The following is a 57,671-nucleotide window of genomic DNA, read 5'->3' as shown; positions in this document are numbered from 1 at the left end:
CCTGTCCGGCGCCCTGTCCGAGGATGAATTCAAGCCGCTACGCCTGATGAACGGCCTGTATCTGCAACTGCACGCCTACATGCTGCGGATCGCGATCCCGTACGGGATGCTGGATTCCCGCCAGATGCGCGAACTGGCCCATATCGCGCGGACCTATGACCGCGATTACGGCCATTTCACCACGCGGCAGAACCTGCAGTTCAACTGGATCAGGCTGGAAGACACGCCCGATATCCTGGGTCGGCTGGCCGGGGTGGACATGCATGCCATCCAGACCAGCGGCAACTGCATCCGCAACGTGACCTGCGACCAGTTCGCCGGTGCCGCCGTGGACGAACTGGTCGACCCGCGCGTGCATGCCGAAATCCTGCGCCAGTGGTCGACGCTGCATCCCGAATTCTCGTTCCTGCCGCGCAAGTTCAAGATCGCGATCAGCGGCAGCCCGAACGACCGCGTGGCCGCCCGCTTCCACGATATCGGGCTGGTGGCCAAGCCGGGGCCGGACGGGCGGACGGTGTTCGACGTCTTCGTCGGCGGCGGGATGGGCCGGACGCCGATCATCGGCGTGCATCTGCGCGACGACCTGCCCGAGGAAGACCTGCTGGCCTATCTGGAAGCGATCATCCGCGTCTATAACGAGTACGGCCGCCGCGACAACATCTACAAGGCACGCATCAAGATCCTGGTCCAGGCGCTGGGGGTCGAGGGCTATCGCGCCCGGGTGGACGCCGAATTCGCCGCCATGGACCGCGCGCGCTATCGCCTGCCGCCCGAAACGGTGGCCGCCATCCGCGCGCGCTTCGGCACGCCCGACCTGGATGCGCCCGCCGACGCGGCCGGGCATCTGGACCGCGCCCGGCGCGCCGATCCGGCCTTCGACCGCTGGGTCCGCACCAACACCCACCCCCACCGCACGGCGGGATATATCTCGGCCGTCATCTCGCTGAAGCCCGATGGCGGCATTCCGGGCGACGCGACCTCGGCCCAGATGGACGTCATCGCGGACCTGGCCGACCGCTACGCCTTCGGCGAAATCCGCATCACCCACATGCAGAACCTGGTACTGGGCCATGTCCGCCAGGACGCGCTTCACGCGCTGTGGCAGGCCCTGCGCGCCGCCGGGCTGGCCACCGCCAATATCGGGCTGATCGGCGACATCATCGCCTGCCCCGGGCTGGATTACTGCTCGCTGGCCAATGCACGGTCGATCCCGATCGCGCAGAAGCTCAGCGCCCGCTTCGCCAACCCGGAACTGCAGGAAAGCATCGGCGACCTGCAGATCAAGATTTCGGGCTGCATCAATGCCTGCGGCCACCACCATGCCGGCCATATCGGCATCCTGGGCGTGGACAAGAAGGGCGAGGAGTTCTTCCAGCTCACCCTGGGCGGCTCGGCCGGCAGCGACGCCGCGATCGGCGAGATCCTGGGCCCGGCCCTGCCCGAGGACGCGACGGTGGACGCCATCGCCCGGCTGGTGGACGCCTATCTGGTCCATCGCACCGGTGAGGAACGCTTCCTCGATACCTATCGGCGGCTGGGTGCCGCGCTGTTCAAGGACGCCGTTTATGCCACTGCTTGAAGACGGACGACTCGTCGCGGATCGCTGGACCGCCATCGGCCCCGACGACGCCCTGCCCGCGACCGGCCCCGTGATCGTGCCCCTGGCGCGGATCGGGGACGGGCTGGCACGCAACAGCAACGAAGAGCTGGGCGTCGCGATCCCGCCGGACGCCGAAATCGCCGTGCTGCGCACCGCCCTGCCGCGCCTGTCGCTGGTCGCCGTGACCTTCCCCAGCTTTCGCGACGGCCGCGCCTTCAGTCAGGCCCGGGCCCTGCGCGAACATCTGGGCTTTGCCGGCGACATCCGCGTGACCGGCCGCCCCCTGCCCGACCAGTATGAGTTCCTGCTGCGGTGCGGCGCCACCACGGTCGAACTGCCCGACGACGCCGATCCCGCCGTCTGGGCCCTCGCCCATGCCCGCTTCCACACCGCCTACCAGCCCGCCGTGCGCGGCGAGCTGGCCGAGGGATTTGGCCTGCGCCGCCTGCTAAGGGTCTGACGCTTCACCCGCTCGCCCCGCTTTCGCGGGCCCTTTCGCCGGGCGGTCGTGCATGCTACCGCCGGATACATGACACGCCGCCCCGTCCTTCACGGCCCATGCTGAGGCGCCTGCCGGGAACGGGTGGCGCGCGCGCGCTGGCCATCGTCCTGTTGCGCGCCTATCTGCGCCTGGCGCTGCGCACCACGCGCTGGACGTTCGACATCCATCCCGACGCCCATCCCCTGCTGACCGGGCGGGGCGAGCATTCGGCCCTGGTGGCCTTCTGGCACGAGGCGCTGGTCCTGACCCCCGCCCTGTGGTGGTGGGCAACGCCGCAGAATCCCGCCCTGCGCCTGCATGTCCTGATCAGCCGCAACCGCGATGGCCGCCTGGTCACCGACATCGTCGCCCCCTGGAAGATCAAGGCCATCGCCGGATCGACCGACCGCAAGGGCAAGAGCAAGGGCGGCGCCCGGGCGCTGCGCCGCATGCTGGACCAGGTGCGCAATGACAGCCTGATCGTCATCACCCCGGACGGCCCGCGCGGCCCCCGCCGCCAGGTCCAGCAGGGGGTGGTCGGCCTGGCCCGCCTGTCTGCCGCGCCGATCGTCCCGGTCGGGGCGTGCTGTTCCGCCTGGCGGCTGGACACCTGGGACCGGATGATGGTGCCGCTGCCCTTCGGGCGCGGGCGCTTCGTCTGCGGGGCGCCCATCATCGTCACCCCGCATGATCATGAAGACGCCGCGACGCGGCTGGGCGATGCCATCGACCAGGCGATGCGCGCCGCCTGCCCCGCCCCGGCCCGGTTCCTGTCGGGCCTGTGGGCCGGCCTTGCCACCGCGCTGGCTCCGGCGCTGACCCTGCTGCTGCGCCGGCGCCTGCGGCGGGGCAAGGAAGTCCGGGGACGGCTGAACGAACGCAGGGGCCGGTCCGCACGCCCCCGCCCGCCCGGGCGCGTCCTGTGGCTGCACGCCGCCAGCGTGGGCGAGACCCTGTCGGTCCTGCCCGTCGTCGCCGAACTGACGCGGCGGGACGCCACGCTGCATGTGCTGTTCACCACGGCGACCGTCACCGCCGGCGAACTGCTGGACCGCCGCCGGGCCCAGGCCGCGTGGGGCGCGCGGGTGATCCATCAGTTCGTGCCGCTGGACGTGCCGGGCTGGATGGACCGCTTCCTGCGCCACTGGCGCCCCGATGCGGCGGCGCTGACCGAAAGCGAGCTATGGCCCAACCTGCTGGAATCCTGCCATCGGGCCGGCGTCCCCATCGTGCTGCTGAACGCGCGGCTGTCGGACCGCTCGCGCGCGGGATGGAGCCGTCTGCGGGGCCTGGCGGAACGCATGCTCGGCCGCTTCGCCTGGATCGCCGCACGATCGGACGAGGACGCGGCGCGGCTGCACGCCCTCGGCGCCACGCGGGTGGACGTCCCCGGCGACCTGAAGGACGCCGCCCCGCCCCTGCCGGCCGATCCCGCGGAGATCGACCGCCTGCGCGCCGTCATCGCCGGGCGCCCGGTCTGGCTGGCCGCCTCGACCCATGAGGGGGAGGAAGACCTGATCGCCCAGGCCGACCGGCTGCTGCGCGACCGCCACCCGGACCTGCTGACGATCATCGTACCCCGCCACCCCGAACGCGGGGTGGAGATCGCCGAGCTGCTGGATGGTGCCCCCCGCCGTGCGGCGGGGGCCGAGCCCGGCCCCGCCGACCGGTTCTGGATCTGCGACACGCTGGGCGAACTGGGCCTGTTCTACCGGGTGGTGCCGATCGTCTTCCTGGGCAACAGCCTGTCGGCCCCGGGGGGACGGGACGAACGGGGCGGACACAACCCGCTGGAGCCGGCGCGGTTCGGCGCCGCCCTGGCGTCCGGGCCGCTGATCGCGAATTTTACCGGCGCCTTCGCCCGGCTGCGGGACGCCGTCGCCATCGTGCCGGACGCCGCCGCGCTGGCGGACTGGGTGGACGGCACGCTGGCCGACCCGGCGCGCGCGCACGATGCCGGATGCCGCGCGGCCCAGGTCGCCAGCCAGGACCAGGGCCTGCCAGGCCGCATCGCCGCGCGTCTGCTGGCGCTGATGGAGACGTGATGCACGCGCCCCGCTTCTGGTCCGGGGGCGATGGCGGCTGGCCCGCGCGCCTGCTGGCGCCGGCCGCAGCACTCTACACGCTGGCCACGGCGCGGCGCATGCGCGGGACAGGCTGGCGCGCGCCGGTTCCCGTCCTGTGCTGCGGTAACCTGACGGCGGGCGGCGCGGGCAAGACGACCGTGGCGCTGGACCTGGCGGCGCGCCTGGTCGCGCGCGGGCGCCATGTGCATATCCTGACCCGCGGCTATGGCGGCCGCGCGCGCGGCCCCCTGCTGGTGGACCCTGCCCGCCATAGCGCCGCCGAGGTCGGGGACGAGGCCCTGCTGCTGGCCCGGGTCGCCCCCTGCCATGTGTCGGCCGACCGCGCGGCCGGCGCGCGCGCGGCGGTGGCCGCCGGGGCGGATTGCCTGGTGATGGATGACGGGTTCCAGAATCCCGGCCTGCGCCAGGATATGGGCCTGCTGGTCATCGACGGCGGCAGCGGCTTCGGCAACGGGCATGTCCTGCCCGCCGGGCCGCTGCGCGAACCGGTGGCGCAGGGCTGCCGGCGCGCACGCGCCGCCATCCTGATCGGCGGGGACCGGACCGGGGCGCTGGCGCACCTGCCCCCCGCCCTGCCGGTCCTGCGTGCCGACCTGGCGATGCAGGAGGCTGCCCCGATGCTGGCCGGGCGGCCCGCCATCGCCTTCGCGGGGATCGGGCGGCCCGACAAGTTCTTCGACGGGCTGCGCGCGCAGGGCATCCGGCTTGCGGCCTGCCTGCCCTTTCCCGACCATCATGCCTATCGCCCCCGGGACGTGCGCCGCCTGTCAGCCATGGCCGCGGTACAGGGCGCCGTGCTGCTGACGACGCCCAAGGACGCGGTACGCCTGCCCCCCGCCATCCGGGCGCAGGTCCGCAGCGTGGACGTCACGCTGGCATGGGCCGATCCCATGGCGCCGGAGCGGCTGCTGGATATGTGGCTGGATAAAGCATCATCATGACGGACACGGACAAGACGCCACGCGTCACCCTGCTGATGCGCGCCGAGGCCCTGGCCGCGCGTGGCGCGCTGGCCCTGCTGCGCCGGCTGGGACCGGTGCGGGCATCGAATGTCGGGGGGGCGGTCTGCCGCATTATTGGCCCGCGGCTGCCGGTCTCGCGCGTCGCCGATGCCAACCTGCGCCTGGCGATGCCGGAACTGGACCAGGCGGCACGGCGTGCGGTGATCCGGGATGTCTGGGACAATCTGGGTCGCACGGTGGGGGAATTCCCCCACCTGGCGGCCCTGCCCCGCGATACCGCCTCGGGGCCGGGGTGGGATGTCGTGGGGGCCGAACACCTGGCCGCCCAGGCGGCGCGCGGCGGCCCGGTGGTCTTCATGTCCGGCCATATCGGAAACTGGGAGATGCTGCCCCCCGGGGTAGCGCATCACGGCCTGCCGTTCGCCTCGTTCTACCGCGCGGCGGGCAACCCGCTGGTCGATGCGATGATCCGCGGCCTGCGCGACGCCGCGATGGGGCAGTCGGTGCCCATGTTCGCCAAGGGCGCGCGCGGCGCGCGCGGCGCGCTGGCCCATATCGCGCGCGGCGGGCGGCTGGGCATGCTGGTGGACCAGAAGATGAATGACGGGATCGAGGCCCGGCTGTTCGGCCACCCCGCCATGACCGCCCCCGCGCTGGCCGCCATGGCCCTGCGCTATCGCTGCCCGGTCATCCCAGGCTATGTCGAACGGCTGGGCCCGGCGCGGCTGCGCATCCATGTCGAGCCGCCGATGGACCTGCCGGACAGCGGCGACCGCCAGGCCGACATCCTGGCCCTGACCCAGGCCGTCAACGACCGGCTGGAAAGCTGGATCCGCGCCCGCCCGGGCAGTTGGCTGTGGCTGCACCGGCGCTGGCCGAAACACCTGCGGCCCTGACGCCCACCCGGCGGGCATGGGGCCTCGCGGCACGGGGTTCATGTCGGCGACGCATCAAAAACAGGCATTCACGGGCGCGGCGACGGGCCACGATACCCTGCTGTTACAATTCCAGCGCTAATTCTGAAGCAATTGCACCATTCCGTGCCCATAATTAAGGCCTTTGCGCAACGGATCATTGCTTTTTTGCCACATCTGTAAAGATCTGCCTGTTTGTGCGGCGGCGGCGCTCAGATTCAATTTGGCAATGCCCGGCGTGGACCTTTAGCGTCTGCTTCGCCCCCTCATCCAAGGACATTCAGATGGCCAGAAACATGACCCTGAAGGCGAACGTCCCGACCCCGGGCCCGGCCCCTGCCAACGTCATTCCGTTGCGCGCCAGCTTCCTGCCGCGCCATCGGGAATATCTGATGCGCTGGCTGGATGCAGGGGCCTGCATGGGCCTGTGTGATGCCGATGTCTCCTCCCGGTCCGAAGACGGACCGATCGAACACGTCCTTGTCTGGGTCCGCGAAAACGCCGATCCGGCTTACCTGCTGCGGCCCGAAGGCATGAACTGGGTCCTGATCGACAATCTGCGCGATCATCGGCTGGGCACCTTTCACCGGTTCGAAGCCGCGTTGTACGCCATTCGTCCTGTCCTGGCCTGCGGTGCGACGGCGGCGGCCTGATCGGCCGCCCCCCTCTTTTCCTTAGCTTCGCTGGTCCCGCACCAGACGCCCCGCCGCCGGACTGACGATCCGGCCGCCCCCGCCGGGCTGGATCTGGAAAATCGCCAGGTCACGCAGTGTCTGGCCATCGGGCGTCAATCCGAACACTCCGTCCACCCCTGAAAATCCATCCGGTCGCGTCAACGCCGCGATCGCGTATCCGTTCGGCTGTCCCGGCGGCCGCGCGCGGTCCAGCGCACCGACCAGCGCCGCCGAATCATAGGACAGGTCGCTCAGCGGCGTGGGCATGTGATGATACCGCGCCATGAAGATCTGGATGAACCGCTGGCGCGCGCCCGGGTCCGGCGCCGCATACCACGCCCCTTCCAGGCGCCCCAGCTTGCCGGCGAACGCCCCCCACAACCCGGTACCCAGGATGCGCACCGGCACCGACGCCTGCTGCGGCGGCGACGGGGGGGCGACGGCCGGCTGGGTGCTGACGGTCGGGGGCACGGTCAGGGCGCCGACCGGCGTATGGGCCGGGACCCCGGTCACCGCCGCGCCCGCCACCGGGGCCGCCGCCGGGGGCGTGTCCACGGTGATGGCCGGGGCCTGCGCCGCTGCCGCGGTGCCGGTCGCGGCCGGGCCGATCGCCTGCACCGCCTGCAACGCATCGATCACGCTGGCCAGTTGCAGCCCGGTATCGGCCAGCAGCAGCGCATCGAACGGCGGCGCCCCCAGTTTGGGCACGGCCGGGGCGGCGGGGGCCGTCCCCTGCCCTGTCGCGGGCGCCGGAACAGCGGGCGCCCCGGCCCCCAGCGGGTCGACCGCCGACATGTCGGGCGGCACCGGCGCCTGGGCACCGGGCTGGGCGGCGGCCAGGCGCGTGTCGTAGGCGGACAGCGTCTTCAGCCCCTGGGTGATGCTGGCCGGGCTGGTGGTATGATAGACGACGTCCGGCGTCGCCAGCCCCTGCGCGGCACAGACCTCCGTCAGGGCCTTGCCCATCGCCCGGCCCAGCGCCGTGTCGGGCAGGAAGGCGGCAAAATGCTGCCGTCCCTCGGCCCGCGCGGCCGTCACCAGCCGTTCGACCTGCTGTTCCGGCGCGATGCCCAGCGCCCACACGCCGGGGCGCCCCAGCGACAGGTCGCTGGTATAGGCCAGCATCGGGATGGACGTCGAAGCCGTGACCGCGGCCGCCTGCGTGGTCTCGGCCGCCGTCAGCGGCCCCAGGATCACGCCGTCGCCGGCGGCCACCGCCGCCTGGGCCGCGGCCCCCGCGCCCCCGGCGGCTTCGGTATCGCGGATATCCAGCGGCGGCGCGGTGGGCGCGCCCAGTGCCAGCCGTGTCGAGGCCAGCATTTCCTGCCCCAGCCGCGCATTGCCCCCGCTCAGCGGCAGCAGCACGCCGACCGTCCGCCCGGCGGGAACCGTGGGGGCGGGTGCCGGCGGGCCTGCGGTCACGGGGCCGGCGGGACCCGCCGCGGGACCGGCACAGGCCGCAAGCCCGGCCAGCGAGGCCGCCATCAGCAGTCCGGCCTTGCCAGACGGGCCGGGACGGGCTGACTCTGCACGCCGTTTCTGTGTCCGGATTGCGAATGACCGACTCATCTTCCTCGTCCCTGCCTTTCCAAGCGCCCTCTCCCCATAGCGGAGCGGAACCCGCCCGTCATGCCCCGGACGATACGACACCCGGGGACATGGCGCCCGATGACGTGACATCCGATGACGTGACATCCGATGACGAAACGCCCGCCCGCCCAGGCCAGGGGGGGCTGGCGCTGGTCTCCACCCCCATCGGCAACCTGGGCGATTTCAGCGACCGGGCCGTCGCGACCCTGTCCGGGACGGACCTCGTGCTGTGCGAGGACACGCGCGTCACCGCGCGCCTGCTGGCCTCGCGCGCCATCACCGTCCGCACCGAACCCCTGCACGACCATAACGAGCAGCAGCGGATTCCCGCCCTGATCGCCCAGTTGGAACGCGGGCGGCGCATCGCCATCGTGTCGGATGCCGGCACGCCCCTGCTGTCCGATCCGGGCTTTCGCCTGGTGCGGGCGGCGATCGCGGCCGATATTCCGGTCACGGCCGTCCCCGGCCCCAACGCCGCGATCACCGCTCTGACCCTGTCGGGCCTGCCGCCGCATCCGTTCCTGTTCTCGGGCTTCCTGCCCCCGCGCACGGCGGCGCGGCGCGAGGCGCTGGGGCGCCTGCGCGCGGCCGAACAGGCCGGCCTGTCCGCCACCCTGATCTGGCACGAGGCCCCGCACCGGCTGGACGCCATGCTGGCGGACCTGGCCGACATCTTCGGCGCGGACCGGCCCGCCGCCGTGGCGCGCGAACTGACCAAGCGGTTCGAGGAAGTCCGGCGCGGCCCCGCCGGCACGCTGGCCGCCTGGTACGCGCAGAATGCGGCACGGGGGGAAATCACGGTCCTGCTGGGCCCGCCGGCCGAGGACGACAGCGGGGCGGACGACCTGGACAGCCGGCTGCGCGCGGCGCTGGCCAGCCTGTCGGTCAAGGACGCGGCCGCGCTGGTCGCCGGCGCCGTCAACCTGCCCCGCCGCACGGTCTATGCCCGCGCGCTGGAACTCGCCCGGGAAAGGGACCAGCCCTAGGATATTATTATTGCTCGCCAATTTCCGTATCGAACAGCCCGTCCGGCAAGGGGCCGCCGCCCAGGCGGATATTGTACAGATCGACCCTGGTTTCCTGCCCCTGGGCATCGACGACGCTCCAGGACCGAAGGGACATCGGGCTGTCATGAAACACCAGCGTCAGGCTCCCGTCCGCCGGCGAGGCCGTCCGCACCAGCGTGACCTGCACCAACCCGTTGGAATGTGTGAACCCCGTAACGGTCACATCCCCCGAGAGTTGCAGCCCGGGCCGCAGCAGCAGCCCCAGCGGCGTCTTGTCCAGCGGCAGCGTCGTGGTCTGGCCCAACTGGCTGTCGTTGAAGACGACCTGGCCGTGATTGGCCACCAGAAGCAGCGGGCTGGGCTTGTCATATTCGAAGCGCATCCGCCCCGGACGGCTCAGCCACGCCGTTCCGGTCGTGCGCTTGCCGTCGGGGGCCAGTTGCTGGAACTGCGCCTCCAGCGTCGTCACGCCGTTCAGGTAGTCCTGGACGCGCTGGACCCAGGCCCGGTCGGCCGGGGCCAGGGCCAGCGTCATGGCCGTGGGCGCGGGAGTCGTCACCGTCTGGGCATGGAGGGAAGCCGGCAGACAGGCAAGCCCCGCCAGCAGGGCGCATGCGACACCGGTCGGCAGGGGAAACAGGCAGTTGGGGCGGGTCATGGGGTCCGATCGGTCGCAGCGGAATCGTTCCCGATCTCGTTGCCCGATCATCCGGGCAAGATCAAGGCGCAGCCCCTACCCCGCCGAACCGATCAGGATGCCGGTCGCGAAGACCAGCGCCCCGCCAAGGACGATCTGCACCACCGCCGAGCCGAACGGCGTATCCTGGTAGCGCCAGCGCACCCACGAGATCAGGACCAGTTCCACCACCACGACCGCGACGGCCACCGTCATGGCGGCCGAAAACCGGTCGATCAGGAACGGCACGGTATGGCCGATGCCCCCCGCCGTCGTCATCAGCCCGCAGATCGCCCCGCGCAGCACCGGCGCGCCGCGCCCGGACAGCTTGCCGTCATCCGACAGGGCTTCCGCGAACCCCATGGAAATCCCGGCCCCGACCGAGGCCGCAATGCCGACCAGAAATGCCTCCCACGGGCGATGGGTGGCGAAGGCCGCCGCGAAGACCGGGGCCAGCGTGGACACCGACCCGTCCATCAACCCCACCAGCCCGGGCTGGATCACCTGCAGCACGAAGCGGCGGCGGGCGTTCTCGTCCTCGCCCTCGCGCTTGGTGGCAGGCAGGCGAACGCGTTCGATGGCTCCGGCCGCCTGCTCGTGCTGGTCCTCGGCCACCGCCAGGTCGCCCAGAAGCTTGCGCGTCGCGGCTTCGTTCGTGCCTAGCGCGGCCTGCCGGTAGAACCGGGCCGCCTCCAGCTCCATCTGCCGGGCATGGCCGCGCACGGCCTCGATCCCCATCCCCTGCACCTGCCAGGCCGGACGCCGCGCCGGGAACCCCGCGATATCCTGCCGGCGGATCAGCGGAATATGCGACCCGAAGCGACGGACGTACAAGTCGATCAGGCCGCGCCTGTGCTCGTTCTCCTCGTGCACCATGTCGGTGAAGATGCGCGCGGTGTCGGGATAGTTCTCGCGCAGCGCGTACGCGAAGTCGGCATAGATCCGCGCGTCCTCCTCCTCGTTCGAAATGGCGAGAGCAAGGATTTCCTGATCACTCAGCGTCGCGAACTTGCGCATCCAGCCTGTATGTCGAACATCGCTGATGCGCACAAGTCATTTCGATATCGTGCGAATTATTCGCGTTATCGAATTCAACGAAACGAAGGCCCGATACTCTTAAACCGCCGCTTCGCTGAAGATATGCGTGACGTCGCCTTTCCAGGCCCCGTGATAGCGTTCCAGCCACCGTTCGGCCTGCGTCGGGCCGCCGGCCGCGATCTCCTGCAGCGGGGCCAGCAGATGGCTCTCGTCACGTCCGGTCCCGTCCGTCACCGCGCGCGCGCGCAGCCCCTGCACCGCGATCTCGACCATCCGCGCCGTCAGTTCGCGCAGCGTGCCGCCCACCCACGGCGCGTCCAGCCCCGCCCGTGGCACGGCGGCGCGCAGGGCGACGTAGTGCGCCCAATCCTGCTCGCGCACCAGCGCGTCGGCGGCGGCCAGCGCCGCGTCGTCATACAGCAGCCCCACCCACAGGGCGGACATGGCCAGCATCATCTCGGGCGACCCGGCATCCGCCCCGCGCATTTCCAGGAACCGCTTCAGCCGCACGTCAGTGAAGGCCGTCGTCATGTGGTCCTCGAAATCGCCCACGGTGGGGGTCAGGCCCTCCAGCCCGTCCTGGCGCTCGCCCTTCATCCACGCCCGGAACGACCGCCCCGCCACGTCCAGGATGCGCCCGTCGCGCACGACGAAATACATCGGCACGTCCAGCAGCCATTCGACATAGGGCTCGAACCCGAAGGAGGGCGAGAAGAACAGGTCCGGCATGCCCGACCGCGCAGTGTCGGTATCGGTCCAGATCCGGGCACGGTTGGACATGAACCCGTTCGGCCGGCCCTCGTAGAACGGGGAATTGGCGAACAGCGCCGTCGTCACCGGCTGCAGCGCCAGCGACACGCGCAGCTTGCGCAGCATGTCGGCTTCGGATGCGAAATCCAGGTTGACCTGCACGGTGCAGGTCCGCTGCATCATGTCCAGGCCCAGCGTGCCGACCTTGGGCATGTAGTTCCGCATGATGGCGTAGCGGCTCTTGGGCATCCACGGCATGTCGGCGCGCCGCGCCAGCGGGTGGAAGCCCAGCGGGGCGAAGCCGACCCCCAGCGACCGGGAAATCGGACGGATCGCCTCGAAATGCCGGGCCATCTCGTGCCCCGTATCGTGCAGGCTGGCCAGCGGCGCGCCCGACAGTTCGAACTGCCCCGCCGGCTCCAGCGACACCGACCCGCCGCGCTCGGGCCCGATGCCCTTCAGCCCGATCAGGTTGCCCGCATCATGGATCGCCTCCCACCGCGTGCCGCCATCCTGGCGGTTCAGGTCGGTCAGGATTTCGGAGATGCCGTCGGGGGCGTAGGGCGGCGGCATCCAGGCCGGGCGCGCCGGGCCGGCGGCGGCGGGCAGGACGAAGCCGAATTTCTCGTGCTCGGTGCCGATCCGCCACAGGCCGCGCGGCTTGCCCCCGTCCGCCAGCAGGCGGGCCAGTTGGCTGACCGATTCAATGGGGGTCGTATCTTGCTCGCCGGGGTTCGACATCGTTTCTGCAAAAATCCTAAAAAACGCAACGGATCGGTCAGAGGCCGTGCGGGTCGTAAGCATCAAGGCTTTTGAGGCTGCGCTCTCAGCGCGACCCTGCACCAGACACGCGCCGCAGGCCAGCCCCCATCAGGGACAGGCCACAGGCCACGGCCGTATCGGCCCGCAGGATCAGCCCGCCCAGCGAGATCATCCTGACAAATGGCCGTGCGCGCAACATGTTGACCTCGACATCGGAAAACCCGCCCTCCGGTCCGACCAGCAGTCCGTCGCCATCGGCGACATCCTCGATCCCCCCCGCGCCGCCGCGCCGGTCGGCGCGTTCGGCCGCCACGAACAGACGCCGTTCGGGCGGCCACTCCCCCAGCCGGTCGGCCAGGCGCCGGGGGGCGTCGATCGCGGGCACGTCCAGGCGCTCGCACTGCTCCGCCGCCTCGCCGGCAATGGTTTCCAGGCGTGCTTCGTTGACCCGGTGGGTGTTGGTCCGTTCGGTCAGGACGGGCAGGAATCGTGTGACCCCCAGTTCGGTACCCATGCGCACCACCATGTCCGTCGCATCGCGCTTCAGCGGCGCGAACAGCAGGACCGGCCCCGCAACGGGCTCCGCCGCGCGCCGCTGCCGCAGCAGGCGCACCTGCCCCCGGTCGCGGCGCATCGCCTCGATGCGCGCCAGCCATTCCCCGTCGCGCGGGTTGAACAGGGCGACCTCGTCCCCCACCCCCAGACGCAGCACCGTTCCCAGATAATGCGCCTGTCCCGGCGTCAGGTCCCGCACCGCGTCCGCCTCCATCGGCGGCTGCGTCGCCGGATCGGCGAACAGACGGGGACAATCCTTCATGACGGCACCACTCCACGCGACACACAACCCGGGGCCGCAGCGGGACCTCGGCTCTTGACCGCGTCCCCCCGGCGCCCCATCACACGCGGGCATAGCAGCCCCGCGCGCCGGCGTCATGGCCGGACGGCCCAAGCTGGAGAGACGAGCGTGAATCGATCCCTGCCCCATACCGATATCCGGACCGGAGGATGGATCGCCCGGCTGCCCGTGCCGCTGCGCCCCTACGCGCTGCTGGCGCGGCTGGATCGTCCCATCGGCACGTGGCTGCTGTTCCTGCCCGGCATGTGGGGCATCCTGCTGGCATCCGGCGTCGATGCCCGCACGCGCCTGCGGCTGATCGTGCTGTTCGGCATCGGCAGCGTGGTGATGCGTTCGGCGGGCTGCGTGGTCAACGACATGTGGGATCGCGACATCGACCGGCTGGTGGCGCGGACCGCCGGGCGCCCGCTGGCCTCGGGCGCCCTGCGCATGCGCCAGGCGGCCCTGTTCCTGGCGGGGCTGCTGGCGATCGGGCTGGTCATCCTGCTGCAGCTCAATCCGCTGGCCCGGGTCCTGGGGGCCTCGTCACTGATCCTGGTGGGGCTGTATCCCCTGGCCAAGCGCTTCACCTGGTGGCCGCAACTGGTGATGGGCTTCACGTTCGGCTTCGGCGCGCCGCTGGGCTATGCCGCCGCGACCGGCCGCGTCGATGCCGCCTGGGGCGCGCTCTACGCCGCCACCATCCTGTGGCAACTGGGGTTCGATACGATCTACGGCTTCCAGGACATGGAGGACGACGCCCGCATCGGGGTCAAATCCACGTCGCGCCTGTGGGCGGGGCAGCCGCGCCTCTTCGTCGGCGCCTGCTATGCCCTGGCCGTGGCCGCGCTGCTGCTGGCGGGATGGCTGGCCGGATGCGGCGCGGGCTTCTGGATCGCGATGGCGCTGCCCACCATCGCCCTGGCCTGGCAGGTCGCGCAACTGGACAGCACCGACCCCGCCCGCTGCCTGAGCCTGTTCCGCTTCAACCGCGAAACCGGCCTGGCGATCGCGCTGGCCATCCTGGCCGGACTGGCCGGGCAATGACGGCGCCCGCCGATGCCCGCGCCTTCGTCGCGGCCCACACCACCCTGTCCCACGCCCCCCTGGTGCCGGAGATCGCCCTGCACCTGGCCACCGAGATCACGCCGATCTGGCAGGCGTCGGAAAGCTGGCTGGCGCAGCATGATATCGAACCGCCCTTCTGGGCCTTCGCCTGGCCGGGCGGCCAGTTGCTGGCACGCCATGTCCTGGACAATCCGTCACTGGTGGCCGGCCGCCGGGTGCTGGATTTCGCGGCCGGATGCGGCATCGCCGCCATCGCCTGCGCCCGCGCCGGCGCCCTGTCGGTCGAAGCGGCCGAGATCGACCCCCTGGCCACCGCCGCCATCGCCCTGAACGCGGACGCGAACGGCGTCACCCTGACCGTCACCGAAGCCGACCTGGTCGGCGCCCCGCCGCGCTGGGACCTGATCCTGTGCGGCGACATCTGCTACGAAAACCCGATGACCGAGCACATCCTGCCCTGGCTGCGCACCGCCGCGCGCACGGCGGAGGTCTGGATCGCCGACCCCGGCCGGGCCTACCTGCCCCGCGCGGGGCTGGAGGTCATCATGACGCGCGACATCGCCACCACGATGGAGCTTGAGGACCGTACGGCCCGCCGTACGACGCTTTACCGGGTGACGTAACGCAGGCGGATCCGGCCGTATGCAGGAACCGCCGGCTGTTCCGTCACCGCAGGGCCCGCAGCCGGCTGGCGCTGAGCAGCGCCGACAGGAAGGCACACGCCGCCGCCAGTTCCATGCAGCGCAGGGTGGGGTCATGGGTGACGAAACCGAAGGTCAGCGCCACGAAGATCGCCCCCATGGTCTGGCCCGACAGGCGCGCGACCGACACCATGCCGCTGGCGCTGCCCGACCGGCCGCGCGGGGCGGACACCATCATCGCGCGATTGTTCGGCGGCTGGAAAATCCCGAACCCGACCCCGGCCAGGCCGATACGCCAGGCAATGTCCAGGTTCCCGGCATCGGGCGGCAGCAGGCACAGCAGGACGAAGCCCGTGCCCGTCACGCACAGGCCGATCGAGGACAGGATGGCCGCCGGCACCCGGTCCGCCACCCGCCCGACGAACAGCGAGATGGCGACGATCCCGACCGGCCAGGGTGTGATCAGCAGGCCGGTGGCCACCGCCGAGCGATGCAGCACCGATTGCAGCGCGAACGGCATGGAAATGATGAAGAAGTTCGACGCGACGAACGCCCCGAACCCCACGCCGAACGCGACCAGGAAATCCGGCACCGCCAGCAGGTCGATCGGCAGCATCGGGTCGGACCGCCCGGCCTGGCGCCGGGCCAGCTGGACGAACGCCCCCGCCCCGCCCGCCAGCAGCCACACCGCCAGCGCGGGCCCGCTACGATGCACCAGGCTGTCCAGCCCGACGATCACGCCCCCGAACGCCACGACGTTCAGCACCGCGCTGGCCAGGTCGAACGAGGACGGGCTGCGCGGCGTGCGCGGCAGATAGAACGCGGCCGCCACCATCGCCGCCCCGCCCAGCGGCAGGTTGATCAGGAAGATCCACGGCCAGTCGGCCACCGACAGCACCGCCGAGGCGATGGTGGGCCCCAGCGCCACGCCGGTCGCCACCACCATGCCGTTCAGCGAGATCCCCTTGCCGATCTGGGAATGCGGATAGATGAAGCGGACCAACGCGATATTGACGCTCATGATGCACGCCCCGCCCACGCCCTGCAGCGCGCGGGCCAGGGCCAGTTCCAGCAGCGTGTGCGACATCGCGCACAGCAGGGACGCGACCACGAAGGTGCCCAGCCCGATCCGGCACAGCCGCGCGAATCCCACCCGCGCGCCCAGCGACGCCAGCGGCAGCAGTGTGGACACGCTGGCAAGTTGGTAGGCGTTGATCACCCAGATGGACGATGACGCGCTGGCATGGATGTCGTGCGCGATGGTGGGCAGCGCCACATTGGCGATGGCATAGTCCAGCACCGACAGCAGCACCGACAGCGCCACGGCGAACATCGCCATCGCCCGCGCCGTGCCGTGCAGGCCTTCACCCTCCGCCAGCGTTCGGCGCGCCGGGGCATCGGGCGCGGACGTATCGGGCACGGACCGCAGCGCCATGGCCGCTCAGCCCGCGCGCAGCGCGCGGCCGAACAGCGCCTGGACCCATCCCATGGCCTGAAGGAACAGCGCCGGGTCGTAGCGCGGCCCCTCGTCCCGCAGGAACGCATGCTGGGCGTTGAGTTCGTGCCATTCGTAGCGGACGCCCGCAGCCTCCAGCGCCTCGCGGATCATCTGCCGCCCGGCGAAGGGGACATGCGGGTCCTGCCGGCCCCAGGTCATCATCACCTCGCCCGGAATCTCGCCCAGCCGCTGCAGCGTGTCGTCGTGCCGTCCCTGCCCCAGGGACGCCGAATGGATGTCGGTGGCATAGAAGCACGCCGCCGCCGACACCGCCGGGTTCATCGCCGCCCGAAAGGCCAGGTGCCCGCCCAGGCAGACCCCCATGGTGCCGATCCGCCCGGTGCAGGCCGGATGCGCCGCCAGCCACGCCACCGCCGCCCGGGCATCGTCGTCGTACGACGCCAGGGGCTTGGCGTATTTCAGTTCGTTGCCCCGGTCGGTGCCCGGCTTGTCGTAGGCCAGCACGGTGCCCGCGGGTTCGTATTCGTGATAGACCTCCGGCACCGCCACCACGTGGCCCAGCCCCGCGACCATGGCGGCCAGCCGGCGGATCGGGGCCGTCACCTGGTAGATCTCGGAGAACAGCACCACGCCGGGAAAGGCCCCGTCCGCCGCCGGACGCAGCACATGCAGCCGCATCGGGCCGCTGGCGGTCGCGATATCGGCGGTTTCGTCCCCGTGGAGGATCATGCTTCCGCTCCCCGTCCTGTCGTGTCCTGCCCCAGGTCACGCAGCCGGCGGCCGGCCATCAGACGCGCCTCGATCTCTTCCAGCGAGACGCCGCGCGTCTCGGGCACGTAGGCCAGGGTGATGATGATGAACAGGCCGTTCATCAGCGCGAACAGCCAGAAGGTGCGCGCTTCGCCCAGGGCGGCCATCACGGTCAGGAACACGTTGCTGACCAGCGAGTTCGCCGCCCAGTTGGTGAAGGTCGAGCACGCGATGCCGAAATCGCGCCCGCGCAGCGGCTGGATTTCGGAACACAGGGTCCAGACCAGCGGCCCGGCGCCGATCGCGAAGCCCGCGACGAACAGCAGCAGTGCCCCGACCATGCCGATTTCCTGCGGCAGGGAATCGCCGCCGAACGCGATCAGTCCGCCCGCGCCCAGCATGGCGAAGGTCATGATCGCGCAGCTGAGGATCAGCAGCGGCCGCCGCCCCCAACGGTCGATGAAGGCGATGGCGAAGCCGGTCGACAGCACGTTGATCAGGCCGATCAGCGCCGTGGCCCAGGTCGCGGCCGACACGCCGAAATGCGCGGCCTGGAATACCTTCGGCGCGTAGTACATCAGGACGTTGATCCCGGTGAGCTGCTGCATGACCTGCAGCATGACCCCCAGCAGGACCGACCGGCGGAAATTCGCGTTGCTGCGGAACAGCGCGAAGCCGCTGCCGCTTTCCTTGCGCAGTTCCTGCGCGATATCGCGGATTTCGGCATCGGCCTCGGCCGGGTCGGGCCGCAGGTAGCGCATGACCTGGCTGGCCCGGCTGCGCTCGCCCCGCATCATCAGCCAGCGCGGGCTGTCGGGCAGGAACAGGCAGGCGGCGCAGAACAGCGCCGCAGGCACCGCCATCAACCCCAGCATCCAGCGCCAGTGCCCGCCATAGGCCAGCACGCTGTCGGTGACATAGGCCAGGAAGATGCCCAGCGTCACCATCAGCTGGTAGAACGAGATCATGGCGCCGCGCACGGCCTCGGCCGTGACTTCGGAAATATAGAGCGGGGCGGCGAAGGCGGCGATTCCCACCGCCAGGCCCAGCAGGACGCGCCCCACGATCAGCACCGTGATGGACGGCGCCAGGGCGCAGATCATCGACCCGGCCAGGAACAGCAGCGACGCGCCCAGCAGCGCCCGCCGCCGGCCGAACCGGAAGGAAATCCGGCCGGCGACGACCGATCCGACGGTGGCGGCCACCATCATCGAGGACACGATCCATTCCTGCATGCGGGCGGCCGCATGGAATTCGTCGCCGATGAACCCCAGCGCCCCGGCGATGACGCCGGTATCCAGGCCGAACATCAGCCCCGCCATGGCCGCGAGAATGCCGACGACGATCGCCCGGGCCCCGGAGGACGGCACCGAGCCGTTAACGGGCATCGTTCCTGCCGGTCCCTGGTCTGGTGACATCATGGAATCCTTCCCGGTTCTGTTCTTGTGTCGTGGGCGAAACGCCTGGACCGCGCGCCGCCATTCTTGATCCTGTCAGGCCACAGTTCGGCCGGAATCCCGGTCAATCTGCGTCAAACCGGGGCCGCCGGACAGTCCTTATGATACGAAATACATCCCCGTGGCCAGACGCATCCCGCAGTACCCCCGCGGTGGCAGGAAAAAACACACGGGTCGTGAACTCTTCGTCCTCTCCGGGATATGAGGCCGCGGGCATTGACATCCTGCGGCCCGTGACGCCGTGATACGCGCTCTTTTTCCAGCAGACGTGGTTCCATGTCCTCACTTCTTGCCGTTTCCCTGGCGACCGCCGCCATCGTGGCCGTCGTGCTCCTGATCGGGCGCTATAAACTCAACCCCTTCATCGTGCTGCTGTGCGTGTCGCTGCTGCTGGCCCTGTGCGCCGGCATGCCGCCGCAGAAGGCCGTCACGTCGTTCGAGGCCGGCGCCGGCCACGTGCTGGGCCATATCGCCACCGTGATCGCGCTGGGGACGATGCTGGGCAAGATGCTGGCCGAATCCGGCGGCGCGGACCAGATCGCGCTGACGATCACCCGCGTCGCGGGCAAGGGCCGGATCAGTTGGGCCATGATGGTCATCGGCCTGCTGATCGGCCTGCCGGTGTTCTTCGAGGTCGGCTTCGTGCTGCTGATTCCGCTGGTCTTCACCCTGGCGCGGCGGACATCGACCCCCATGCTGCTGCTGGCGCTGCCGATGGGCGCCGCCCTGTCGGTCACCCACGCGATGATCCCGCCCCATCCGGCCACCCTGCTGGCGCTGTCGGCCTATCACGCCGATACCGGGCGGACGATCTTCTGGGGGGTCATCATCGGTACGCCGATCGCGGCCCTGGCCGGCCCGATCTATGCGAAATTCATCACGCCGCGCATCCAGATCGCCGGCCATGCCGGGCTGGAAGACCAGTTCGCGAGCAAGGACGTCCACGAGAACCTGCCGCCGTTCAGCATCACGGTGCTGACGATCCTCTCGCCGGTCCTGCTGATGCTGCTGGGTTCGGTCGCCGACCTGGTCTCGCAACCCGGCAGCACGGCGAACACCATCCTGCATTTCATCGGCAATACCGACATCGCCCTGCTGCTGGCGACGATCCTGTCCTTCTACGTGCTGGGCCTGGCCCGCGGCTTCTCGCGCGAGACGATCCTGCGCTTCACCAACGAATGCCTGGGGCCCACCGCGCTGATCATGCTGCTGGTGGGCGCGGGCGGCGGCTTCGGCCGCGAACTGGTCGATAGCGGGGTGTCGAAGGCCATCACAGACCTGGCGCTGGGGGCGCATGTGCCGCTGCTGGTGCTGGCCTGGCTGCTGGCGGTGGTGGTGCGCGTGGCCGCCGGGTCCGCCACCGTGGCCATGAGCACGGCGTCCGGCATCGTCGGGCCGATCCTGCTGCACAGCCACGGCACGTCGCCGGAACTGATGGTGCTGGTCACCGGGGCCGGATCGGTGGCGCTGGGGCCGATGAACGACGCCGGGTTCTGGCAGATCAAGGAATATCTGGGCCTGAGCGTAGGGCAGACGATCAAGACCTGGTCGGTCATCGAAACCCTGATCGCCGTCCTGGGGCTGGTGTTCTGCCTGCTGCTGTCGCTGGTGATCCACTGAGGGGGCGCCTGCCCCCTCGTAACCCCTGCCTGTTACCCCTGCCCTTCGGCGTAGGGGTTCTTGGTCCCGCGCAGCAGCAGCCGGATCGGCGTGCCGGGCAGGTCGAACGTCTCGCGCAGGCCGTTGACCAGGTAGCGCTGGTAATCCTCGGGCAGTTGCTCGGCCCGGGTGCCGAACAGGATGAAGGTCGGCGGCCGGGCCTTGGCCTGCGTCATGTAGCGCAGCTTCAGCCGCCGCCCGCTGACCAGCGGCGGGCTGTGCCGTTCCAGCATCGCCTCGAACCAGCGGTTCAGCGCCCCGGTCGGAACCCGCTTGTTCCAGGTCGCATGGGCCCGGCGCACCACAGGCAGCAGCTTGTTTACCCCGGCCCCGGTCAGCGCCGAGAACGAAACGACCGGAATGCCGCGCATCTGCGCCAGCGACGTCTCGATCCGGTCGGAGATCGCCTGCCGTGTCGCGATCCGGTCCTCGACCGCGTCCCACTTGTTCAGCGCCAGGACGCAGCACCGGCCCTCACGCTCGATCAGGCGGGCGATCTGCAGGTCCTGTTCATGCACGCCCAGGGTCGCGTCCAGCGTCAGGACCACCACCTCGGCCATCTTCAGCGCCTCGATGGTGGCGGAAACCGACATCTTCTCCAGCGATTCCTCGATCCGGGCCCGGCGGCGCAGCCCCGCCGTATCGACCAGTTGAATCGGCCCGTGCTCGTCATGCAGCAGCACCGTCACCGAATCGCGGGTCAGGCCCGGCTCGGGCCCGGTGATCATCCGCTCCTCGCCCAGCAGGCGGTTCAGCAGGGTCGATTTTCCGGCATTCGGCCGCCCGACGATGGCCAGGCGCAGCGGACCGACGGGACGGTCGTCTTCCTCAGCCTCGCCCGCTTCCGCGTCATCGTCTTCGAACGCCGCGTCCGCCATGCCCCCGGCGACAGGGACCGGAGCCTGCGGCGGCAGGCGGTCCGCGATCTCGCCCATCAGGTCCGACAGGCCTTCGCCATGTTCGGCGGAAATGGCCAGCGGCGTGCCCAGCCCCAGGGCGAAGGCCTCCATCGCCGCCGCCGCCCCCTGCCGTCCCTCAGCCTTGTTGGCGATCAGCAGCACGGGGCGCCCCTGGCGGCGCAGCCATGCCGCGAAATGCTCGTCGGCCGGGGTGATGCCCGCGCGGGTGTCGATGCAGAACAGGACCAGGTCCGCCTGCGCCACCGCCGATTCCGACGATGCCCGCATGCGGCCGTACAGCGTATCGGCCGCCGCTTCCTCCAGCCCCGCCGTATCGACCAGGCGCACCCGGCGGCCGCGCATCACGGTCTCGGCTTCCTTGCGGTCGCGGGTCACGCCGGGGGTATCGGCAACCAGCGCCTGCCGCCGCCCCACAAGGCGGTTGAACAGGGTCGATTTACCGACATTCGGACGACCGGCGATGACCACCACCGGCAGGTCGTCCCCGGTCGGAACGGAAGGAAGCTTGGCCAATTTTCAACGATATCCTTAGCTATAGGCAATCAGGTGACCGTCGTCGGTCACGATCAGCAGCCGTCCATCGACCACGATCGGCGCCACGGTGGCCACCCCCGGCAGCTTGCCGATGGACAGTAACGCGCCGGTCACCGGATCGATCGTCGCATATCCGGTCTCGGGCAGGGTGCTGACGCAGACCAGCTTGCCCCCCGCCAGGATCGGGCCGGTCCAGGTCACGCCATCCTTCTGCACGTCGACCCTGCGATAGCGGCGGAGCTGGGTGATCCAGCGCACGTGGCCGCTCAACCGGTCGATGCAGGCCAGTTGCTGGTCCAGCGACAGCACGTACAGCCAGTTGTCGACGACCAGCAGGCTGTCCTGCCCTGCGACGGCGCGTTCCCACAGGCGCCGCCCCGAGCGCACATCCAGCGCGACAAGGACCGAAGCGGCGCTGATGGCATAGACCGTGCCGTCCACCACCACCGGCATGCCCCGCACGCAGGAAAAATCGACCGTCGTTTCCTGGCCGTTGGTGCTGCCCAGCGTGTCGCTCCAGACCACCTCGCCGCTTTCCGCCCGCAGCGCGACCAGGTCGCCCGACCCGAACCCGGCCACCACCACATCCCCCACCACGGCGGGCGCGGGCTGGCCGAAGATGACGGTGTCCACCGCCGTCGAGGCATAGGTCCACAGCACGTTGCCCGTCGCGGCATCGACGGCGAACAGCCTTTCGTCGATCGTCCCGAAGAACAGGCGCCCGTCCGCGATCGTGGGCGCCGAGCGGCCCGGCGTTCCGGTGTCGATCCGCCATTTCACCCGGCCGGTCGCGACATCGACCGCCACGGTCTGCGCCACGCCGTCGACGATGTACAGCGTGTCGCCCGCGACGCTGAACCCGCCGCCCAGGTTGCTGGACTTCATCTTCTTCGGCTTGGGGACGAAGTGCCACGCTTCGCGCATGCGCGGCCATTCGAACGCCCGGATCACCCCCTGCGCGTCGCTGACGAAGATCCGGCCGCCGGCCACGATCGGCGTCGCCTGCAACACGCCACGCCCGGTATTGCCCAGCGCGGCGTACGACAGAAGCTCGGGTTCGGACACGCCGGCGCCGATGCTCTTCGTCCATTCGCGGCGCATCGCACCGCCCCAGGCCATGTTGATGCCCGCATGGCTGGGCACGCGACCCGGCTGCGGCCATTCCGCGACCGTCGTCTGGGGCGGCAGGACAATCGGCATGTGATCGTCGGGATCGACCATCAGACCCGCGCCGGTGCCCAGCACGTCGACGCGCTTGCCGGCCAGCAGCGGCTTTTCGTCATCATCGCATCCGGCCAGAACCGGCAACATCGCTCCACCAAGAAGCGCATGCCGGCGGGTCAGAACTTTGTTCATGTCAATCCTGCGCTGCAAAAGGAAGAAAGGCCCCGGACCGGCGCGGCCCCAACGGCGACGATTACGACGGGCTGGCATTCAGGGTCTGCAGCAGGCCGCCGGCCCGGCTGCGCAACCCGTCCGGGACATCGGCCTCGGCGCTGAGCTGCGCGAAGCGCCGGCGTGCGTCGGCGGTGCGTCCCTGCCGCAGGTCCAGCATCGCCTCGCACTCGATGGCCAGCGCCCGCCAGGGCTTGCCCACGCCGTCCAGCGTCGTCAGGCGGGACCGCAAGGTCGCCGGATCACCGTCGTCGATCTGGCGCTGGACCCACAGCAGGCTGGCCAGGGACCGCAATTGCGGGTCCGCCGCCCCGTCATCGGCCACCTGGGTCCACAGCGACAGCGCGCCGCGCGTATCGCCGCTCGACGCCAGCAGCGCCGCGCGCTCCAGCCGCGCCAGGGTCCGCAGGCCCGGTGGTGCCGTGTCCAGCGTGGCGAAGCGCTTCAGCGCGTCCTGCTGCTGCGGGGTCAGTCGCGCCGTCTCGCCCGGGACGATCTGGCTGCTGTCGGCCGCATGCAGCGCCGTGAAATAGGTCGCCGCCCAGGCACGGTCGGCCTGCCGGCCACGCCATGCGTGGTACTGCCATCCGCCGACGCCCGCGCCGGCCACCGCCACCACGGCCACCGCTGCCGCGACATAGCGCCGGGCCAGCGCGCGCAGGCGTTCCGCCCGCAAATCGTCGTCGACTTCCCTGAAGATGTCGTCAGCCACGTCTCAACCGCTCTCCGCATACGCAGGCAGACGGGTCACGCCCCGCCCAGCCAAAGGCCGGACCATAGCGGGGTCGGCGCACAGGGGCAACAAACCCCCGTGATCCGCCGTCAATGCTTGTGCGCGAAATGCGCGGCCCCGTCCCGCAATTCGGTGCTCAGGCGGGTGAAATTGCCGGCGATCCGCTGCTGCACCACCAGGCTGCCCTGATGGACCCTGTCCATCCGGGCCCGCGCCTCGGCGCTGATCGCGCCCTCTTCCCGGCCGGCGGCGCTGGCGACGCAGCCATTATAGAGCCGGGCCGCCTTCTCGTACGCCGTCACGGCATCCACGCTGGCGTTATAGTGCGCGGCGGTCGTGTAATCGACCACCGGGGGCCTGGGTTCCTGCCCGCAGGCGGCGGGGGCGGACCACGGGGCATCGGCGGCGCGGGCGGCCGCCACCATGCCCACGGACGTCATGCCCAGGGACGTCATCACACACAGGGACACGGCACAGGCCAGGAACAGGCCCGATACTGGAGCACGCAAGGGATGTCTTCCTTCTTCGATCCGCTTCTTCAGCGATCTTCAGATATATTCGAAGACCATGGCGAAATCAGGGTGCGAAATGCGCAAGCCTGCCGGCCGGCGCGCCCAGGATCGTATCCTCGCGCATGACGGCGTGGCCCCGCACGATCGTCGCCATCGGCCAGCCCGTCACCTCCATCCCGTCGAACGGCGTCCAGCCCGCCGGGGTGGCGATCCAGTCATTGGTGATACGGCGCCGCGCCTTCATGTCCACCAGGGTGAAATCGGCGTCATAGCCCATGGCGATCCGCCCCTTGGCCTGCAGGCCATAGACCCGCGCCGGCCCTGCCGCCATCAGGTCCACCATCCGGCCCAGCGACAGACGCCCGGCATTGACGTGGTCCAGCATGACGGGAACCAGCGTCTGCACCCCCGTCAGCCCCGCCGGGGTGGCGGGCCAGGGCCGCGCCTTCGCCGCCAGGGAATGGGGCGCGTGGTCCGACCCGATCGTGTCCACGGTGCCGTTGCGCACGGCCTCCCAACTGGCCTCGTAATGCCGGCGGTCGCGGATCGGCGGGTTCATGATCGCAAGCGGGCCCAGCGTCTCATAGCATTCGGGGGCGACCTGGGTCAGATGGTTCACCAGCACCTCGACGGTCGCGACGTCGCGATGCGCCGGCAGCCAGTCCAGTTCCTCGGCGGTCGAGGTATGCAGGATATGGACCGGCCGCCCCGCCCGCCGCGCCAGATCCACGATACGCCGCGTGCCCAGGAAGGCGCATTCCTCGTCCCGCCAGAAGGGATGGCTGTCGTAGGACATGCCCTCGGTCAGCAGCTTCTTGCGGTCCTGCAGGCGGTATTCGTCCTCGGAATGGAAGGCGACGCGGCGGTGGCCGTTCTCCAGCACCTGCCGGATGCCCTCGTCATCCTCGATCATCAGGTCGCCGGTCGACGATCCGGCAAAGACCTTGATGGCGCAGACCCCGTCGAAACACTCGTACTCGCCCAGGCGCGGCGTATTGCCGCGCGTGGCGCCGACATACAGCGCGAAATCCACCCAGCTTTCGCGCGACGCGTATTCCTGCTTCCAGCGCAGCATCTCGGCGTCGGTCACCGATGGCGCGGTGTTGGGCATGTCGAACACCGTCGTCACCCCGCCCAGGGCCGCCGCGCGCGTGCCGGTGGGAATGCTCTCGACCGCGGCGTCGCCCGGGTCGCGCAGATGCACGTGCGGGTCGATCAGCCCGGGCAGCACATGCAGGCCGGACGCGTCGATGACCGTATCGGCCTCGTCCGCCACACCCGCCGTCAGGCTGGCGATCCGGCCCGAGCGCACGCCGATGTCGGTACGGGCCTCGCCCCAGGGCAGAAGGCAGACGCCATTGCGGATGATCAGGTCGTAATGCATCGGTTCCTCGCAGCCTGTCGGTGCCTCCGACGTATCCCCACAACGGGCACACGGCAAGGTTCGCGTCCCCTCATCCCGTCGCCCCTCATCCCGTCGCCCCTGGCAGCAGCGACAGCAGCCGTGCCTCCAGCCGGGCGGACTGGACGGGCGCGCAGAACGACTCCCGCGCCGTCGCCGCCGCCGCGCCCGCCATCGCATCGCGGGTCCGGGGGACCAGCATCGCCTGCATCGCATCCGCCAGCGCCATCGGATCGCCGGCCGGCACCACGATCCCGGCCCCCGCATGCCCCACCGCGCCCTCCAGCCCCGACTGGCTGGAGGCGACGACCGGCACGCCGCGCGCCATGGCCTCCACCGCGACGCTGGGCAGGCCCTCGCGGTCGCCGCCGGGCGGCACCACGCTGGGCACCAGCAGCGCGATCGCCCGGTCCATCTCCGCCGCCAGGTCCGCCGCCCCCAGCCAGCCGGCGAAGCGCAGGTTGGCCAGGCCCGCCGCACGGTCGCGCATCGCCGGCAGCAGCGGCCCGTCCCCCGCCAGAACGACCGGGGGCGTCACCCCGCGCCCGGCCAGAATCCGCACCGCGTCGATCAGCACCGGCACCCCCTTCTTGTCCACGAAGCGCCCGGCGAAGACGAAGCGGTCGGCGGGGCCGGCGGCCAGGGGGGCGGGCTCCGCCCCGATGGGAATCACCTCCAGCAGTCGGGCCGGCACCCCGCGTTCCAGCAACCGGTCGCGCACGCCCTCGGACACGCAGACGAACAGCGCGGCATGGGATTGCAGCGCCTGCCAGCGCCGCTGGAACACCGATGGCGGAAAGCCGCCCGCGTAATGCCGGTCCTTGAACGCGTCGCCGCCATGGAACGTCACCACCAGCGGCACGCCCAGTGCCCGGGCGATCGACAGGGCCAGCGCGCCCCCGCGCCCGAACTGGGCATGCACCAGCACGGGCGCCAGGTCCGCGACCTCGCGCGCCGCGCCCCAGCCGAACTGCCGGAACGCCATCTGGCGCAGCGGCCGCAGGGGCCCGCTGCCGCCGAGGAAACGCACATCACCCGGCAAGTCGGGCGCGGGGGCATCGCGCCGGCACCCGACCCAGCAGGGCCGGAGAGTGCGAAACCCCATATATTGCCGCCGCATGAAGGCCTGTTCCGAGGGCGGCAGCAGCCGATCGCGATAGACGAGGACGGTCTTCACGCGACCACGGACATTGCGTCGCCCGGGGCGTCGCCCGGGATATCGCCCGCCGCCGGCCCAGCCGCGTCCAGCAGGTCGATCGCGGCCCGCAGCACCGTTGCGACCTCCAGCCCCGCGATGGGCGCGTGGCCCTCCGGTCCCGGCGCCGCGATGCCCCGGGCACAGCGGCCGGCCGGCCCGTATTCGGTCATCCGGCTGGGCCCGAACAGCCCCAGCGTCGGCGTGCCGGCCGCCGCCGACAGATGCATCAGGCCCGAATCGTTGCCGACGAACCCCTGGCAGCGCGCCAGCAGCGCCGCCACCTGGGGCAGCGCATGATCCCCCCCGGCATCGACGGCATCCGGCAGGGCGGCCAGCACCGGGGCCGCCATCCGGCGCTCGGCCTCGCCGGGGCCGTACAGGACGACCGGGCGCAGCGGGCCATGCCCGGCCTGCACCGCATGGGCCTGCAAGGCCTGGGCCAGCGCGACGAAGCGGTCCGCCGGCCAGATCTTCCCCACCCAGTTGGCGGTCGGCGCCAGGGCCAGCCAGCGCGTGCCGTCGGGCAGGATCGCCCGCGCCCGCTCGCGGTCCGCCGGCGCGGTCCACACCACCGGCAGGGGCGGCGGCGACAGGCCCAGCAGCGCGCCCAGATGGGCCACCCGCGCGCCCTGCCGCCGCCCGCCCCGCATGATCAGCCGCCGCCGGGCGGACAGGAACAGTGTGATCGCCGAACCGCGCAAATCCACGCACAGATCCCATCGGGTCCCGACGCAGTCGCGCCACAGCGACAGCCAGTGCAGGTCATGGCGCCGCTTGGTCACGACGATCGTCCGCTCGCGCCCGGGCATGGCATCGAACAGCGAGGCCGCCACCGGCCCACAGGCAATGGTGACGCGCGCGCCCGGATGACGCGCCAGCAGGACATCCAGCAACCCGGTGGACAGGACCGCGTCCCCCAGCCGGGTGGAGGTGATGAACAGAATCCGCATATCCCGCGACACTAGCCCATTGCCCGGGCGGGTGAAATCGGTCCATGGGGCCGGCGCATGCCCGATATATGGTCCCCGGAGGGATTCTCCCGTGGCTTTCCCCTTGTCGCCGGGGGCGCATGCGACCAACATCCATACCGCCATGACACATTTCGCCTTTCTGCCGGACCGTGCCGTGCTGGCCATCTCCGGCGCCGACCGGGTGTCCTTCCTCCAGGGCCTGGTATCGAACGACGTTGCCGCCGTCGCACCCGGCCAGGCGGTCTGGACCGCGTTCCTGACGCCGCAGGGGAAATGGCAGGCCGATTTCTTCCTGTTCGCCGAAGCGGACGGCGAACGCCTGCTGCTGGATTGCGAGGCCGCGCAGGCCGACATGCTGCGCCAGCGCCTGGCGCGCTACCGCCTGCGCTCCGACGTGTCGATCGACCCGACCGGCTTTGCCGTCCATGCCGCGTGGGGCGCGGTGCCGCCCATGCTGGATTCGGCCATCGGCGCCCCCGATCCGCGCCTGGCCGAGGCCGGCTGGCGCCTGATCCTGCCCCGCCCCACCCCCGACGCGGCCGACCACGCGGCCTATGACGCCCATCGGCTGGCGCTGGGCCTGCCGGACGGATCGCGCGACTGCGAGGAAGGCAAGACCCTGCTTCTGGAAGCGAATTTCGAGGCCCTGAACGGCATCTCCTGGACCAAGGGCTGCTATATGGGCCAGGAACTGACGGCCCGCACCCGGTATCGCGGCCTGGTCAGGCGCAAGCTGCTGCCCGTGTCCGGCGCGGCCCTGCCGCCGCCCGGCACCCCGCTGATGCATGGCGAGAAGGAGGCCGGAATCATGGCCTCGTCCCGCGACGGGCGGGGGCTGGCGATGCTGCGACTGGACCATCGCAGCGCCGAGCTGACGGCCGAGGGCCATTCGGTCCAGGTCCACATTCCTTCCTGGCTGACGCTCAAGACCGAAGCCGAAGGCTGACCCGGCGTGGCCGGCGACACGCCGAACGACCGCCCAAGGATGACCATGACCTACCTTCCCCCCGACGACGCCACACGGGCCCGCCTGCTCGACCAGGTCCATTTCGACGATGCCGGGCTGATCGCCGCCGTGGCGCAGCAGCACGACACGGGCGAGGTGCTGATGCTGGCCTGGATGAACCGCGCGGCGCTGGACGAGACGCTGCGCACCGGCCGGGTCTGCTATTATTCGCGCAGCCGCGGCGCGCTGTGGCGCAAGGGCGAGACCTCGGGCCAGGTGCAGACCCTGGTCGATGCCCGCCTGGATTGCGACCGCGATGCCGTCCTGCTGCTGGTCGAACAGAGCGGGGTGGCCTGTCACACCGGGCGGCGGAGCTGCTTCTACAACGCCATGCGCCCCCTGGGCCTGATCGAGATCAGCGCGCCCCTGGTGTCGGCCGACGCCCTCTACGGCAAGAACTAGGACCAACACCCGTCATGCCTGCTTCCGAAAAGCCGCCCGTCGGCAAACTGGTCTTCCTCACCCTGCTTATCCTGATGACGATCGGGATGGGCATCTCCCTCCTGCACTCCGAATTCACCTCCATCCGCTCCGCCGGCGGTCCTCCGGTTCCGGCCCCGCAATCGGCGCAGCCGCACGGCTAGGGGCTGTTCCGCGCGCCTTCGAAGGGGAACGCTTCGGAAGCGCAGGCGTCTTTCAGGTCATCGGCCCGCTGCGGCGGCCCGGATACGGGAAGAGAAAGAATAGCGACGATGACGGATACGAAGCGGTTTGACGGAAAGGTCACCCTGGTGACCGGCGCGGCGGGGAATATCGGTCTGGCCACGGCGGAACGCCTGGCCGCGTCCGGTTCGGCCATTGCGCTGCTGGACCTTGGCGGCGCCAAACTGGACGATGCGGTCGCCAAGGTTGCGCGCGCCGGCGTCACGGCGCGCGGCTATGCCTGCGACGTGACGGACGCCGCACAGGTTCAGGAGATCGTGGACAGGGTGGTCGCTGATTTCGGCCGGATCGACTTCCTGTTCAACAACGCGGGCTACCAGGGGGCTTTCGCACCGGTCCACGCGTATCCGACGGAGGATTTCTCCCGGGTCATGACCATCAATGTGTGCGGGGCGTTTCACGTCCTGCAGGCAGTGGCCCGGCACATGGTCGGCCGGAATTTCGGGCGGATCGTGAACACGGCGAGCATGGCCGGCGTCGGGGGGCCACCGAACATGGCGGGCTATGCCGCGTCGAAATTCGCGATCGTCGGACTGACCCAGACGGCGTCCAAGGACCTGGCGCCCTACAATATCCGCGTGAACGCGATCAGCCCGGCCTTCATGGGCCCCGGCTTCATGTGGGACCGGCAGGTCGAGCTTCAGGCGAAGGCCGGAAGCCAGTATTTTTCCAGCGACCCGAAGGTGGTGGCGGAACAGATGATCAATTCGGTCCCGATGCGCCGGTACGGCGACATCACGGAAATTCCCGGGGTCGTGGAATTCCTGCTGGGCGATGATTCCAGCTACATGACGGGCGTGAACCTGCCGATCGCAGGCGGCATTCTTTAACGTTTCCCGCCGTCCAGCACCGCCATCAGTTCGGCCGCCGCCGCGTCGTCCGGGTCGCCCTGCGGGGCGGCCAGGGCGGCCGCCACGGCGCGGAAGCCGGCCCGTTGCAGGGCGGCGCTGCGTTCGTCGGTCAGCAGGCGCAGCACGGTGGCGGCCAGCAGGTCGGGGCGGCAGCGATCCTGCAGCAGTTCCGGCACCAGCCGGTGCCCGGCCAGCAGGTTGACCATGGCGACATAAGGCACGCGGATCAGCCGCCGCGCCATCGCCGCCGTCAGCGGATTGACGCGATAGGTCACGGCCATCGGCACGCCGGCCAGCGCCAGTTCCAGGGTTGAGGTGCCCGACTTGGTCAGCGCCGCGCCGGCGGCGGCGAAGGCATCATGCTTCTCGTCCAGGTCGGTCACGATGATCGGCTTCATGGGCCAGTCGGCCACGCCGCGCCGCACGGTCTCGGCCACCACGGCCGAGACCGGCACCACCGGCACGATTCCGGGGCAGGTCGCGGCCAGGATGCGCAGCGTCCGCCCCAGCACCGGCAGCAGGCGCGGGGCCTCGGACCGGCGGCTGCCGGGCATCAGGATCAGGATCGGCGTGCCGGGCGCAATGCCATGCCGGGCGCGAAACGCCGCGCCGTCGCCCCGCCCCGCCCCGGATTGCAGGACCGGATGGCCGACGAACCGGGCCTCCAGCCCGTGACGGCCGAAGAAGGCGGGTTCGAACGGCAGCAGGCACAGCAGGCGGTCCCACAGGCCGGGAAATTCGCGCACCCGATGCTCGCGCCACGCCCAGACCTGCGGCGCGACATAATGAACCCGGGGAATCCCCTCGCCCTCGATCCGGCGCAGCAGCCGCAGCGTGAAGCCGGGACTGTCGATCGTCACCACCAGGTCGGGCCGGGTCTGGCGAATATGCTCCACCGCCTGGTCCAGCCGGCGGGACAGATGCCGGATGCGCGGCAGCACCTCGACCAGGCCCATCACCGCCAAGTCGCGCAGCGGGAACAGGCTGCGCAGGCCGGCTTCCTCCATCCGCGCGCCGCCGACACCGGCGAAGCGCAGGGTCGGATCGCGGCGGCGCAGCGCCGCCATCAGGCGCGCGCCCAGCACATCGCCGCTGGCCTCGCCCGCCAGAAGCCAGACCGTCCGCCCGGCCGCAGCGTTCATCCCCGCAGCGTGGCGCCGCAGGCCCGCGTCACGGCGGCCACGACCTTGTCCGACACCGCATCGATCTCGGCATCGGTCAGGCTGCGCGCGACGGGTTGCAGCGTCACCTCGACGCCCAGGGATTTATGGCCCTCGGGCACCTTGTCGCCCTCGTACACGTCGAACAGGCGCACGGCGGAAATCAGCGTCCGCTCCGCCCCGCGCGCCGCGCGCAGCACGGATTCGGCCGCCACGTCCCGCGCGACGAGGAAGGCGAAGTCGCGATGCACCGGCTGGAACGGCGACAGCTCGGGCGGCGACCGGCGCCGGCGCTTGGGCTCGGCGATCGCATCCAGGAACAGTTCGAACCCGACCACCGGCTGGTCCAGGCCGCGCCCGGCCAGCAGTGCGGGATGCAACTGGCCGAACCAGCCCAGGACGATGCGCGGCCCCTGCCGGATGACGCCCGACCGGCCCGGGTGATAATGGCCCGGCGCGTCGGCCGTCACACTCACGCCCTCGACCGGCGCCCCCAGGGCCGCCAGCACCGCCATGGCATCGGCCTTGACGTCCCACAGGCTGACCGGATCGGCGCCGCCGCCCGGCACGCGCGGGGCATGGCCGCTGCGCAGGCCGGCGGCGATCAGCGTCTGCCCGTCGGCGGAAAAGCCTGGCCCCACCTCGAACAGGCCCAGGTCGGGATAGCCGCGCACGCTGTTCCGCTCGACGGCGGACAGCAGGTTGACCATCGGCGTGGGGCGCATCTGGTCCAGGTCTGCGGCGATCGGGTTCAGCAGGCGCAGGCTTTCCGGCACCGCGCCGAACTGCGCGCTGGCCCCGTGGGCGGCGAAGGAATAGCCCACGGTTTCCAGCATGCCGCGCGCGGCCAGCACCCGCCGCGCGGTGGCCGCGCGCACCTGGCGCGGGACCAGCGCCGGCAGCGGCACCGCGGAAAGCGCCGGCAGCGACACGGGCGGGATCGAATCCAGCCCGCGCAGACGCAGGATCTCCTCGATCAGGTCGCATTCGGAATCGACGGCGATGGCGCCCTCGGCCGCGATCCGCGCCCGTTCGGGCGACAGGTCCGGCCCCTGGTCCAGGACCATGGGCATGGCGACGTCGTTGCGCCAGGACGGCACATCCACCACCACGCCGTCTTCATCCCGCATCCGCACCGCGAAGCCCAGGGCCTCCAGCGACGCCACCACCGCATCGGGGGGCACGTCCACGCCCCCCAGCCCGGCGATGCGGGCGAAGCGCAGCCGGGCCTCGCGCTGCCAGGCCGGCGGCGTACCGGCCGAGACGACCTCGCTCGCCTCGCCGCCGCACAGATCGACGATCATGCGCGTGGCGGCTTCCAGCGCCGCGACCGGCAGCGCCTGGTCCACCCCGCGCTCGAACCGGTGGCGCGCGTCGGAATGCAGGCCCAGCCGGCGGCCGCTGAGCGCGATGCGCACCGGGTCGAACAGCGCGCATTCGACGAAGACGGTGGTCGTCGCCTCGGTCACGCCGGTCCCCTCGCCGCCCATGATGCCGGCCAGGGACTGCACCCCGGCGGCATCGGCGATCACGCAATCCTCGGGCGACACCACGACGTCGCGTCCGTCCAGCGCGCGGAAGGTCTCGCCCGCGCCGCGGCAGATCGTCAGCCGGTCGCCGGTCACGCGATCCACGTCGAACACATGCAGCGGACGGCCCAGGTCGAAGGCGAAGAAATTGGTGATGTCCACCAGGGCCGAGATCGGACGCAGGCCGATCGCCCGCAGCCGGTTCTGCAGCCATTCGGGGCTGGGGCCGTTGCGCACGCCGCGAATGGCGCGCCCCAGCACCCAGGGACAGGCCTCGGGAAAGTCGTTGGCCCACGCCAGGGGGGAGTCGAACGTGCCCTCGACCGTCTCGGCCAGCCAGGGACGCAGATGCCCGATGCCGGCCGCCGCCAGGTCGCGGGCGATCCCGCGCACCGCCAGCGCGTCGCCCCGGTTCGGGGTCACGGCGATTTCGATCACCGGGTCGTCCAGTCCGGCGAAATCGGCATAGGACTGGCCGGGCGCGGTGCCGTCGGGCAGTTCGGCGATGCCGTCATGCGCCTCGCCCAGCCCCAGTTCGCGCAGCGAGCACAGCATGCCGCCGCTGGTCTCGCCCCGGATCGCGCCGGCCTTGATGGTGATGTCCAGGCCGGGGATGTACGTGCCCGGCGGGGCGAAGATGACCGACAGGCCGGTGCGGGCATTGGGCGCGCCGCAGACCACCTGCACCGGGTCGAACCCCGGCCCCGCATCGACGCGGCAGACGCGCAGGCGGTCGGCATTGGGGTGCTGCACCGCCTCGACGATGCGGGCGGTGCGGAAGGGCGCCAGCGCCGCCCCCGGGTCCTCGACGCCCTCGACCTCCAGCCCGATCGTGTTCAGCTTGGCGCAGATCTCGTCGGTCGTGGCGGTGGTGTCCAGATGGTCGCGCAGCCAGGACAGGGTGAACTTCATCGATCACAGACCTTCATGCAGCAGGGCCGGCGACAGCGGGCTGGCGCCGTAATGGCGCAGCCAGCGCACATCGCTTTCGTAGAACGAACGCAGGTCGGGTATCCCGTGGCGCAGCATCGTCAGGCGCTCGATCCCCATCCCGAAGGCGAAGCCCTGCCATTCGCGCGGGTCCAGGCCGCAATTGGCCAGCACGCGCGGATGCACCATGCCCGAGCCCAGGACCTCCAGCCAGTCGCCGCCGCCGCCGATCTCGCCGCTCTTGCGCGACCAGCCGATATCGACCTCCATCGACGGCTCGGTGAAGGGGAAATACGACGCCCGGAAGCGCACCAGCAGGTCGGGATTGCCGAAATAGGCGCGCAGGAAGTCGGTCAGGCACCCTTTCAGGTGCGCCAGCGTGATGCCCCGGTCGATGACCAGCCCCTCGCACTGGTGGAACATCGGCGAATGGGTGGCGTCATGGTCGGCGCGATAGGTCCGGCCGGGCGCGATGATGCGGATCGGCGGCTCCTCGCCCAGCATGGTGCGGATCTGCACGCCCGAGGTCTGGGTACGCAGCACGCGCTCCTGCGACGTCCCTTCCCGGGCGGGCAGGTAGAACGTGTCCTGGTCGGTGCGGGCCGGATGGTGGTCGGGCGTATTCAGGGCCGAGAAATTGTGCCAGTCGGTCTCGATATCCGGCCCTTCGGCCACCTTGAAGCCCATGGCGCCGAAAATGGCGGCCATTTCCTCCATCGTCCGGCTGATCGGATGGATCGCGCCCGAAGATTCGGGGCGGACCGGCAGGGTGACGTCCACCCGTTCGGCCGCCAGGCGCGCATTCAGGATCGCGCTTTCGATCTCCGCCCCGCGGGCCTCGATCTCGCGCGTCAGGTCGTCGCGCAGCCGGTTGACCGCGGCGCCGCGCAGCTTGCGCGCCTCGGGCGTCATCCGGCCCAGTTCCTTCAGCAGCGCGGTCAGCCGCCCGGACTTGCCCAGCGTGCCGACACGCACCGCGTCCCATTCCCGCCGGTCGGTGGCGGCGGCCAGCGCGGCCAGCGTCTCCTGCCGCAGGGTTTCGAGATCGTCGCTCATGGCACCTCGCTGGGAACGGACATTATGGACTTGGCGGATACAGGCTCCGCCTTTCGGAATAAACCCCAGAAATGCAAAACGGGCCGCCCCTGGGGGCGGCCCGTTCCGGCATGCGATCGAAGGAAAGGATCAGGCGGCCAGGGCGGCCTGGGCCTTCTTCACGATCTCGGCGAAGGTCGCGGCATCGTCGAACGCGATGGCGGCCAGCACCTTGCGGTCGATTTCGATCCCGGCCTTGTCCAGGCCGAAGATGAACTTGCTGTAGGTCAGCCCGTGCTCGCGGACCGCGGCGTTGATACGCTGGATCCACAGCGCGCGGAAATCGCGCTTCTTGTTGCGACGGTCGCGATAGGCATAGCGCAGGGCCTTTTCCAGGCGCTCCAGCGCAATGCGATAATTGGTCGAGGAGCGGCCGCGGAAGCCCTTGGACTGCTCGAGAACCTTCTTGTGACGGGCGTGGGTGGTCACACCCCGCTTAACACGTGCCATGTCTCAGGTGCTCCTTATGCCAGCCCGTAGGGGGCCCACTGCTTCACAGTCCGACCGTCCATTTCGGTCAGGGTCTGCGAACCGCGGTTCGTGCGCTTCATCTTCTGCGAGCGGTTGATCAGGCCGTGGCGCTTGTTGCCCGGCCCGGCCAGCACCTTGCCGGTCGCGGTGATCTTGAACCGCTTCTTGACCGACGACTTGGTCTTCATCTTGGGCATTTTCATCTCCTTCGTTGTCAGGCTGCGGCCGCGAACGGCACTCAGACAGCAGTCACGGCCGGGCATGCCCATTCCAGGCCCGGACGCGCGAACAGGGGGCTGCCTATAAACAAGCCGCGCGCGCCAATCAAGCCCCACCGGCCCGATGCGCGATTTCCCCGCCTCGCCCGGGCCGTACGACGCATATGTGACGAAAAGACCCCTGAACCCCCGGCCCGGAACGCGATAGAGGAATCATATTCCCCCCATCCAGGATCACGCCCATGCCGGCCCCCGACACCATGGCCCCCGATACCAAACCCCTCGACTCTTCCACCCTCGGCCACCTGCCGCCCGCCATCATCGTCCCGTCCTACGACCGGGGCGCGGTGCGCCCGGGTATCGCCCATCTCAGCGTCGGCAATTTCCACCGCGCGCACCAGGCCGTCTATATCGACCGCGTCCTGGGGCAGCAGGACAATGCGGGATGGGGCATCCTGGGCGTCGGCGTGATGGACGACGCGCGCGAACGCGCCAAGGCCGAGTCCCTGCGGGCGCAGGACGGCCTTTACACCCTGACCGAATGCCCGGCGGACGCGCCGGACACCGTCCGCGTCATCGGCTCGATCGTCGAATACCTGCACGCCCCAGACGACCGGGCGGCCGCCATCCGCCGCCTGGCCGACCCGGCCATCCGCATCGTCAGCCTGACCGTGACCGAAGGCGGGTATTACGTGGACGAATCCGGGCAGTTCCAGATCGACCACCCCACGATCGCCGAGGACCTGGCCCGCGACGTGCCGCACACCGTCTTCGGCCTGGCGACCGAGGCGCTGCGCCTGCGCCGCGATTCCGGTGCCGGCCCGTTCACCATCCTGTCCTGCGACAACCTGCCGCATAACGGCCATGTGGCGCGCACCGCCTTCCTGTCCTGGGCCCGCGCCCGCGACGCGGACCTGGCCGCCTGGGTCGAGGCCCACGTCACCTTTCCCTGCACGATGGTGGACCGTATCACCCCCGCGGTGCGCGACCCCGACATCGCGCGCCTGGACGCCGCCAGCGGCATCGCGGACCGCGCCCCGGTCTTCTGCGAGGATTTCATCCAGTGGGTGGTCGAGGACACGTTCTGCGCCGGCCGCCCGCCGCTGGAACAGGTGGGCGTGCTGTTCACCGGCGACGTCGCCCCCTACGAGCGGGTCAAGCTGCGCATGCTCAATGCCTCGCATTCCATGCTGGGGCTGCCGGGCGTGCTGATGGGATACCGCATCGTCAGCGACATCATGCACAACCCCGATGTCATCGAACTGCTGGAACGCTATCTGGGCCTCGACGCCGAACCGCTGCTGCAGGCCCCGCCGGGGATGGAACTGCACGAGTACGGCGCGCTGCTGCTGCGCCGGTTCCGCAACCAGGCGATCAGCGACCAGTTGCTGCGCATCGCGTCGGACAGTGCGTCGAAACTGCCGGTCTTCGTCCGCGACACCGCCGAGGGCACGCTGGCCCGGGGCGGTGACGCCGCGCGCATCGCCTTCCTGCTGGCCTGCTTTGCCGAATACCTGCGCGGCCGCGACGACAACGGCGCCGCCTATTCCGTCACCGAACCGCATCTGGGCCCCGACGACCTGACCCTGGCCGGCGACGCCGATTCGGCACGGGCGCTGGACATGTCGGTCTTTGCCGGATGGGGGTTGCGCGACCACCCCGATTTCGTCGCCCTGTTCGTCCGCACGCGCGCCGCGATCCGCGCCGGGGGCACCCGCGCGACCCTACACACACTTGTGACGGAGGCGGACAAGGCCGCCTGACCGGGGATCGAGCGGGGGCCGATCCCAATATCACCAAAATGTGAATACGAGTTCAGGTCGAGAAAATCGTTCTGCCCGCCAAAGGGTCCGTTCCGCGTTCCGGCAGCCATGACCGGCAAGGATGCAAAACGCGTCCTTGCCGGCCGCCGGTCCGGCCGGCGGGCCGGGTGCGTCGCCGCCTTGGCTCATCAGCTTGACCCGCCAAGGCGGAATGGTCTTGTCAACGAGTTTGCATTTGCCCCCAACATTTATTCAGGACATCTATGAATATTAAACAAGGGTTGCGGCCCGTGCTCGCGATCACCGCTGTAGTCTATGCCTTGGTCGGGCTGTATCTGCTGGCGGGGGGCATCTGGCTGACCGCTCTGGGCGGATCGCTCTACTACCTCATTGCCGGCGCTCTACTGCTGGTGACGGCAGTACTGCTGCTGCGCCGCCGGCAGGAGGCCCTATGGGTCTACGCGGCCCTGCTGATCGGCACCATGGTCTGGGCCGTGGGTGAGGTCGGGCTCGATTTCTGGGCGCTGGCACCGCGCGGCGACATCCTGGTTCCGCTGGGCATCTGGCTGATGCTGCCGCCCATCACCCGCAACCTGGGCACGCGCGACCTGGCGCCGCCCAGCCGGGCCGCCCAGGTGCCGCTAGGCCTGGCCGTGGGCGCGGCCGTGGTCGTGGTCGTCGCCGCCCTGACGCAGGACCCGCAGGATATCGCGGGCAGCCTGCCCCAGGTCGCGCAGAACGCCCCCACCCCGGGCGATGCCGGCGAAATCCCGGACGAGGACTGGCAGGCCTACGGCCGCACCGGCTTCGGCGACCGGTTCAGCCCGCTGAAGCAGATCACGCCGGACAACGTGCATAACCTGAAGGTGGCCTGGACCTTCCGCACCGGCGATGTGAAGGGCCCGCACGATCCGGGCGAGTTCACGGACGAAACGACGCCGATCAAGATCCGCGACACAGTGTACCTGTGCTCGCCGCACCAGATCCTGTTCGCGCTGGACGCCGCGACGGGCAAGCTGAAGTGGAAGTTCGACCCCAAGCTGACCTATAACTCCACCTTCCAGCACATGACCTGCCGCGGCGTATCGTACCACGAGACCGCGCAGGGGGCCGAGACGATCGACGGGGCGCAGGCGCCGGTCGATTGCGGGCACCGCATCTTCCTGCCCACCAATGACGGGCGCCTGTTCGCCCTGGACGCCGAAACCGGCGAACGCTGCCACAATTTCGGCGATGACGGCATGGTGGACCTGAAGGCCGGCGAAGTCGTCAAGACGGCCGGCTTCTTCGAAGCGACCTCGCCGCCGGTCGTCACCGACAAGATGGTGATCGTCTCCGGCGCGGTGATGGACAATTACTCGACGCACGAACCCTCGGGCGTCACGCGCGGCTTCGACGTCTATACCGGCCGGCTGGTCTGGGTGTTCGACGCGGGCAATCCGGACCCGAACGAAATGCCGTCCGACACCCACCATTTCGTCGGCAATTCGCCCAATTCGTGGATCGTGTCGTCCTACGACCCCAAGCTGAACCTGATCTTCATCCCGATGGGCGTGCAGACGCCGGACATCTGGGGCGGCAATCGCGGGGCGGACGCCGAACGCTATGCCAGCTCGATCCTGGCGCTGAACGCCGATACCGGCAAGCTGGCCTGGTCGTACCAGACCGTGCACCATGACCTTTGGGACATGGACATCCCGGCCCAGCCCAGCCTGGTGGACGTCCGCACCGCCGGCGGCGACATCGTCCCCGCGCTGTACGCCCCGGCCAAGACCGGCAACATCTTCGTCCTGGACCGCCGCACCGGCACCCCGATCGTGCCGGCGCCCGAAACGCGGGTGCCCCAGGGCCCGGCCCCGGGCGACCACCTTTCGCCCACGCAGCCCTTCTCGGAGCTGACCTTCCGCCCCAAGAACAACCTGACGGGCGCGGACATGTGGGGCGGCACCATGTTCGACCAGCTGATGTGCCGGATCATGTTCCACCAGCTTCGCTATGACGGGCCGTTCACCCCGCCGTCGCTGCAGGGCACGCTGGTGTTCCCGGGCAACCTGGGCATGTTCGAATGGGGCGGGCTGGCCGTCGATCCGGTGCGCCAGATCGCCATCGCCAACCCGATCGCGATCCCGTTCGTCTCGCGCCTGATCCCGCGCGGCCCGAACAACCCGGCGTCGCCCGACGCCTCGCAGCCCTCGGGCTCGGAAACGGGGGTGCAGCCGATGTTCGGCGTGCCGTACGGCGTGACGCTCAGCCCGTTCCTGTCGCCGCTGGGCCTGCCGTGCAAGAAGCCGGCCTGGGGCTTCATGGCCGGGATCGACCTGAAGACCAACACCATCGTGTGGATGCACCGCAACGGCACGATCCGCGACAGCGCGCCGCTGCCGATCCCCTTCAAGCTGGGCGTGCCCAGCCTGGGCGGACCGCTGACGACGGCGGGTGGCGTGGCCTTCCTGACCTCGACGGCGGATTTCTATATCCGCGCGTATGACGTCACCACGGGCCGCCAGCTCTGGCAGGACCGCCTGCCGGCGGGTGGCCAGTCCACGCCGATGACCTACGCCGTGGGTGGCCGCCAGTTCATCGTGACGGCCGATGGCGGTCACGGGTCGTTCGGCACCAAGCTGGGCGATTACGTGGTGGCCTACGCCCTGCCCGAAGCCCACTGACGCATACCCCGCCCGCGATCCCCCGGATTGCGGGCGGGCCTATCTATCGGATATGTGAAGACATTCATCCCGGACGGGTGATGCTTTCCCCCCTTCGGTCCGGTACATGAAACAGGGCGGACCTGCCTGACAGCACAACGACAGAAGGGTGACGGCATGCTTTTCCCGTCCGCAGGACAATCGTGATCGGACGCATCGTCGCGGCACTTACCGGTATCGGGGTCGTCGCGGGCGCGGGTTTCCTGGCCATTGCCTGGCATCCCGCCATCGCCCCGGTCGCTCCCCCCACGGCCGGCAGTTTCGACACCGCCAGCATCGAACGGGGCCGCGTGCTGGCGGCCGGGGGTTACTGCGCGGAATGCCATACCCGCCGCGACGGCCAGCAGGGCGCGCCCCTGGCCGGCGACTACGCCATGGCCACGCCGTTCGGCACCATCCATTCCAGCAACATCACCCCCGACCCCGAAACCGGTATCGGACGCTGGTCGCTGGCGGCCTTCACCCGCGCCATGCGCCACGGCGTATCGCGCGACGGCGCGAACCTGTTCCCCGCCTTCCCGTTCGACCATTTCACGCACATGACCGACGGCGACATCGCCGACGTGTACGCGTTCCTGATGACGCGGCCGCCGGTCCATGCGCAAAAGCGCGAGAACACGGTTCCCTTCCCCGCCAACATCCGCCTGTTCCAGGGCGGGTGGAAACTGCTGTTCCTGCATCCGGGCGTCTACCGGCCTGATCCGGCACATGACGCGCAATGGAATCGCGGCGCCTACCTGGCCGAGGGGCTGAGCCACTGCGGCGCGTGCCACACGCCGCGCAACATGCTGGGGGCCGAGAAGTCGGACGCCGCCTATGACGGCGCGCCGGTCGATAACTGGATCGCCCCGCCGCTGAACGCGACCAACCCCACCCCGGTCACGTGGACCGAGAACGAGTTCTTCAGCTACCTGCGCTACGGCGTCGCCCCGCTGCACGGCAGCGCGGCCGGACCGATGTCCCCCGTCGTGCATGGCGGGCTGAGCGAGATGCCGGAATCCGACGTGCGGGCCATCGCGGTCTATCTGGCCGACCTGGACCACGCTGCCAGCCGGCAGGGCGGCGATAGCGCGCGCCTGACCGCCGCGATGGCCAGTTCGACCCGCGACCTGACCGGGCCGCAGACCGATCCGGACGCCAGGCTGTATGCCGGCGCCTGCGCCGCCTGCCATGCCAATACCGGCGCACAGCCGGTGCCGGGACGCCCGGACCTGGCGCTGAACAACGCGCTGTGGCTGTCGGAACCGACCAACCTGTACCAGGTCGTCCTGCGCGGCATCGGCACCGCGGAAGGACAGGCCGGGATCACCATGCCCAGCTTCTACCATTCCCTGACCGACGCCGACCTGGCGCGGCTGGCCGCCTATCTGCGGCGCACGCGCACCACGCTGCCCCCCTGGACCGACCTGGAGAAGAAGGCTGCCGCCGTACGCTCGACATTGCCCGCGCCACCGGTCGCGGCCTCTCATTGAGATGACAGACGGAGCCCCGACATGACGACTTTTCGCCTCAACGGCCATGACGTGTCCGTCGACGTGCCGGATGACACCCCGCTGCTGTGGGTCATCCGCGATGAAATCGGACTGACCGGCACCAAGTTCGGCTGCGGCATCGGCATGTGCGGTGCCTGCACCGTCCATGTCGGCGGCCGCGCCACCCGGTCCTGCATCACGCCGGTCGTCGCCGTGCAGGGGGCGGACATCACGACCATCGAAGGGCTGGACCCGGCGGGCGCCCATCCGCTGCAGGAGGCATGGAAGGACCTGCAGGTCCCGCAATGCGGCTACTGCCAGTCGGGACAGATCATGCAGGCCGCGAGCCTGCTGCGCGACTACCCGAACCCGACGGACGAGGACATCGACGCGGTCATGGGCGGCTCGCTCTGCCGCTGCATGACCTATATCCGCATTCGCGACGCCATCAAGAAGGCCGCCCTGGCCATGCGGGAGGAACCGTCCAATGGGTAGGCTGAGCCAGATGGACAAGCGCGGCGGCGCGACGGGGCAGATGTCGCGCCGGGGCTTCCTGATGATCGCGGCGGGCGGCGCGGGCGCCCTGTTCGGCTTCCCGGCGGCGCGCGCGGCGGAACAGTTCCCCGCTGCCGGCCTTCCCGGCAACGGCGCGTTCGAACCCACGATCTGGTGCGCCATCGCCCCGGACGGCACCGTGACCGTCAACATCATCCGGGCCGAGATGGGCCAGCATATCGGTTCCGCCCTGGCGCGGATCATCGCGGACGAGATGGACGCGGACTGGAACCGCGTGCGCATCAACTATGTCGACAGCGACCCGAAATGGGGCCTGATGGTCACGGGCGGAAGCTGGTCGGTCTGGATGACATGGGACGTCTTCCGCCAGGCGGGCGCCGCGGCCCGCATCGCGCTGACCGAGGCCGGGGCCGGCCTGCTGGGCGTGGCGCCCGGCCAGTGCATCACCCGCGACGGCATGGTCGTGGCCGGCAGCCGCAGCATCAGCTACGGCGACATCGTGGCGCGCGCCCATCCGTCGCACAGCTTCACGCCCGACGAAATGGCCAAGCTGCCGCTGAAGCCGGCGTCCGAACGGCGCCTGGTCGGCAACGACACGCTGAAGGCGCTGGACATTCCGCCCAAGACCAACGGCACGGCGATCTACGGCATCGACGCGCGGGTCGAGGGGATGGTCTATGCCCGGCCGAAAATGCCGCCCACCCGTTACGGTTCCCGCGTCCGTTCGGTCGATGACAGCGCCGCGCGGACGGTCAAGGGCTATCAGCGCTACATCGAACTCGATGACCCGTCCGGCGTCGTGCAGGGCTGGGTCGTCGCCGTCGCCAGCACCTATACCGCCGCGATCCGTGCCGCCGACCTGCTGAAGGTCGACTGGGCACCGGGCGATGCCGTCCATGTCTCGGAACAGGACGTCATCGATCACGGGCGCGCGCAGATCGACCGCAAGGATGGCGGCGTGATGGTGTTCGACGATCCCGGCGTCGATGCCGCCTTCGCCGCCGCCGCCACGACCTTCGCGCAGGACTACACCTGCGCCTCGGTGCTGCATTACCAGCTGGAACCCACCAACGCCCTGGCGTTCGAGAAGGACGGCATCTTCGAGATCCATGCCGGCAACCAGTGGCAGTCGCTGATCCTGCCGACCCTGGCCAAGGCCCTGGAGCGACCGGAGGACAAGATCGTCCTGCGCAGCTACCTGCTGGGCGGCGGGTTCGGCCGCCGCCTGAACGGCGACTACATGATCCCCGCCGCCCTGGCGTCGAAGGCGCTGGGCGGCAAGCCGGTCAAGCTGATCCTGACCCGGTCGGACGACATGCAGTTCGATTCCTTCCGCTCGCCCTCCATCCAGCGCGTGCGGGTGGCCTTCAACGGCAAGCACGCCATCACGGCGATGGAGTACCACGCCTCGGCCGGCTGGCCGACGCAGGTCATGGCCGCCGCCTTCATGTCCAAGGGCGTGGACGGCAAGAAGTACGACCCGTTCGCCATCGCCGGCGGCGACCATTGGTACGAGGTCGGCGCCTTCCGCGTCCGCGCCCTGTCCAACGACCTGGCCAACCGGACCTTCCGCCCCGGCTGGCTGCGATCGGTCAGCCCGGGCTGGACCAGTTGGGGACTGGAATCCAGCTGGGACGAAATCGCGCACGCCCAGGGCCGTGACGCCGTCCAGTTCCGGCTGGACCATCTGACGGGCGCCGGCCGCAACAAGGGCCAGGCGCCGGATTCCACCGGCGGCGCGCTGCGCCAGGCCGCCGTGGTCCGCCGCGTGGCCGAAAAGGCCGGCTGGGGGCGTGCCCTGCCCGCCGATACCGGCCTGGGCATCGCCACGACATTCGGCCAGGAACGCGGCATGCCGACCTGGATCGCCTGCTGCGCGCAGGTCCATGTGGACCGCGCGACGGGGATCGTACGCTGCCAGAAGCTGACCATCGTCGTCGATGCCGGCACCATCGTCGATCCCGACGGCGCGCGGGCACAGACCGAGGGCGCGGCCCTGTGGGGGCTGAGCATGGCGCTGTTCGAGGGATCGGAAATCGTCAACGGCCTGCCCCGCGACCGCAACCTGGACACCTATACCCCCCTGCGCATCGCCGACGTGCCGGAGATGGATATCGAATTCCTGCCCAGCACCGAAAAGCCGACGGGCCTGGGCGAGCCCGGCACCACGGTCGTGGCCCCGGCCATCGGGAACGCTATCTTCAACGCCGTCGGGGTGCGGATGCGCCACCTGCCCATCCGTCCGGCGGATGTGCTGCATGCCCTGCGGAGCAGGAACGGCACCGCATCAACCTGAAACCGGCCGCGCCATGACCCTGCTGCCCTATATCGTCGCCGCCACGTTCTTCATGGAGTATCTGGACTCCACGATCATCGCGACGGCGCTACCGTCCATGGCGCGGTCCTTCCATGTGGGGCCGAACGAAATCAGCCTGGGCATGACCGCCTATATGCTGACGCTGGCGGTCTTCATCCCGATCAGCGGCTGGGCGGCCGACCGGTTCGGGTCGCGCACGGTCTTCGCCAGCGCGGTCGTGGTCTTCACCGCGGCCTCGGTCCTGTGCGGGTTCGCGGGCAGCGTGGACCAGTTCGTCGCCGCCCGCGTGCTGCAGGGCCTGGGCGGGGCGATGATGGTGCCGGTCGGCCGGTTCATCGTGGTGCGCAACACCGAAACCAGCCGGATGATCCAGGCGATTTCCACCATCACCTGGCCGGCGGTGGTGGCCCCGGTGGTGGGGCCGACGGTCGGCGGCATGATCGTGACGTTCGCCACCTGGCACTGGATCTTCTTCATCAACGTGCCGCTGGGGCTGGTGGTGCTGGGCGTCATCTTCGCCGTGGTGCCCCAGCAGTTCGGCGAGCGCCGGCCGATGGACTGGGGCGGCTTCGTGCTGGGCGGCCTGTCGCTGACCGCGATCCTGCTGGGCACGGAACTGGCCAGCAACACCCAGGCCAGCCTGGTCCTGGCGGGGGCGCTGTTCGTGGCCGGCCTGCTGCTGGGCGCGGCCACGCTGCGCCACGCGGCGGGGCAGGACCATCCGCTGCTGGATTTCCGGCTGATGCGGCATCCGACCTTCGCCGTCACCGTGCTGGCCGGCACGCTCAGCCGCTTCACCATCGACGCCATCCCCTATCTGGTGCCGCTGCTGTTGCAGGTAGGGTTCGGGCTGACGGCCTTTCACGCCGGGTCGCTGATGCTGGCCTTCGCCTTCGGCAACCTGGGCATGAAGATGTTCACGACGCGCATCCTGGACCGCTTCGGCTTCCGCACCACGGCGGCGGTGAACGCGGGGCTGAGTGTGCTGTTCGTCCTGCTGGCGGGGGCGATGGTCCCGGCGACGCCGGTCGCGATCCTGCTGCTGGTGCTGCTGGGCTGCGGGGTCACACGGTCCATGCAGTACACGCTGCTGGCCACGCTGGGCTACGCCGATATCGGCAATCGTGAAAAAGGCGCGGCCAGCACGCTGCTCAGCGTCACCCGGCAGATCTGCATCGGGCTGGGCGTGGCCTTCGCGGCGCTGACGCTGCGCGCCGTCGCCACCCTGCGGGGCGAACACCCGGCCACCGACGCCTTCGTCCCAGCCGATTTCCACTGGGCGTTCCTGATCGTCGCCATCCCGCTGGCCCTGTCGATCCCGCGCTACCTGCGCATGGACCGCACGGCCGGTGCGGCGCTACGCACCGCTTCCTGATATCTGGGACGCCGCGTGCCGGATGGCGCGCGCCATCGCCTCCACCCCGTTTCCCCGGTTGGTGGACAGCGCCTGCACCAGTCCGAGATCGCGCAGGAAGCCCGGCTCGGTCGACAGGATCTCCTCCGCCGACCGGCCCGAATAGACCCGCAGCAGCAGCGCCACCAGGCCGGAGACGATGGCAGCATCCGACGCGCCGGCGAAGAACAGCTTCCCGTCGCGGCTGCTGGCCTCCAGCCACACCTGGCTCTGGCAGCCGGGTACGCGATGGGCGTCATCCATCCATTCGGGGGGGAAAGGCGGCAGCTTGCGGCCCAGTTCGATGATGTACTGGTAGCGCTGCATCCAGTCATCGAACAGGTCGAGTTCCTCGCCGATGACGGCAACCGCCTCGGCGGCGGTGTCGTCCTCGGGCCTGACGAACGGCTCGGTCATAAGGCTATCTGATCCACGTAATTTAAAGAATAAAGCGGCTGAGGTCGCCCTTGCGCGCCAGCGGCGCCACCTTGTCCTGCACGTCGGCGGCGGTGATGCGCACCGCCTGGCCCGAACGGTCGGACGCCGTGAACGAGACCTCTTCCAGCAGCCGCTCCAGCACCGTCGCCAGGCGCCGCGCGCCGATATTCTCGATCCGCTCGTTGATGTCGGCGGCCAGTTCCGCCAGCGCGTCCACCGCGTCGTCCGAGAACTCCAGGGTCACGCCCTCGGTCCCCAGCAGCGCGGTATATTGCTTCAGCAGCGAATGTTCCGGCTCGGTCAGGATGCGCCGCAGGTCCTCGCGCGTCAGCGGCGCCAGCTCGACACGGATCGGCAGGCGCCCCTGCAATTCCGGCAGCAGGTCCGACGGCTTGGCGATGTGGAACGCGCCCGAGGCGATGAACAGGATATGGTCCGTCTTCACCGGCCCGTATTTGGTGGATACCGTCGTGCCCTCGATCAGCGGCAGCAGGTCGCGCTGCACGCCCTCGCGCGAGACGTCGCCGCCCCGGAACCCGCTTTCCGACGACCGGGCGCAGACCTTGTCGATCTCGTCCAGGAAGACGATGCCGTGATCCTGGGCATGGGCCACCGCCTCGCCGGTCAGGGCGTCGTTGTCCAGCATCTTGTCCGCTTCCTCGCGCGTCAGGGCCTCGCGCGCGGCGGCGACGGTCATGCGGCGGCGCTGCGGCACGCGGTTCATCAATCCCTTCATCATGTCGGAGAAATTGATGACCGTACCGGACGTCATGTTCCCCATGTCGCCCATGCCGCCCGGTGCCTGGGTGTCGGCGATCGAGATTTCGACCTCCTTCTCCTCCAGCTCGCCATTGCGCAGCATGCGGCGGAACTTGCCCTTGGTGTCGGCCGAGGCACCCTCGCCCACCAGCGCGTCCACCAGCCGGTTTTCGGCGGCCAGTTCGGCGCGCGCCTGCACGTCGCGGCGGCGCAGGTCGCGCAGCATGTTCAGCGACACCTCGACCAGGTCGCGCACGATGCTTTCGACATCGCGGCCGACATAGCCGACCTCGGTGAACTTGGTGGCCTCGACCTTCAAGAACGGCGCCTGCGCCAGACGGGCCAGGCGGCGGGCGATCTCGGTCTTGCCGCAGCCGGTCGGGCCGATCATCAGGATGTTCTTCGGCACCACCTCGTCGCGCAGCCCGTCGGCCAGTTGCGCCCGGCGCCAGCGGTTGCGCAGCGCGATGGCCACCGCGCGCTTGGCATCGGTCTGGCCGATGATGAAGCGATCGAGTTCCGAGACGATCTCACGGGGGGAATGGTTGGGAATATCCATTACGCGGCAGCCTCTCCCGGAGCCTCATCCGGGCCCAGGGTCTCCAGAATCACGGAATGATTGGTATAGACGCAGATCTCGCCGGCGATGCGCATCGCCCGGCGCGCGATCTCGGCCGCCGACAGGCCGTCGATATCGGCCAGCGCCCGCGCGGCGGACAGCGCGTAGTTGCCGCCCGAGCCGATGGCGATGATCCCGTCCTCGGGTTCCAGCACGTCGCCGTTGCCGGTCAGGGTGAACGAGCGTTCCTGGTCGGCCACGGCCATCATCGCCTCCAGCCGGCGCAGGTAGCGGTCGGTCCGCCAGTCCTTGGCCAGTTCGACGCAGGCGCGTTCCAACTGGTTCGGGTAGCGTTCCAGCTTGGCTTCCAGCCGTTCCAGCAGGGTGAAGGCATCGGCCGTCGCCCCGGCGAAGCCCGCCAGGATGGAATTGGACGGGCCGATGCGCCGGACCTTGCGGGCATTGCCCTTGATGACTGTGGCGCCCAGCGTGACCTGGCCGTCGCCGGCCATCGCCACCTGCGCGCCCCGGCGCACGCACAGGATCGTCGTCCCGTGCCAGCCGATGGGATCATGTTGGCTCGCGTGTATGTTCTGCATGACTGACAGAGATAGGCCGTTCCCGCCGCAGGACAAGAGCCAAAGACGGAAGGCCGCCCCCCGCCGGTTCGCCCCCTCGATTCGCCCCTTCAGCCCGCCATCGCGCGGCTGACATGGCGGGACAGGTCCGCCTGGGTGAAGGGCTTGCGCAGCACCAGGGCGTCGTCGGGCAGGATGGTGTCGTCGGCATAGCCGGTCAGGAACAGGATGCGGCTGCCCGGATAATGCGCGCGAATCCGGCGCGCCGCTTCCTCGCCGTCCATCCGGGGCATCATCACGTCCATGACCACCAGGTCGGGGACATCGGGCGCCATGCCGGCGATCCGCGCCAGGGCGTCCTCGCCGCCCCGGGCCTCGATCGCCTGGTGGCCCATTCCGCGCAGGAAGCCGGCGGTCACGGCCCGCACCGCGTCCTCGTCATCGACCACCAGGACCCGCAGCCCGTGCGGGGCCGCCGCGTGCTCCGCCGCCTCGCGGGGGTCGGATGCGCCGCCCTGGCGATGATGGACCGGGAAATACAGATCCACCCGCGTGCCCTGCCCCGGCGCGCTGGTCACGCGGACATCGCCGCCGACATGCCGCACGAAGCCGTAGATCATCGACAGCCCCAGCCCCGTCCCGCGTCCCACGTCCTTGGTGGTGAAGAACGGTTCGAACACCCGCGCCACCGTTTCGGGCGGCATGCCTGTTCCCTGGTCGGCCACCGACACCACGACGTAATCGCCCGAAGCGGGCTCGCCCTCGGCCGCCGGTTCGTCCAGGTGCGCCACCCGCGTGGACAGGGTGATGGTCCCGCCGTCGGGCATGGCGTCGCTGGCATTGATGCACAGGTTCAGAAGCGCCAGTTCCAGTTGCCCGGCATCGGTGCGCGCCGGCGGCAGGTCGCCGTCCGGCGCCAGTTTGTCCATGCGGATGTCGAACGACGCATGGCTGCCGTCGCGCCGGCGCGAGGTCACGCCCTGCATCAGCAGATCGCGCATGCCGCGCAGCAGCGCGTTCACGTCCACCGGCTGCAGGCTCAGGTCGCGCGGCCGGCTGAAATTCAGCAGGCGCCGCGTCAGTTCCGCCCCGCGCCGCGCCGCCGCCATCGCGTTGTCCAGCAGGTGCGCCGTCCGTTCGTCCAGCCCGTCGGCCATGTCCGTGGCCAGTTCCAGCGAGCCCATCACCGCCGTCAGCAGATTGTTGAAATCATGCGCGATCCCGCCGGCCATGGTGCCCAGCGCCTGCATCTTCTCCGCCTGGCGCAGCCGGGCCTCCATCTCCCTCTGGCGGGTGATGTCGCGGTTGATCAGCACGGAATACGCCTCGCCGCGCGCATTGCGGTCCAGTTGCACCCGGGTGAATTCCCGCCAGGACAGCCCGCCTCCCGGCGCGGGAATGGCGATCACCTCCTCGTCCTTGCCCTCGGCCGCCAGGCGGGCCTCGGCCTCACGGACGGCGGGACGCTGGGCGGGGTCGCACACATCCTCCTCCCGCTGTCCCAGGCAGGCGGCCTCGTCGCGCCCGTAGAAGGCGGCCGCCTTGCGGTTGATGCGGATGAAGCGCCCCTGCGGGTCCTTGAACGCCAGGCCCGCGCGCAGATTCTGCTGCAACCCCCGCAGCAGCATCCGCTCGGTCTGCAGTTCGCCTTCCAGCCGATGGCGATGCGCCGCCTGGACGATCATGGCGCGCAGCGCGTCGCCGTCCCACGGCTTGTGGGAATAGAACGAGATGCGCCCCTGGTTCAGCGCCGCCGCCACCGCGCCGATATCGGCATAGCCGGTCAGCAGGATCGCCTGCGCGTCGCAGACGGTGCGCGCCCGCGCCAGCATGACGTCACCGCCCATTTCCGGCATGCGCTGGTCGGACACGATGACGTCGACGTCGCTGCGCCCGGCCAGGATCTCCAGCGCCTCGACCGGCGAGGTGGTGGACAGGATGGTGAACGAATCCTCCAGCAGGTCGCCCAGCGCCACCAGGATTTCCGGTTCGTCATCGACCAGCAGGACGACGGGACGATCGGTCATGCGTGTTCTCCCGCCGGCAGGGCGGTGGAATCGGCCATGGCCGCCAGATGCGGCTGCCACGGCACGGACACGGTGAAGACCGTCCCGCCGGCGGCCGCCCCGTCGGCCGAACGCGGCGCATCGGTGATCGAGATCGTGCCGCGATGGGCCTGCACGACGCCATAGGCGATGGCCAGCCCCAGCCCGGTGCCCGCGCCGACCGGCTTGGTGGTGAAGAACGGCTCGAAGATCCGCTCCTTCAGGTCCGGCGGAATCCCCGGCCCGTTATCCATCACGGTGAAGACATAGGTCCGCCCCGCCTCGCCGTCGCGCAGTTCGGTGCCGATCCGGATCATGCCCCGCGCGGGTCCCGCGTCGCTCATGGACTGTATCGCGTCGGCGGCGTTACTGATGATGTTCATAAGCACCTGGTTGAGCAGCGCCGACTGGCAATACAGCCGGTCGGGCGCGCGATAATCCCGTTCCACCACGATCTCGCTGCCGAATTTCTGCCCCAGCAGCGCCAGCACCGTCTCCAGCGCCTCCGGCACGTCGATGACCTGGAACTGGCCTTCTTCCAGGCGCGAGAACTTGCGCAGGTTCAGCACCAGGTTCTGGATTCGCCGCAACCCCAGGTTCATCGATTCGACGCGATCGCGGCATTTCATCAGCGCGGCATGATGCCCGGCATCCGCCGGCGCCGCATCGCGTTCCTCATCCGCGATCACCCGCGCCAGCAGGCGGGCGACCGTGTCCTTGTGCGCCAGGATGAAGGCCAGCGGATTGTTGATCTCGTGCGCGATGCCGGCCACCAGTTCGCCCAGCGAGGCCATCTTGGCGGTCTGGATCAGCTTGCCCTGGGTTTCGATCAGCTTGCGGTTGGCATCGGCCAGTTCGGCGTTGGCCTGTTCCAGCGCCTCGGCCAGCGAGGCCTTGGACGCGATGGACGCCGCCTCGGCCCGCGCGGTCTCCACCGCGATCTCGCGCGCCTGCCGTTCCTGGTCCACGCGCCGCGCCTCGTCCTGCAGCAGCTTGCGCCGCACCAGCGCGCGGATGCGCAGCGCCAGCACGTCGGGCTCGACATCGTCGGCCACCAGGTCGTCCACCCCGGCCTCGAACGCCCGGGCCGAGAACACGCCCCGCAGCGCCTGCCCGCCGCTCAGCCCCAGGATGCGGGGCGGCACGCCGCCCGCCACCACGACCTCCTGCCGCACATCGTCCAGTTCGCGGCAGAAGGCGATGCCGTCGAAGGCGTCGGACACCAGGTCCACGACCACGCAGTCGGGTTCGCGCGCCGCTTCGAACCAGTCCTGCCGGTCCATCGACATCGGCTGGTGGGCCACCGTGACCTCGTGCCCGTCGCTGCGCATCAGGGCCGCCAGCGACGTCACGTCACGGTCACGCGTCCCGTCGCCGCCCACGATCAGGATACGCGCCCGGCGGAACATGCCGTCGCGCGCCCCCGCGCCGTCACGCAGCAGCGCGCCCGCGCCCTCGCGCAGCAGCGCGCGGATGCGAAAGACGATCAGGTCCGGGTCGGCCGATTTGGGCACATAGGCATCGGCGCCGCTTTCCAGCCCCTCGCGCTCCAGCCCCGGCTCGCCGCCCTCGGTCAGCATCAGGACGGGAATCATGCGCGTGACCGCGCTCATGCGCAGTTGCCGGGCCATCTGCCCGCCATTCATGCCCGGCAGGTGATAATCGGCCACCACCAGGTCGGGAATCCGCCCGTCCAGGGAATCCAGCGCGGCCTCGCCGCTGGCCACCCGGGTCACGGCGAAGCCGTGGCTTTCCAGCATCCGCCGGATGCGCAGCGCCTGGGTATCGGAATCCTCGACCAGCAGCAGCGCCGGCCGTGCCGGCCCCTCCTGCGGCGGGACCGCCCGCGATGCGGCGGCCTGGGACGCGCCGCCGGTCATGGCAGCCGCGCCTCGGCCCCGGCGATCGCAAGCGTGGACGTGGCCGTGGCGATCGCGGCCAGGTGCGGCGCGATCTGGCCCAGCGGCAGGCTGATCGAGGCCGCGCCGATCCGCTCGGCCGCGCCGGGCATGCCGTGAACGATGGACGTGCTGCGATCCTCGGCGATCGTATAGCCGCCGGCCCGCCGCACCTCCTTCAGCCCCGTCGCCCCGTCCTCGCCCATGCCGGTCAGCAGGATGCCGATCGCCCCGGCGCCTTCCCGCGCCAGGGACGCGAACAGCGCGTTTGCCGACGGCCGCTGCCCGCCCAGCGGGGGCACGTTCGACAGGCGGATCTCATCGCCGCATCCCAGCATCAGGTGGGTGTCGGCGGGGGCGACATGCACGTGGCCGGGCCGCAGCGCCTCGCCCGGCCGCGCGACGCTGACCGACAGTTTCGTCTGCGTGCCCAGCCAGGCCGCGAATCCTTCCATGAAGCCCGCCCCCATATGCTGGACCAGCAGGATCGGCCACGGGAACGTCGCCGGCAGCGCCCCCATGATGTGCGACAATGCCTGCGGCCCGCCGGTCGATGCCGCCATGCCGACCATGCGCGGGCGCAGGCGGGGCAGCGGCAGGGTGGCGGCAGCGGCTGCCGCCGGGCCGTGCGACAGCCGCTGCCGGATCACCGGGACCTGGCTCATGATATAAAGCTGCGTCGCGATCGCGGTGCCGCCGGCGGCACCGACCGGCCAGCCGGCCGGCTTCTCGACCACCGAAAGCGCCCCGGCGCGCAGGGCGTTCATCGAAACCTGCAACGCCGGATCGGCCGAGGCGTCGCTGACGATCACGATCGGCGTCGGGCATTCCGCCATGATCCGCCGCGTGGCCTCCAGCCCGTCCATGCCGGGCAGGCGCACATCCATCGAAATCACGTCGGGGCGCAGGCGCGGCACCAGGCGCAGGGCTTCCTCCGCGGTTTCGACCGAATCGGCCAGTTCCAGGCGCGGGTCGTCGCGGATCAGCCGGACCAGCACATGGCGGACCACGGCGGAATCCTCGACCACCAGCACGCGGGCCGGGCGCGACGCGCGCCCCCCGGTCACGGCACTTCCGGTCACAGCACCCCCCGGATGGTGTCCAGCAGGTCCCCCTGCTCGAACCCCTGCTTGGTGATATAGGCGCGCGCCCCGCCCTCCAGCCCCCGGCGGATGTCGGCTTCCTCGTTCCGCGAGGTCATCAGGACCACGGGAATGGAAGACAGGCGCGGATCGGACCTGACCGCGTCCAGCAGGGCGAATCCGTCCATCCGGGGCATCTCCACGTCCGTCACGATCACATCGATGCGGTGCGACGACCGGTGCAGCATCGACAACGCCTCGACCCCGTCGGTCGCCAGCACGACATCATAGCCATGGGTCTGCAGGATCGTCTTCTGGAGAGTCCGTGTGGTAATCGAATCGTCAACGACCAGCACCGTCGGCGTCCGCCGCGACGCGGCGTTGCCGCCGGCCGTGCCGCCGCCCGGGCTATCCCCGGGGCCGTCCCCCGGGGCCCCGCCCAGATGCCCGCCGGTCGCGCCCGCCTTGCGCCATCGATCCAGCAGCGTGTCGGGGCTGAGGACGAAGACCGGCCGGTCGCCGCGCGGCCAGCTCACCCCCGGCACCAGCGCGCTGTCCAGCCCCACGGCCTCGGCATCCGAGATCTGCAGGATCCGGACCTCGCACATCTGGTCCACGGCGAAGCCGCAGCGCACGCCGTCCATGGCCACCAGCACCACCGACAGCGCGCCTTCCTGCCCTTCCCGGGCGCCGTCATGCACCGGCAGCCCCGCGTCCGGCCGGCCCAGGAAGGCCGCCAGCGGCACCAGGGGCACCAGGGCCGCGTCGGTTTGGGGATCGCGCCGGGCATTCAGCGGAAAATAGGTCCGGCCGTCGACCACGCGAATGTCGCCCTGCCGGACGCGCACCAGCCGTTCGATCACCCGGCCGGGCACGCCGATGGTCATGTCCCCGACCTCGACCATCAGGATGGTGCGCTGGCGCTGCGACACCGGGACGGCCATCGTCACCACCGTGCCCCACGGACTGCCGATTTCCATCCGCACCGACCCGTGCAGGGTCCGCGCGGCCTCGGCCACCACCGACAGCCCCATGCCCCGGCCGGACAGGCGGTCGGCCTCGCCCCGGGTGGAAAAGCCGGGGGCGAACACCAGCGCCAGCAGGGTCTCGGGCACCGGCGGATCGTCCGGCGCCATCAGCCCCTGCCGCACGGCGCGCGCGGCGATGGCCTCCAGGTCCGGGCCGCGCCCGTCATCGGCCACCGACACCAGCAGGCGCACGCCCACCATCCGCACCGACAGGGTCAGGACCGGCACCGCGGGCTTGCCGGCCTCCTGCCGCCGGGCGGGGTCTTCCTGGCCATGGACGATGGCGTTGCGCAGCAGATGGATCACCGGGTCGCGCAGGGCCTGCATGACGCGGCGGTCGGCGCGTACGTCCATGCCGGCCAGCCGCACCATCACCTCGCCCGTGCCGTGTTCGCGCGCGATCTGCCGCACCATGCCGGCCAGCGACCCGAACACCGTCCCGGCCGGGACCAGCGTCACCGCCCGGACCTCCTCGTCCAGGCGCAGCATGGCGCGATCGACCTGGCCGGCGATCCGCCCCCGCTCGCGCGCCAGCGCCGACAGGGCGCGCGTCAGCCGCGCCAGTTCCGCCGCCGGATCGACCGCGACGGCGCCGGCGGGGCCCGCCCGGCGGGTCGCCGCCGCCGTCAGATCCTCCAGTTCGGCCCACAGCCGTTCCTGGCGCGCCGACGCCCCCAGCACGTCATGCATCACGCTGACCAGGGCATCGAGGCGCGAGACCGGAACCTGGACATAGCTCTCCGCCCCGTCGTCGCGCGACAGGGGTGCCGGCGGAACGGGCTGGGGGGTGGGGAAAGGGTCCGCGTCATCCGACCCGTCGGACGCGTCCTGCATGCAGGAATCGATCCGGTCCATCGCCTCGCCGATCGCGGCCAGGTCCTCGGGCGTCACGGTTTCCGCCGCGTCCAGCAGCCGGAACAGCCGGCTTTCCAGCGTATGGGCGATCGTCTCGATATCGGTCCGCTCGACGACCCGCGCCGCGCCCTTCAGCGAATGGACACGGCGGAACACCTCGCCGATCGCGCGCGAATCCATCGGGCCGGCGGCCAGGATGTCGCGCACCACGCGCAGATGGTCGCGGTATTCGGCGTCGAAGACCGCCAGCAGTTCCTGTCGCAGCGCCTCCACGGCCGGCCGTCAGGTCCGGTAGCGCGCGGAAATGGCCAGAAGCTGGTGCGACAGGCTGCCCAGGTTGCTGGCCGAGGCCTCCAGGTTGCGCGTGCCCGCCGCCGTCTGCTGGCTGGCCTGGCGGATGCTCTGCAACGCGGTCATGACCTGTTCGATCCCGATCTGCTGCTGGTTGGTCGAGGCGACGATCTGCTGGAAGGCATGCACTCCTTCCTCGATCCCGCCGGTCATGCGCTCGATCGTGCGATAGGCGATGTCGGTGCGTTCCTTGCCCGCCGACACGCGCTTGACCGATTCCTCGGTCAGCATGACCGACGTGTTGATGCCGCGCTGGATGTCCCCCAGGATCGACCGCACATGCTGCGTGGCGTCGCGCGACTGGTCGGCCAGGATCTTCATTTCCGCCGCCACCACCGCGAAGGAGCGTCCGTGCTCGCCCGCCGCGGCGGCCTCGATCGCGGCGTTCAGCGCCAGCAGGTGCGACCGTTCCGACAGGTCGTTGACCGCGGTGATAATCTCGCTGATCGCGTCGGTGCGTTCCGACAGGGCGACGATGTTCGAGGCCACGGCCTCGGCGCCTTCCTGCGTGCGGTCCATCGCCCGCGCGGTTTCCTCGACCGCTTCCAGCCCGCTGGCGGAAGAATGGACGATGACTTCGGCCGACGAGATCACCTCGCGCGCGCGCTTGCTGATCTGCGCCCCGGAATGGGTGATCTGGTCCACGGTCGCCGCCGTTTCCTGCACGGCGGCGAACTGCTCCTCGACGCTGGCCGCCTGCTGCTGGGCGGATGCGCGGATGTCCGCCACCGCCGCGTCCAGGTTGCGCGTGGCCTCGCGGCTCTGCTGCGCGATCTCGCGCAGGCCGTCGATCATCCGGTTCAGCCCGGTGGCCAGGCGTTCGAACTCGTCCCGCCCGACGCCCGACCCGTTGACGTTGACACGGGTCGACAGGTCCCCCTGGCCGACCAGTTCCATCACCCGCATCAATGATGCCAGCGGGGCCAGGATCGACCGCCGGGTCCAGAACGTGACGATCAGCGCCACGATGACCGCCACCGCCAGCCCCAGCGTCAGTGACCGCCGGCTGAATTCGTACAGCGCGCCGCTCTGGCTCTCGCCGGCCTGCACGCCGCCGTCCAGCGTCGTCGCGGCCTCGGCCACCAACTGGTCGACGGCCTGGTCGCGGCTGTCCGACCGCGCCGCTTGCTGCCGCACCGCCGCGTCGTCCCCGCGCCGGATCGCCCCGAACAGGTCGGACGCCGACTGCCCGTTCTGCCGCACCTGGTCCAGCGCCTGGCGCAGGCGCGACGAGATGGTGGCGAACATGGCGCGCCGCGCGTCCACCCGGGCCTCGTCATCCGCCTGGCTGGCGGCGGTCAGGGCCTGGACCAGCGTGTCCTCGGCCTGGCGCTCCACCCCGCCCCAGTCCGCGATCGCGCCGTCCAGCGCGGTGCGGTCCTTGTCGTAGTCGCGGGCATAGTAATGCGACAGGATCGACAGGCGCCGCGCCACCAGGTCGTTTTCCAGCGCGCGCAGATGGTTCAACTGGCGATAGACGGACAGGTCGCGGGTCACGATCACCGTCATTTCGTCGCGCACATTGCGGATCTGCCCCAGCGCATAGACGCCGATGGACACCATCAGCATGACGCCGACCATGAACCCGAACAGAAGACGATTGGCGATAGTCACGGCAGGTCAGACTCCGAAATGACGCGTGGCGAGCAGGCGGGCGGGATCGAGCGCGGCCACCACCCGCCCGTCCGGCAGGGCGGCCATGGGGTGCGCGGCCGGCGGCCCGGCGGCGCCCCCGGCAGACGAGATATCCGTCACGTCCATCACCCCCGTCGTACGTTCCGCCAGCACCGCCACGCGCGTGACCGACAGGCCGGCCACGGGCCGCAGCAGCACCATGGCCCCCGGCGCATGGTCCGGCGCCTGCATCATGGCCCCGCCCAGCAGGACCGAAAGATCGAAGACTGTATACAGATT

The 57,671-nt window shown here is 70.3% G+C and carries 49 protein-coding genes (2 of these 49 running past the window's edge); 20 read left to right on the top strand and 29 right to left on the bottom strand.

What is annotated here, in order from left to right; all coding sequences use genetic code 11:
• The 6 genes from GDIA_RS15655 to GDIA_RS15630 form a co-directional block, all read left to right on the top strand.
• Positions 1 to 1,579 carry the 3' portion of a nitrite/sulfite reductase gene (locus GDIA_RS15655; RefSeq protein ID WP_012554768.1) on the top strand. 116 nt of this gene lie to the left of the window's left edge, so the window shows 1,579 of its 1,695 coding nt (coding positions 117-1,695); its start codon lies beyond the left edge, outside the window; the stop codon is at positions 1,577 to 1,579.
• Positions 1,566 to 2,060, top strand: a complete 495-nt coding sequence (locus GDIA_RS15650) for a DUF934 domain-containing protein (RefSeq protein WP_012554767.1) — start codon at positions 1,566 to 1,568, stop codon at positions 2,058 to 2,060. Before GDIA_RS15655 ends, GDIA_RS15650 begins: the two co-directional genes overlap by 14 nt.
• 98 nt (positions 2,061 to 2,158) lie before the next feature.
• On the top strand, positions 2,159 to 4,126 hold the full coding sequence (locus GDIA_RS15645) for a glycosyltransferase N-terminal domain-containing protein (protein WP_012554766.1): 1,968 nt from the start codon (positions 2,159 to 2,161) through the stop codon (positions 4,124 to 4,126).
• The gene (gene lpxK / locus GDIA_RS15640; RefSeq protein ID WP_012227683.1) at positions 4,126 to 5,109 is read left to right on the top strand and encodes a tetraacyldisaccharide 4'-kinase; all 984 of its coding nucleotides are present in this window, start codon (positions 4,126 to 4,128) and stop codon (positions 5,107 to 5,109) included. Before GDIA_RS15645 ends, lpxK begins: the two co-directional genes overlap by 1 nt.
• Complete coding sequence (locus tag GDIA_RS15635; RefSeq protein ID WP_012554765.1) at positions 5,106 to 6,026, top strand: lysophospholipid acyltransferase family protein; 921 nt, start codon at positions 5,106 to 5,108, stop codon at positions 6,024 to 6,026. The genes lpxK and GDIA_RS15635 overlap by 4 nt, the downstream gene beginning before the upstream one ends.
• A 302-nt stretch (positions 6,027 to 6,328) precedes the next feature.
• Entirely contained in the window at positions 6,329 to 6,697 is a 369-nt protein-coding gene (locus tag GDIA_RS15630; RefSeq protein ID WP_012554764.1) for a hypothetical protein, read from the top strand.
• Positions 6,698 to 6,718: 21 nt separating this feature from the next.
• Here the strand turns inward: GDIA_RS15630 and GDIA_RS15625 are convergent, their stop codons facing one another.
• Positions 6,719 to 8,203: a penicillin-binding protein activator gene (locus GDIA_RS15625; protein WP_012554763.1), complete on the bottom strand. Its 1,485-nt coding sequence runs from the start codon at positions 8,201 to 8,203 to the stop codon at positions 6,719 to 6,721.
• A gap of 71 nt (positions 8,204 to 8,274) precedes the next feature.
• Here GDIA_RS15625 and rsmI point away from each other — a divergent pair, with 71 nt between their 5' ends.
• Positions 8,275 to 9,294, top strand: a complete 1,020-nt coding sequence (gene rsmI, locus GDIA_RS15620) for a 16S rRNA (cytidine(1402)-2'-O)-methyltransferase (protein ID WP_012554762.1) — start codon at positions 8,275 to 8,277, stop codon at positions 9,292 to 9,294.
• Positions 9,295 to 9,301: 7 nt separating this feature from the next.
• On the opposite strand, the gene GDIA_RS15615 is transcribed toward rsmI, so the two are convergent.
• From GDIA_RS15615 to GDIA_RS15600, 4 genes are all read right to left on the bottom strand, one after another.
• Positions 9,302 to 9,973 (bottom strand): LolA family protein, encoded by a 672-nt coding sequence (locus GDIA_RS15615; RefSeq protein ID WP_012227693.1) that lies wholly within the window; start codon positions 9,971 to 9,973, stop codon positions 9,302 to 9,304.
• A 75-nt stretch (positions 9,974 to 10,048) separates the two neighbouring features.
• Positions 10,049 to 11,008, bottom strand: a complete 960-nt coding sequence (gene mbfA, locus GDIA_RS15610; RefSeq protein WP_012227695.1) for an iron exporter MbfA — start codon at positions 11,006 to 11,008, stop codon at positions 10,049 to 10,051.
• A gap of 99 nt (positions 11,009 to 11,107) precedes the next feature.
• Positions 11,108 to 12,520, bottom strand: coding sequence for a glutamate--cysteine ligase (locus tag GDIA_RS15605; RefSeq protein WP_012554761.1), 1,413 nt, complete (start codon positions 12,518 to 12,520; stop codon positions 11,108 to 11,110).
• A gap of 85 nt (positions 12,521 to 12,605) precedes the next feature.
• On the bottom strand, positions 12,606 to 13,358 hold the full coding sequence (locus GDIA_RS15600; protein WP_012554760.1) for a 16S rRNA (uracil(1498)-N(3))-methyltransferase: 753 nt from the start codon (positions 13,356 to 13,358) through the stop codon (positions 12,606 to 12,608).
• Positions 13,359 to 13,505: 147 nt separating this feature from the next.
• Here GDIA_RS15600 and ubiA point away from each other — a divergent pair, with 147 nt between their 5' ends.
• Together ubiA and GDIA_RS15590 are read left to right on the top strand one after the other, a co-directional pair.
• Entirely contained in the window at positions 13,506 to 14,423 is a 918-nt protein-coding gene (gene ubiA / locus GDIA_RS15595; RefSeq protein ID WP_012554759.1) for a 4-hydroxybenzoate octaprenyltransferase, read from the top strand.
• A complete protein-coding gene (locus tag GDIA_RS15590) occupies positions 14,420 to 15,067 on the top strand; it encodes a class I SAM-dependent methyltransferase (protein ID WP_012554758.1) in 648 nt (215 codons plus the stop codon). Before ubiA ends, GDIA_RS15590 begins: the two co-directional genes overlap by 4 nt.
• A 43-nt stretch (positions 15,068 to 15,110) precedes the next feature.
• On the opposite strand, the gene GDIA_RS15585 is transcribed toward GDIA_RS15590, so the two are convergent.
• Genes GDIA_RS15585 through GDIA_RS15575 form a run of 3 tightly spaced genes read right to left on the bottom strand, consistent with a single transcriptional unit; the run spans position 15,111 to position 18,712 of the window.
• Positions 15,111 to 16,520, bottom strand: a complete 1,410-nt coding sequence (locus GDIA_RS15585; protein WP_012227706.1) for an MFS transporter — start codon at positions 16,518 to 16,520, stop codon at positions 15,111 to 15,113.
• A 6-nt stretch (positions 16,521 to 16,526) separates the two neighbouring features.
• Positions 16,527 to 17,273: a dienelactone hydrolase family protein gene (locus GDIA_RS15580; protein ID WP_012227708.1), complete on the bottom strand. Its 747-nt coding sequence runs from the start codon at positions 17,271 to 17,273 to the stop codon at positions 16,527 to 16,529.
• Positions 17,270 to 18,712, bottom strand: a complete 1,443-nt coding sequence (locus GDIA_RS15575) for a sugar porter family MFS transporter (protein ID WP_012227710.1) — start codon at positions 18,710 to 18,712, stop codon at positions 17,270 to 17,272. The genes GDIA_RS15580 and GDIA_RS15575 overlap by 4 nt, the downstream gene beginning before the upstream one ends.
• Positions 18,713 to 19,027: 315 nt before the next feature.
• Here GDIA_RS15575 and GDIA_RS15570 point away from each other — a divergent pair, with 315 nt between their 5' ends.
• A complete protein-coding gene (locus tag GDIA_RS15570) occupies positions 19,028 to 20,371 on the top strand; it encodes a GntT/GntP/DsdX family permease (protein ID WP_012227714.1) in 1,344 nt (447 codons plus the stop codon).
• A gap of 32 nt (positions 20,372 to 20,403) precedes the next feature.
• On the opposite strand, the gene der is transcribed toward GDIA_RS15570, so the two are convergent.
• The 7 genes from der to GDIA_RS15535 form a co-directional block, all read right to left on the bottom strand.
• A complete protein-coding gene (der, locus tag GDIA_RS15565; protein WP_012554757.1) occupies positions 20,404 to 21,843 on the bottom strand; it encodes a ribosome biogenesis GTPase Der in 1,440 nt (479 codons plus the stop codon).
• 15 nt (positions 21,844 to 21,858) lie between these two features.
• Positions 21,859 to 23,220: a PQQ-binding-like beta-propeller repeat protein gene (locus GDIA_RS15560; protein ID WP_012554756.1), complete on the bottom strand. Its 1,362-nt coding sequence runs from the start codon at positions 23,218 to 23,220 to the stop codon at positions 21,859 to 21,861.
• A 61-nt stretch (positions 23,221 to 23,281) separates the two neighbouring features.
• Positions 23,282 to 23,971: a tetratricopeptide repeat protein gene (locus GDIA_RS15555; RefSeq protein ID WP_012227729.1), complete on the bottom strand. Its 690-nt coding sequence runs from the start codon at positions 23,969 to 23,971 to the stop codon at positions 23,282 to 23,284.
• A gap of 110 nt (positions 23,972 to 24,081) precedes the next feature.
• Complete coding sequence (locus GDIA_RS15550; RefSeq protein WP_012227731.1) at positions 24,082 to 24,501, bottom strand: hypothetical protein; 420 nt, start codon at positions 24,499 to 24,501, stop codon at positions 24,082 to 24,084.
• Positions 24,502 to 24,568: 67 nt separating this feature from the next.
• On the bottom strand, positions 24,569 to 25,888 hold the full coding sequence (locus tag GDIA_RS15545; protein WP_012554755.1) for a dihydroorotase: 1,320 nt from the start codon (positions 25,886 to 25,888) through the stop codon (positions 24,569 to 24,571).
• 85 nt (positions 25,889 to 25,973) lie between these two features.
• A complete protein-coding gene (locus GDIA_RS15540) occupies positions 25,974 to 27,083 on the bottom strand; it encodes a glycosyltransferase (protein WP_012554754.1) in 1,110 nt (369 codons plus the stop codon).
• Positions 27,080 to 28,054 (bottom strand): glycosyltransferase family 9 protein, encoded by a 975-nt coding sequence (locus GDIA_RS15535; protein WP_012554753.1) that lies wholly within the window; start codon positions 28,052 to 28,054, stop codon positions 27,080 to 27,082. The genes GDIA_RS15540 and GDIA_RS15535 overlap by 4 nt, the downstream gene beginning before the upstream one ends.
• 142 nt (positions 28,055 to 28,196) lie before the next feature.
• Here GDIA_RS15535 and ygfZ point away from each other — a divergent pair, with 142 nt between their 5' ends.
• The 4 genes from ygfZ (at position 28,197) to GDIA_RS15520 (ending at position 30,574) form a co-directional block, all read left to right on the top strand.
• Positions 28,197 to 29,021 (top strand): CAF17-like 4Fe-4S cluster assembly/insertion protein YgfZ, encoded by an 825-nt coding sequence (gene ygfZ, locus GDIA_RS15530; protein WP_049763043.1) that lies wholly within the window; start codon positions 28,197 to 28,199, stop codon positions 29,019 to 29,021.
• A gap of 45 nt (positions 29,022 to 29,066) precedes the next feature.
• Positions 29,067 to 29,483 (top strand): phosphoribosyl-AMP cyclohydrolase, encoded by a 417-nt coding sequence (gene hisI, locus GDIA_RS15525; protein ID WP_012554752.1) that lies wholly within the window; start codon positions 29,067 to 29,069, stop codon positions 29,481 to 29,483.
• A gap of 14 nt (positions 29,484 to 29,497) precedes the next feature.
• On the top strand, positions 29,498 to 29,665 hold the full coding sequence (locus GDIA_RS19485; RefSeq protein ID WP_012227743.1) for a hypothetical protein: 168 nt from the start codon (positions 29,498 to 29,500) through the stop codon (positions 29,663 to 29,665).
• A gap of 108 nt (positions 29,666 to 29,773) precedes the next feature.
• The gene (locus GDIA_RS15520) at positions 29,774 to 30,574 is read left to right on the top strand and encodes an SDR family NAD(P)-dependent oxidoreductase (RefSeq protein WP_012227744.1); all 801 of its coding nucleotides are present in this window, start codon (positions 29,774 to 29,776) and stop codon (positions 30,572 to 30,574) included.
• Here GDIA_RS15520 and lpxB read toward each other — a convergent pair.
• The 5 genes from lpxB to rpmI form a co-directional block, all read right to left on the bottom strand.
• Positions 30,571 to 31,737 (bottom strand): lipid-A-disaccharide synthase, encoded by a 1,167-nt coding sequence (gene lpxB, locus GDIA_RS15515; protein ID WP_012227746.1) that lies wholly within the window; start codon positions 31,735 to 31,737, stop codon positions 30,571 to 30,573. The genes GDIA_RS15520 and lpxB overlap by 4 nt on opposite strands.
• The gene (pheT, locus tag GDIA_RS15510) at positions 31,734 to 34,196 is read right to left on the bottom strand and encodes a phenylalanine--tRNA ligase subunit beta (RefSeq protein ID WP_012554751.1); all 2,463 of its coding nucleotides are present in this window, start codon (positions 34,194 to 34,196) and stop codon (positions 31,734 to 31,736) included. Before pheT ends, lpxB begins: the two co-directional genes overlap by 4 nt.
• Positions 34,197 to 34,199: 3 nt before the next feature.
• Positions 34,200 to 35,270: a phenylalanine--tRNA ligase subunit alpha gene (gene pheS / locus GDIA_RS15505; RefSeq protein WP_012554750.1), complete on the bottom strand. Its 1,071-nt coding sequence runs from the start codon at positions 35,268 to 35,270 to the stop codon at positions 34,200 to 34,202.
• 129 nt (positions 35,271 to 35,399) lie between these two features.
• Positions 35,400 to 35,759: a 50S ribosomal protein L20 gene (rplT, locus tag GDIA_RS15500; protein ID WP_012227752.1), complete on the bottom strand. Its 360-nt coding sequence runs from the start codon at positions 35,757 to 35,759 to the stop codon at positions 35,400 to 35,402.
• Positions 35,760 to 35,773: 14 nt separating this feature from the next.
• A complete protein-coding gene (gene rpmI / locus GDIA_RS15495) occupies positions 35,774 to 35,977 on the bottom strand; it encodes a 50S ribosomal protein L35 (RefSeq protein WP_012554749.1) in 204 nt (67 codons plus the stop codon).
• A 263-nt stretch (positions 35,978 to 36,240) separates the two neighbouring features.
• On the opposite strand from rpmI, the gene GDIA_RS15490 reads away from it, so the two are divergent.
• From GDIA_RS15490 to GDIA_RS15465, 6 genes are all read left to right on the top strand, one after another.
• Positions 36,241 to 37,761 carry a mannitol dehydrogenase family protein gene (locus tag GDIA_RS15490; RefSeq protein ID WP_012554748.1) on the top strand — a complete coding sequence of 507 codons (1,521 nt, stop codon included), beginning with the start codon at positions 36,241 to 36,243 and terminating at the stop codon, positions 37,759 to 37,761.
• 263 nt (positions 37,762 to 38,024) lie between these two features.
• Positions 38,025 to 40,427 (top strand): glucose/quinate/shikimate family membrane-bound PQQ-dependent dehydrogenase, encoded by a 2,403-nt coding sequence (locus GDIA_RS15485; RefSeq protein WP_012554747.1) that lies wholly within the window; start codon positions 38,025 to 38,027, stop codon positions 40,425 to 40,427.
• 182 nt (positions 40,428 to 40,609) lie between these two features.
• A complete protein-coding gene (locus GDIA_RS15480) occupies positions 40,610 to 41,938 on the top strand; it encodes a cytochrome c (protein ID WP_012227761.1) in 1,329 nt (442 codons plus the stop codon).
• A gap of 21 nt (positions 41,939 to 41,959) precedes the next feature.
• Positions 41,960 to 42,433, top strand: coding sequence for a (2Fe-2S)-binding protein (locus GDIA_RS15475; RefSeq protein WP_012554746.1), 474 nt, complete (start codon positions 41,960 to 41,962; stop codon positions 42,431 to 42,433).
• On the top strand, positions 42,426 to 44,750 hold the full coding sequence (locus GDIA_RS15470; RefSeq protein ID WP_012554745.1) for a xanthine dehydrogenase family protein molybdopterin-binding subunit: 2,325 nt from the start codon (positions 42,426 to 42,428) through the stop codon (positions 44,748 to 44,750). Before GDIA_RS15475 ends, GDIA_RS15470 begins: the two co-directional genes overlap by 8 nt.
• The gene (locus GDIA_RS15465) at positions 44,713 to 46,146 is read left to right on the top strand and encodes an MFS transporter (protein ID WP_012554744.1); all 1,434 of its coding nucleotides are present in this window, start codon (positions 44,713 to 44,715) and stop codon (positions 46,144 to 46,146) included. Before GDIA_RS15470 ends, GDIA_RS15465 begins: the two co-directional genes overlap by 38 nt.
• Here GDIA_RS15465 and GDIA_RS15460 read toward each other — a convergent pair.
• The 9 genes from GDIA_RS15460 to GDIA_RS15420 form a co-directional block, all read right to left on the bottom strand.
• A complete protein-coding gene (locus tag GDIA_RS15460; RefSeq protein ID WP_012554743.1) occupies positions 46,129 to 46,581 on the bottom strand; it encodes a SufE family protein in 453 nt (150 codons plus the stop codon). The two genes, GDIA_RS15465 and GDIA_RS15460, sit on opposite strands and share 18 nt — an antisense overlap.
• A 22-nt stretch (positions 46,582 to 46,603) precedes the next feature.
• Entirely contained in the window at positions 46,604 to 47,920 is a 1,317-nt protein-coding gene (gene hslU, locus GDIA_RS15455) for an ATP-dependent protease ATPase subunit HslU (protein WP_012554742.1), read from the bottom strand.
• A complete protein-coding gene (gene hslV / locus GDIA_RS15450) occupies positions 47,920 to 48,519 on the bottom strand; it encodes an ATP-dependent protease subunit HslV (protein WP_012554741.1) in 600 nt (199 codons plus the stop codon). Before hslV ends, hslU begins: the two co-directional genes overlap by 1 nt.
• 89 nt (positions 48,520 to 48,608) lie before the next feature.
• The gene (locus GDIA_RS15445) at positions 48,609 to 50,525 is read right to left on the bottom strand and encodes a response regulator (protein WP_012554740.1); all 1,917 of its coding nucleotides are present in this window, start codon (positions 50,523 to 50,525) and stop codon (positions 48,609 to 48,611) included.
• Positions 50,522 to 52,423 (bottom strand): response regulator, encoded by a 1,902-nt coding sequence (locus tag GDIA_RS15440; RefSeq protein WP_012554739.1) that lies wholly within the window; start codon positions 52,421 to 52,423, stop codon positions 50,522 to 50,524. The genes GDIA_RS15445 and GDIA_RS15440 overlap by 4 nt, the downstream gene beginning before the upstream one ends.
• Complete coding sequence (locus tag GDIA_RS15435; RefSeq protein ID WP_012554738.1) at positions 52,420 to 53,508, bottom strand: chemotaxis protein CheB; 1,089 nt, start codon at positions 53,506 to 53,508, stop codon at positions 52,420 to 52,422. Before GDIA_RS15435 ends, GDIA_RS15440 begins: the two co-directional genes overlap by 4 nt.
• A gap of 11 nt (positions 53,509 to 53,519) precedes the next feature.
• Positions 53,520 to 55,679 (bottom strand): hybrid sensor histidine kinase/response regulator, encoded by a 2,160-nt coding sequence (locus GDIA_RS15430; RefSeq protein ID WP_012227771.1) that lies wholly within the window; start codon positions 55,677 to 55,679, stop codon positions 53,520 to 53,522.
• Between the two features lie 9 nt (positions 55,680 to 55,688).
• Positions 55,689 to 57,371, bottom strand: coding sequence for a methyl-accepting chemotaxis protein (locus tag GDIA_RS15425; RefSeq protein ID WP_012227772.1), 1,683 nt, complete (start codon positions 57,369 to 57,371; stop codon positions 55,689 to 55,691).
• 6 nt (positions 57,372 to 57,377) lie between these two features.
• Positions 57,378 to 57,671 carry the 3' portion of a chemotaxis protein CheW gene (locus tag GDIA_RS15420; protein WP_012227773.1) on the bottom strand. It continues 273 nt past the right edge of the window, so only the last 294 of its 567 coding nucleotides appear in the window; its start codon lies off the right edge, out of view — the gene reads right to left on this strand; its stop codon occupies positions 57,378 to 57,380.

The organism is Gluconacetobacter diazotrophicus PA1 5 (assembly GCF_000021325.1).
Classification (GTDB): Bacteria; Pseudomonadota; Alphaproteobacteria; order Acetobacterales; family Acetobacteraceae; genus Gluconacetobacter; species Gluconacetobacter diazotrophicus.
Note: the sequence above shows the minus strand (reverse complement) of the source record. Positions and strands in the feature narration are given on the sequence as shown.

Bases quoted from the DNA above. Each gene is read 5' to 3' on its own strand.
- GDIA_RS15650 (WP_012554767.1), top strand. From the start codon at position 1,566: ATGCCACTGCTTGAAGACGGACGACTCGTCGCGGATCGCTGGACCGCC.
- GDIA_RS15645 (WP_012554766.1), top strand. From the start codon at position 2,159: ATGCTGAGGCGCCTGCCGGGAACGGGTGGCGCGCGCGCGCTGGCCATC.
- lpxK (WP_012227683.1), top strand. From the start codon at position 4,126: ATGCACGCGCCCCGCTTCTGGTCCGGGGGCGATGGCGGCTGGCCCGCG.
- GDIA_RS15635 (WP_012554765.1), top strand. From the start codon at position 5,106: ATGACGGACACGGACAAGACGCCACGCGTCACCCTGCTGATGCGCGCC.
- GDIA_RS15630 (WP_012554764.1), top strand. From the start codon at position 6,329: ATGGCCAGAAACATGACCCTGAAGGCGAACGTCCCGACCCCGGGCCCG.
- GDIA_RS15625 (WP_012554763.1), bottom strand. From the start codon at position 8,203: ATGGCGGCCTCGCTGGCCGGGCTTGCGGCCTGTGCCGGTCCCGCGGCG.
- rsmI (WP_012554762.1), top strand. From the start codon at position 8,275: ATGACCGACTCATCTTCCTCGTCCCTGCCTTTCCAAGCGCCCTCTCCC.
- GDIA_RS15615 (WP_012227693.1), bottom strand. From the start codon at position 9,973: ATGACCCGCCCCAACTGCCTGTTTCCCCTGCCGACCGGTGTCGCATGC.
- mbfA (WP_012227695.1), bottom strand. From the start codon at position 11,008: ATGCGCAAGTTCGCGACGCTGAGTGATCAGGAAATCCTTGCTCTCGCC.
- GDIA_RS15605 (WP_012554761.1), bottom strand. From the start codon at position 12,520: ATGTCGAACCCCGGCGAGCAAGATACGACCCCCATTGAATCGGTCAGC.
- GDIA_RS15600 (WP_012554760.1), bottom strand. From the start codon at position 13,358: ATGAAGGATTGTCCCCGTCTGTTCGCCGATCCGGCGACGCAGCCGCCG.
- GDIA_RS15590 (WP_012554758.1), top strand. From the start codon at position 14,420: ATGACGGCGCCCGCCGATGCCCGCGCCTTCGTCGCGGCCCACACCACC.
- GDIA_RS15585 (WP_012227706.1), bottom strand. From the start codon at position 16,520: ATGGCGCTGCGGTCCGTGCCCGATACGTCCGCGCCCGATGCCCCGGCG.
- GDIA_RS15580 (WP_012227708.1), bottom strand. From the start codon at position 17,273: ATGATCCTCCACGGGGACGAAACCGCCGATATCGCGACCGCCAGCGGC.
- GDIA_RS15575 (WP_012227710.1), bottom strand. From the start codon at position 18,712: ATGTCACCAGACCAGGGACCGGCAGGAACGATGCCCGTTAACGGCTCG.
- GDIA_RS15570 (WP_012227714.1), top strand. From the start codon at position 19,028: ATGTCCTCACTTCTTGCCGTTTCCCTGGCGACCGCCGCCATCGTGGCC.
- GDIA_RS15560 (WP_012554756.1), bottom strand. From the start codon at position 23,220: ATGAACAAAGTTCTGACCCGCCGGCATGCGCTTCTTGGTGGAGCGATG.
- GDIA_RS15545 (WP_012554755.1), bottom strand. From the start codon at position 25,888: ATGCATTACGACCTGATCATCCGCAATGGCGTCTGCCTTCTGCCCTGG.
- GDIA_RS15535 (WP_012554753.1), bottom strand. From the start codon at position 28,054: ATGCGGATTCTGTTCATCACCTCCACCCGGCTGGGGGACGCGGTCCTG.
- ygfZ (WP_049763043.1), top strand. From the start codon at position 28,197: ATGACACATTTCGCCTTTCTGCCGGACCGTGCCGTGCTGGCCATCTCC.
- hisI (WP_012554752.1), top strand. From the start codon at position 29,067: ATGACCTACCTTCCCCCCGACGACGCCACACGGGCCCGCCTGCTCGAC.
- GDIA_RS19485 (WP_012227743.1), top strand. From the start codon at position 29,498: ATGCCTGCTTCCGAAAAGCCGCCCGTCGGCAAACTGGTCTTCCTCACC.
- GDIA_RS15520 (WP_012227744.1), top strand. From the start codon at position 29,774: ATGACGGATACGAAGCGGTTTGACGGAAAGGTCACCCTGGTGACCGGC.
- lpxB (WP_012227746.1), bottom strand. From the start codon at position 31,737: ATGAACGCTGCGGCCGGGCGGACGGTCTGGCTTCTGGCGGGCGAGGCC.
- pheT (WP_012554751.1), bottom strand. From the start codon at position 34,196: ATGAAGTTCACCCTGTCCTGGCTGCGCGACCATCTGGACACCACCGCC.
- pheS (WP_012554750.1), bottom strand. From the start codon at position 35,270: ATGAGCGACGATCTCGAAACCCTGCGGCAGGAGACGCTGGCCGCGCTG.
- rplT (WP_012227752.1), bottom strand. From the start codon at position 35,759: ATGGCACGTGTTAAGCGGGGTGTGACCACCCACGCCCGTCACAAGAAG.
- rpmI (WP_012554749.1), bottom strand. From the start codon at position 35,977: ATGCCCAAGATGAAGACCAAGTCGTCGGTCAAGAAGCGGTTCAAGATC.
- GDIA_RS15490 (WP_012554748.1), top strand. From the start codon at position 36,241: ATGCCGGCCCCCGACACCATGGCCCCCGATACCAAACCCCTCGACTCT.
- GDIA_RS15485 (WP_012554747.1), top strand. From the start codon at position 38,025: ATGAATATTAAACAAGGGTTGCGGCCCGTGCTCGCGATCACCGCTGTA.
- GDIA_RS15475 (WP_012554746.1), top strand. From the start codon at position 41,960: ATGACGACTTTTCGCCTCAACGGCCATGACGTGTCCGTCGACGTGCCG.
- GDIA_RS15470 (WP_012554745.1), top strand. From the start codon at position 42,426: ATGGGTAGGCTGAGCCAGATGGACAAGCGCGGCGGCGCGACGGGGCAG.
- GDIA_RS15465 (WP_012554744.1), top strand. From the start codon at position 44,713: ATGCCCTGCGGAGCAGGAACGGCACCGCATCAACCTGAAACCGGCCGC.
- GDIA_RS15460 (WP_012554743.1), bottom strand. From the start codon at position 46,581: ATGACCGAGCCGTTCGTCAGGCCCGAGGACGACACCGCCGCCGAGGCG.
- hslU (WP_012554742.1), bottom strand. From the start codon at position 47,920: ATGGATATTCCCAACCATTCCCCCCGTGAGATCGTCTCGGAACTCGAT.
- hslV (WP_012554741.1), bottom strand. From the start codon at position 48,519: ATGCAGAACATACACGCGAGCCAACATGATCCCATCGGCTGGCACGGG.
- GDIA_RS15445 (WP_012554740.1), bottom strand. From the start codon at position 50,525: ATGACCGATCGTCCCGTCGTCCTGCTGGTCGATGACGAACCGGAAATC.
- GDIA_RS15440 (WP_012554739.1), bottom strand. From the start codon at position 52,423: ATGACCGGCGGCGCGTCCCAGGCCGCCGCATCGCGGGCGGTCCCGCCG.